Source organism: Bacterioplanes sanyensis (assembly GCF_014652515.1).
In the GTDB taxonomy this organism is placed as follows: domain Bacteria; phylum Pseudomonadota; class Gammaproteobacteria; order Pseudomonadales; family Oceanobacteraceae; genus Bacterioplanes; species Bacterioplanes sanyensis.
Map to the genome: position 1 here is coordinate 1 of NZ_BMYY01000005.1, position 57,671 is coordinate 57,671.

At 54.1% G+C, this 57,671-nt stretch carries 52 protein-coding genes (1 of these 52 running past the window's edge); 22 read left to right on the forward strand and 30 right to left on the reverse strand.

Annotated features, from left to right (window positions below; genetic code table 11):
* Nucleotides 1-323: 323 nt before the first annotated feature.
* From IE090_RS09065 to IE090_RS09105, 9 genes are all read right to left on the reverse strand, one after another.
* Entirely contained in the window at nucleotides 324-689 is a 366-nt protein-coding gene (locus IE090_RS09065) for a hypothetical protein (RefSeq protein ID WP_189388057.1), read from the reverse strand.
* A 218-nt stretch (nucleotides 690-907) separates the two neighbouring features.
* Nucleotides 908-1,153 carry a colicin immunity domain-containing protein gene (locus IE090_RS09070; RefSeq protein ID WP_189388058.1) on the reverse strand — a complete coding sequence of 82 codons (246 nt, stop codon included), beginning with the start codon at nucleotides 1,151-1,153 and terminating at the stop codon, nucleotides 908-910.
* Nucleotides 1,154-1,286: 133 nt separating this feature from the next.
* On the reverse strand, nucleotides 1,287-1,634 hold the full coding sequence (locus IE090_RS09075; protein ID WP_229815630.1) for a DUF6984 family protein: 348 nt from the start codon (nucleotides 1,632-1,634) through the stop codon (nucleotides 1,287-1,289).
* 186 nt (nucleotides 1,635-1,820) lie between these two features.
* Nucleotides 1,821-2,075: a hypothetical protein gene (locus IE090_RS09080; protein ID WP_189388059.1), complete on the reverse strand. Its 255-nt coding sequence runs from the start codon at nucleotides 2,073-2,075 to the stop codon at nucleotides 1,821-1,823.
* Nucleotides 2,076-2,096: 21 nt separating this feature from the next.
* Complete coding sequence (locus IE090_RS09085; RefSeq protein ID WP_229815633.1) at nucleotides 2,097-2,423, reverse strand: hypothetical protein; 327 nt, start codon at nucleotides 2,421-2,423, stop codon at nucleotides 2,097-2,099.
* Between the two features lie 80 nt (nucleotides 2,424-2,503).
* Nucleotides 2,504-3,370 (reverse strand): S8 family serine peptidase, encoded by an 867-nt coding sequence (locus IE090_RS09090; RefSeq protein ID WP_189388060.1) that lies wholly within the window; start codon nucleotides 3,368-3,370, stop codon nucleotides 2,504-2,506.
* Between the two features lie 507 nt (nucleotides 3,371-3,877).
* On the reverse strand, nucleotides 3,878-5,497 hold the full coding sequence (locus IE090_RS09095; protein ID WP_189388061.1) for a sensor histidine kinase: 1,620 nt from the start codon (nucleotides 5,495-5,497) through the stop codon (nucleotides 3,878-3,880).
* Nucleotides 5,494-6,384 (reverse strand): bile acid:sodium symporter family protein, encoded by an 891-nt coding sequence (locus IE090_RS09100; RefSeq protein ID WP_189388062.1) that lies wholly within the window; start codon nucleotides 6,382-6,384, stop codon nucleotides 5,494-5,496. The genes IE090_RS09095 and IE090_RS09100 overlap by 4 nt, the downstream gene beginning before the upstream one ends.
* A 9-nt stretch (nucleotides 6,385-6,393) precedes the next feature.
* The gene (locus IE090_RS09105) at nucleotides 6,394-6,876 is read right to left on the reverse strand and encodes an Lrp/AsnC family transcriptional regulator (RefSeq protein WP_189388063.1); all 483 of its coding nucleotides are present in this window, start codon (nucleotides 6,874-6,876) and stop codon (nucleotides 6,394-6,396) included.
* A gap of 314 nt (nucleotides 6,877-7,190) precedes the next feature.
* Between IE090_RS09105 and IE090_RS09110 the strand changes: the two genes are divergently transcribed.
* Both IE090_RS09110 and IE090_RS09115 read left to right on the forward strand, forming a co-directional pair.
* Nucleotides 7,191-8,897: a 2-isopropylmalate synthase gene (locus IE090_RS09110; protein ID WP_189388064.1), complete on the forward strand. Its 1,707-nt coding sequence runs from the start codon at nucleotides 7,191-7,193 to the stop codon at nucleotides 8,895-8,897.
* A gap of 256 nt (nucleotides 8,898-9,153) precedes the next feature.
* Nucleotides 9,154-9,567, forward strand: coding sequence for a cyclophilin-like fold protein (locus IE090_RS09115; protein WP_189388065.1), 414 nt, complete (start codon nucleotides 9,154-9,156; stop codon nucleotides 9,565-9,567).
* Here the strand turns inward: IE090_RS09115 and IE090_RS09120 are convergent.
* From IE090_RS09120 to IE090_RS09155, 8 genes are all read right to left on the reverse strand, one after another.
* The gene (locus tag IE090_RS09120) at nucleotides 9,549-11,207 is read right to left on the reverse strand and encodes a VRR-NUC domain-containing protein (RefSeq protein WP_189388066.1); all 1,659 of its coding nucleotides are present in this window, start codon (nucleotides 11,205-11,207) and stop codon (nucleotides 9,549-9,551) included. The two genes, IE090_RS09115 and IE090_RS09120, sit on opposite strands and share 19 nt — an antisense overlap.
* A gap of 126 nt (nucleotides 11,208-11,333) precedes the next feature.
* Nucleotides 11,334-11,798: an FKBP-type peptidyl-prolyl cis-trans isomerase gene (locus IE090_RS09125; RefSeq protein ID WP_189388067.1), complete on the reverse strand. Its 465-nt coding sequence runs from the start codon at nucleotides 11,796-11,798 to the stop codon at nucleotides 11,334-11,336.
* A 198-nt stretch (nucleotides 11,799-11,996) separates the two neighbouring features.
* Nucleotides 11,997-13,172 carry a DUF4124 domain-containing protein gene (locus IE090_RS09130; RefSeq protein WP_189388068.1) on the reverse strand — a complete coding sequence of 392 codons (1,176 nt, stop codon included), beginning with the start codon at nucleotides 13,170-13,172 and terminating at the stop codon, nucleotides 11,997-11,999.
* Nucleotides 13,169-15,436 (reverse strand): ATP-dependent helicase, encoded by a 2,268-nt coding sequence (locus tag IE090_RS09135; RefSeq protein WP_189388069.1) that lies wholly within the window; start codon nucleotides 15,434-15,436, stop codon nucleotides 13,169-13,171. Before IE090_RS09135 ends, IE090_RS09130 begins: the two co-directional genes overlap by 4 nt.
* 57 nt (nucleotides 15,437-15,493) lie before the next feature.
* A complete protein-coding gene (locus IE090_RS09140; protein ID WP_229815634.1) occupies nucleotides 15,494-17,668 on the reverse strand; it encodes a 3-hydroxyacyl-CoA dehydrogenase NAD-binding domain-containing protein in 2,175 nt (724 codons plus the stop codon).
* A gap of 10 nt (nucleotides 17,669-17,678) precedes the next feature.
* A complete protein-coding gene (locus IE090_RS09145; RefSeq protein ID WP_189388070.1) occupies nucleotides 17,679-18,884 on the reverse strand; it encodes an acetyl-CoA C-acetyltransferase in 1,206 nt (401 codons plus the stop codon).
* A 10-nt stretch (nucleotides 18,885-18,894) separates the two neighbouring features.
* A complete protein-coding gene (locus IE090_RS09150) occupies nucleotides 18,895-20,031 on the reverse strand; it encodes an acyl-CoA dehydrogenase family protein (protein ID WP_189388071.1) in 1,137 nt (378 codons plus the stop codon).
* Nucleotides 20,032-20,073: 42 nt separating this feature from the next.
* Nucleotides 20,074-21,276, reverse strand: coding sequence for a CaiB/BaiF CoA transferase family protein (locus IE090_RS09155; protein ID WP_189388072.1), 1,203 nt, complete (start codon nucleotides 21,274-21,276; stop codon nucleotides 20,074-20,076).
* Nucleotides 21,277-21,633: 357 nt separating this feature from the next.
* On the opposite strand from IE090_RS09155, the gene IE090_RS09160 reads away from it, so the two are divergent.
* Nucleotides 21,634-22,392 (forward strand): SDR family oxidoreductase, encoded by a 759-nt coding sequence (locus tag IE090_RS09160; protein ID WP_189388073.1) that lies wholly within the window; start codon nucleotides 21,634-21,636, stop codon nucleotides 22,390-22,392.
* Between the two features lie 12 nt (nucleotides 22,393-22,404).
* Here the strand turns inward: IE090_RS09160 and IE090_RS09165 are convergent, their stop codons facing one another.
* The gene (locus IE090_RS09165; RefSeq protein ID WP_189388074.1) at nucleotides 22,405-23,019 is read right to left on the reverse strand and encodes a hypothetical protein; all 615 of its coding nucleotides are present in this window, start codon (nucleotides 23,017-23,019) and stop codon (nucleotides 22,405-22,407) included.
* 84 nt (nucleotides 23,020-23,103) lie between these two features.
* On the opposite strand from IE090_RS09165, the gene IE090_RS09170 reads away from it, so the two are divergent.
* From IE090_RS09170 to mqo, 6 genes are all read left to right on the forward strand, one after another.
* Nucleotides 23,104-23,403 (forward strand): MGMT family protein, encoded by a 300-nt coding sequence (locus tag IE090_RS09170; protein ID WP_189388075.1) that lies wholly within the window; start codon nucleotides 23,104-23,106, stop codon nucleotides 23,401-23,403.
* A 232-nt stretch (nucleotides 23,404-23,635) separates the two neighbouring features.
* On the forward strand, nucleotides 23,636-25,138 hold the full coding sequence (locus tag IE090_RS09175) for a flavin-containing monooxygenase (protein WP_189388076.1): 1,503 nt from the start codon (nucleotides 23,636-23,638) through the stop codon (nucleotides 25,136-25,138).
* Between the two features lie 56 nt (nucleotides 25,139-25,194).
* Nucleotides 25,195-27,096, forward strand: a complete 1,902-nt coding sequence (locus IE090_RS09180) for a DUF294 nucleotidyltransferase-like domain-containing protein (RefSeq protein ID WP_189388077.1) — start codon at nucleotides 25,195-25,197, stop codon at nucleotides 27,094-27,096.
* The gene (locus tag IE090_RS09185) at nucleotides 27,093-27,782 is read left to right on the forward strand and encodes a 3'-5' exonuclease (RefSeq protein WP_189388078.1); all 690 of its coding nucleotides are present in this window, start codon (nucleotides 27,093-27,095) and stop codon (nucleotides 27,780-27,782) included. Before IE090_RS09180 ends, IE090_RS09185 begins: the two co-directional genes overlap by 4 nt.
* A gap of 54 nt (nucleotides 27,783-27,836) precedes the next feature.
* On the forward strand, nucleotides 27,837-28,253 hold the full coding sequence (locus tag IE090_RS09190; RefSeq protein WP_189388079.1) for a BLUF domain-containing protein: 417 nt from the start codon (nucleotides 27,837-27,839) through the stop codon (nucleotides 28,251-28,253).
* Nucleotides 28,254-28,664: 411 nt separating this feature from the next.
* A complete protein-coding gene (gene mqo, locus IE090_RS09195) occupies nucleotides 28,665-30,143 on the forward strand; it encodes a malate dehydrogenase (quinone) (RefSeq protein ID WP_189388080.1) in 1,479 nt (492 codons plus the stop codon).
* A gap of 67 nt (nucleotides 30,144-30,210) precedes the next feature.
* Here mqo and IE090_RS09200 read toward each other — a convergent pair whose 3' ends face one another.
* Genes IE090_RS09200 through cbiB form a run of 4 tightly spaced genes read right to left on the reverse strand, consistent with a single transcriptional unit; the run spans nucleotide 30,211 to nucleotide 36,327 of the window.
* Nucleotides 30,211-33,390 carry an ImpA family metalloprotease gene (locus IE090_RS09200; RefSeq protein WP_189388081.1) on the reverse strand — a complete coding sequence of 1,060 codons (3,180 nt, stop codon included), beginning with the start codon at nucleotides 33,388-33,390 and terminating at the stop codon, nucleotides 30,211-30,213.
* Between the two features lie 56 nt (nucleotides 33,391-33,446).
* Entirely contained in the window at nucleotides 33,447-34,355 is a 909-nt protein-coding gene (locus IE090_RS09205) for a cobalamin-binding protein (RefSeq protein WP_229815637.1), read from the reverse strand.
* A gap of 14 nt (nucleotides 34,356-34,369) precedes the next feature.
* Nucleotides 34,370-35,389 carry an aminotransferase class I/II-fold pyridoxal phosphate-dependent enzyme gene (locus IE090_RS09210; protein ID WP_189388082.1) on the reverse strand — a complete coding sequence of 340 codons (1,020 nt, stop codon included), beginning with the start codon at nucleotides 35,387-35,389 and terminating at the stop codon, nucleotides 34,370-34,372.
* On the reverse strand, nucleotides 35,383-36,327 hold the full coding sequence (gene cbiB / locus IE090_RS09215; RefSeq protein WP_189388083.1) for an adenosylcobinamide-phosphate synthase CbiB: 945 nt from the start codon (nucleotides 36,325-36,327) through the stop codon (nucleotides 35,383-35,385). Before cbiB ends, IE090_RS09210 begins: the two co-directional genes overlap by 7 nt.
* A gap of 52 nt (nucleotides 36,328-36,379) precedes the next feature.
* On the opposite strand from cbiB, the gene IE090_RS09220 reads away from it, so the two are divergent.
* A complete protein-coding gene (locus tag IE090_RS09220; protein ID WP_229815639.1) occupies nucleotides 36,380-37,915 on the forward strand; it encodes a cobyric acid synthase in 1,536 nt (511 codons plus the stop codon).
* Between the two features lie 21 nt (nucleotides 37,916-37,936).
* Nucleotides 37,937-38,431, forward strand: a complete 495-nt coding sequence (locus IE090_RS09225; protein WP_229815642.1) for a globin — start codon at nucleotides 37,937-37,939, stop codon at nucleotides 38,429-38,431.
* A gap of 8 nt (nucleotides 38,432-38,439) precedes the next feature.
* On the opposite strand, the gene IE090_RS09230 is transcribed toward IE090_RS09225, so the two are convergent.
* The 4 genes from IE090_RS09230 to cobU are packed head-to-tail and all read right to left on the reverse strand — an operon-like array spanning nucleotide 38,440 to nucleotide 41,511.
* Nucleotides 38,440-39,204 (reverse strand): adenosylcobinamide-GDP ribazoletransferase, encoded by a 765-nt coding sequence (locus IE090_RS09230; protein WP_189388085.1) that lies wholly within the window; start codon nucleotides 39,202-39,204, stop codon nucleotides 38,440-38,442.
* Nucleotides 39,201-39,872 (reverse strand): histidine phosphatase family protein, encoded by a 672-nt coding sequence (locus tag IE090_RS09235; RefSeq protein WP_189388086.1) that lies wholly within the window; start codon nucleotides 39,870-39,872, stop codon nucleotides 39,201-39,203. The genes IE090_RS09230 and IE090_RS09235 overlap by 4 nt, the downstream gene beginning before the upstream one ends.
* A complete protein-coding gene (gene cobT, locus IE090_RS09240; RefSeq protein ID WP_189388087.1) occupies nucleotides 39,869-40,939 on the reverse strand; it encodes a nicotinate-nucleotide--dimethylbenzimidazole phosphoribosyltransferase in 1,071 nt (356 codons plus the stop codon). Before cobT ends, IE090_RS09235 begins: the two co-directional genes overlap by 4 nt.
* Nucleotides 40,936-41,511, reverse strand: a complete 576-nt coding sequence (cobU, locus tag IE090_RS09245) for a bifunctional adenosylcobinamide kinase/adenosylcobinamide-phosphate guanylyltransferase (RefSeq protein ID WP_189388088.1) — start codon at nucleotides 41,509-41,511, stop codon at nucleotides 40,936-40,938. The genes cobT and cobU overlap by 4 nt, the downstream gene beginning before the upstream one ends.
* 86 nt (nucleotides 41,512-41,597) lie before the next feature.
* Here cobU and IE090_RS09250 point away from each other — a divergent pair, with 86 nt between their 5' ends.
* Together IE090_RS09250 and IE090_RS09255 are read left to right on the forward strand one after the other, a co-directional pair.
* Nucleotides 41,598-41,942 carry a PilZ domain-containing protein gene (locus tag IE090_RS09250; protein ID WP_189388089.1) on the forward strand — a complete coding sequence of 115 codons (345 nt, stop codon included), beginning with the start codon at nucleotides 41,598-41,600 and terminating at the stop codon, nucleotides 41,940-41,942.
* 10 nt (nucleotides 41,943-41,952) lie between these two features.
* Nucleotides 41,953-42,876, forward strand: coding sequence for an ROK family protein (locus IE090_RS09255; protein WP_189388090.1), 924 nt, complete (start codon nucleotides 41,953-41,955; stop codon nucleotides 42,874-42,876).
* Between the two features lie 17 nt (nucleotides 42,877-42,893).
* Here IE090_RS09255 and ampE read toward each other — a convergent pair whose 3' ends face one another.
* A complete protein-coding gene (gene ampE / locus IE090_RS09260; RefSeq protein WP_189388091.1) occupies nucleotides 42,894-43,760 on the reverse strand; it encodes a regulatory signaling modulator protein AmpE in 867 nt (288 codons plus the stop codon).
* Nucleotides 43,757-44,353: a 1,6-anhydro-N-acetylmuramyl-L-alanine amidase AmpD gene (ampD, locus tag IE090_RS09265; RefSeq protein WP_444542206.1), complete on the reverse strand. Its 597-nt coding sequence runs from the start codon at nucleotides 44,351-44,353 to the stop codon at nucleotides 43,757-43,759. The genes ampE and ampD overlap by 4 nt, the downstream gene beginning before the upstream one ends.
* Before the next feature lie 245 nt (nucleotides 44,354-44,598).
* Here ampD and IE090_RS09270 point away from each other — a divergent pair, with 245 nt between their 5' ends.
* From IE090_RS09270 to yacG, 9 genes are all read left to right on the forward strand, one after another.
* Nucleotides 44,599-45,981, forward strand: coding sequence for an alanine/glycine:cation symporter family protein (locus IE090_RS09270; RefSeq protein WP_189388092.1), 1,383 nt, complete (start codon nucleotides 44,599-44,601; stop codon nucleotides 45,979-45,981).
* Between the two features lie 48 nt (nucleotides 45,982-46,029).
* Nucleotides 46,030-46,914 carry a carboxylating nicotinate-nucleotide diphosphorylase gene (gene nadC, locus IE090_RS09275; protein ID WP_373296416.1) on the forward strand — a complete coding sequence of 295 codons (885 nt, stop codon included), beginning with the start codon at nucleotides 46,030-46,032 and terminating at the stop codon, nucleotides 46,912-46,914.
* A 288-nt stretch (nucleotides 46,915-47,202) separates the two neighbouring features.
* Nucleotides 47,203-47,631 (forward strand): pilin, encoded by a 429-nt coding sequence (locus tag IE090_RS09280; protein ID WP_189388093.1) that lies wholly within the window; start codon nucleotides 47,203-47,205, stop codon nucleotides 47,629-47,631.
* Between the two features lie 136 nt (nucleotides 47,632-47,767).
* Nucleotides 47,768-50,614 carry a fused MFS/spermidine synthase gene (locus IE090_RS09285; RefSeq protein WP_189388094.1) on the forward strand — a complete coding sequence of 949 codons (2,847 nt, stop codon included), beginning with the start codon at nucleotides 47,768-47,770 and terminating at the stop codon, nucleotides 50,612-50,614.
* 53 nt (nucleotides 50,615-50,667) lie between these two features.
* Nucleotides 50,668-52,356 carry a type IV-A pilus assembly ATPase PilB gene (pilB, locus tag IE090_RS09290; RefSeq protein WP_189388255.1) on the forward strand — a complete coding sequence of 563 codons (1,689 nt, stop codon included), beginning with the start codon at nucleotides 50,668-50,670 and terminating at the stop codon, nucleotides 52,354-52,356.
* A gap of 64 nt (nucleotides 52,357-52,420) precedes the next feature.
* A complete protein-coding gene (locus tag IE090_RS09295) occupies nucleotides 52,421-53,647 on the forward strand; it encodes a type II secretion system F family protein (RefSeq protein WP_189388095.1) in 1,227 nt (408 codons plus the stop codon).
* Nucleotides 53,647-54,522, forward strand: a complete 876-nt coding sequence (locus IE090_RS09300) for a prepilin peptidase (protein ID WP_189388096.1) — start codon at nucleotides 53,647-53,649, stop codon at nucleotides 54,520-54,522. Before IE090_RS09295 ends, IE090_RS09300 begins: the two co-directional genes overlap by 1 nt.
* Before the next feature lie 135 nt (nucleotides 54,523-54,657).
* Complete coding sequence (gene coaE, locus IE090_RS09305) at nucleotides 54,658-55,269, forward strand: dephospho-CoA kinase (RefSeq protein WP_189388097.1); 612 nt, start codon at nucleotides 54,658-54,660, stop codon at nucleotides 55,267-55,269.
* Nucleotides 55,259-55,456 (forward strand): DNA gyrase inhibitor YacG, encoded by a 198-nt coding sequence (gene yacG, locus IE090_RS09310; RefSeq protein ID WP_189388098.1) that lies wholly within the window; start codon nucleotides 55,259-55,261, stop codon nucleotides 55,454-55,456. Before coaE ends, yacG begins: the two co-directional genes overlap by 11 nt.
* Here the strand turns inward: yacG and IE090_RS09315 are convergent.
* Nucleotides 55,453-55,863: a copper chaperone PCu(A)C gene (locus IE090_RS09315; RefSeq protein WP_189388099.1), complete on the reverse strand. Its 411-nt coding sequence runs from the start codon at nucleotides 55,861-55,863 to the stop codon at nucleotides 55,453-55,455. The genes yacG and IE090_RS09315 overlap by 4 nt on opposite strands.
* A gap of 99 nt (nucleotides 55,864-55,962) precedes the next feature.
* A protein-coding gene (locus IE090_RS09320) for an EAL domain-containing protein (protein ID WP_189388100.1) crosses the window boundary here: on the reverse strand, nucleotides 55,963-57,671 show its 3' portion. Its footprint extends 244 nt past the window's final position; the window shows 1,709 of its 1,953 coding nt (coding positions 245-1,953); the start codon falls outside the window, past its right edge; the stop codon is at nucleotides 55,963-55,965.

Genomic DNA, 57,671 nt, shown 5'->3' on the forward strand with positions numbered 1-57,671 from the left:
TGAGGGGCGTTTAGACGCTCACATCGACCTGTGACTGGCTGACACAGAATTTTGAACACCCTCTCATACTCTCCTTCTATTATCTGAGTACAAGCCTCCTCGGCACTAGCCCAACTTGGATATTCGAATCCCACACCACTCAGAAGGTAACCAGGGCACTCTGTGTTTAGCTCAAAACCTTTACTTACGAGGTACTCACAGGCGCGCACAAAGCTATCAGAAGCTAAGCCATTTACAATAAATGCGCACTCTAATTCGCTATAAGATTTCAAAGTCATACTCCATTGATCACTAAGGCATACTTAACAGATGAGCCAAAGCATTCACCCTCTAATCTGACCATAGTTAATAGAAACCAATGGATCTAGAGTCACAGCAAAGCTCTCCTTAAACTCGGAGTTTTCATACGACAACATGGTTATCACCCTAAACCCATCTCTATCATATGAAAGCTTTATCTCAGAGACACTTTCCTTGCATACACAAGCAATAGTATTTCCTCTACTAACAAGAACAGCCTGAACCGACGTCTGCGCAAGATTAAAAGAAAAAACCAGTTCAAGATCGCCACCACAACCATAACGAAATTCAAACTCAACCTCTTCACACCTCACCGGCTCTTGTTCAAAAAAACCGACAAACTCATAAATATCTGGCGCTTTTGTATATAAAACCACTGTAAAACTCACCCCATAGAAAAACCGTTATAAACAACATTTTACCATCAAACTGACCTTAATATTTGATTAAAAAGACCCTCCTGATTACCGAAACAAAGGTGACTCCCTGATTTCAGGCTTCCCATATGGATCAGCTTGCGCCCTTATTGTGTTTTGGATAAGTACACTCTGCGAGGAAGAGCCCACGAAAGTCGGCTCATCTCCTATAGCCTTAGATCCTCCATGATTTAAATCACCTTAGACAGTAGCTGCTCATCATCAAGCTCATATTCTTCACGATCGGCGTCAGGGTTATACAAATCAGCAACGCAAAAAATACTTGAAAGACATTCACTTAAACTACTTTCATCTTTTTGCAGAAGATTATTATCACGCTCGAACCGCCAAAGCTCAATATATGCATTTGAAAACTCAGAGGAAGTTAACCTTCCACTAGAGAATGACTTCGCTAAGGCTAAAATGGTAATACTCATCGCAACAACTATTAGATATTAAACATTTAAAATTATACATGGCAATAACCTCCCAAAATAGATTATTAAAGAATATCGCTCAAACGGGTTGATCGTATTTGCTTGGCCACCTCAGGGCTAACACATACCTTCGTCACGGAATCACTTTGACAGAGCTTAGAGAGTCAACTCTCGGATACCCCCCAAGTGGAGAAAAGTCAACCTTCCAGATATCAAGCTCATACAACACCCCATCCGAGTCAAAATTGAGGCTTATTGAAAGCTCAACACCGTCAGCTTCATCTTTAGCCATAGCCTCGACCTGCAAGCCTAAACTACGTAACTCATCAGGCGTAGATGAAAGAAACTTTAAGCTCCCCATTCCGCCGTCACTCATAGCTTCCACCTGGACTTCTCTGAAATCTATGCCAATCGAATCCAAACCTGATTTTTTAAGCAAGCTCTCTACCAATAATCTTTCAGCTAAAAATAACTTTCTCATCGATCCTCCTTGTCGAATTATAAACCAACTCCAAACTTCGCCGTCTATCCGTTTAAAAATCCAACTTAAATCAGAATCAATTCGACATCAGAGAAACAGGGCCATGATATATCACCTAGCCGCTACAAAGTAAGCTGCCACAATTTGGATAGCTTATAATGAGTGTATTACTATTAACCCGCAAACTTAGCAAATTTCAATTGATTTGAGCTGTCCTTCATCGTCAAAAAGAATTGTCACACTACCATATGGACAATCTACTGTAATAGTCTCATTTTTGAAATCTTCATCGACAATACCGGACTTCTTTCCGTCTGGATCATTGAATTTCAGCTCCAAAAAGAAGTCGTCTGCTTGATGGTGATTAGAAGGAGAGCCTTCCTCTCCCTTCAATGCCAGACCTAGGTATTTCATTATCTCTTTAATATGTACTTCTGCCATAAAAATTCTATTTCAATGCGACTAATTCACATAGTTTTTCAGATGCTTCCTAGCTTTATCTAGAGCATCCATAAAATCATCCAGTTTGAATGTCATACTAAAATCTAGACTCATTGAATCAGAAAGAATCTCCACCTCTATGTTTTCCACCCCACCGTCCATATTCAACTGAGCTATCTGCTCGCCATTATACTGCAGCTCAACAGTCATTTCCTCATATCGGAGGTCACTGTAACTGACAATTTCAAAACCTGACTGCAGTTTAATAGACATTAGTTCATCCTTTAAATCCACAACCCCTGAAAAAGACCCATCCTTATTAAATCTAAGCCCTTGTCCACTTGGCATACGAACTTCTAAACCGCCATGCCCATAATTTTAAATTCAGACATTGAGTTGTTCAGAGTATCATCCACTATCTGTTGTGCTTACTTGTTTCGTACAGCTGCATTGCCCGAAAGTGGAAGGAATGTACCTGAAGATCGCTGTCCTGCAGCATGCTTGTCTAGAGCGCGGGCAGATACAGTCAAGTCAGTATTCTTGAGTTTCTTTGAAGCAGCACTTGAAAGATCGTCAATAGTACGGCCAAACTGCTTCAGTGCCTTATTTGCGACGGCGGTTCCCAAGCTACCACTACCCACCCCCAATGACGTACGAACCGCACCACTTCCTCCAAGCTTAAGGAGGTCAGTCATAGCGAACTGTACTCCATCGAAGTGATTCCAGCTGCCAGCAAGAGTACTTGAACTGTCTAATATCGCCGGAACATTGGCATATACAGTGGGTAAGTTACCAAAACTACTACCGCTGCTGGAGCAACTCGCCAAGTAGCTGCTGCAGAGAGAGTTATATTTGCATTTTTCCCCGCGCTGCAGTTGATAGTCATCTCCTCCCAGAGCGATATGCCCCCAGCGCTCTTGCTGAGGTGCGTCGTAGCTGCCTGTCCATTGCCAACTATCACTACTCTCTGGAATTGTTTGCTGGTTGGCTGCGATGGCAATGTACTGCTCACCCGCAAAGATTACCTGCTCGCCCGCTTGGTAGTTTTTATTGATGTACCAGCTTGGCTGGCACAGAGGCTGTGAGCTTGGATCTTGCAGCCTTTGGTGCGCCGCGCCGAAATTAACCAAGCCATTGCCCATGCCTACTGTATTCGCGGCATCAGGACTTTGTGTTGTGTTCATCACAGCATCAATAAGTTCATGACGACTTACATCTGCATGCACAGACCAAAGTTTTGCTAACCCCGCTGAGGTAATGGCAGCCGCCTGAGAAGTCCCAGATAGCGCGATCATAGGCGCACTTTGTCGCTCAATATGCCATTGCTCGGCAGCATTCGCATCGATCGGCTGTCATGCGATGGAACCACACACATCAACGCCAACAAAAACCAGCAAAAGACAGAGTAAAAGCACGCATGCTTTTTAAGTTTCATGGTCACTCCTTTATGGACCTTGGTAAGGGGGGGGCGGGGAATTTATTTCGAATTTTATTCGTAGTCAACGCTATTTATTGAAATAAAACCCGACCAAGGAAAATGATAAAAAAGTTATTTTTTGATTTTAAGACATTGGTCGAATAGCCATATCAAAAGCAGGCAAAGGCGATACGTTTAAGTCAGCCTTGTAGCCGCAATCATCGGCTCAAATGACAATATAAGTAATAAAAATATTTTTAAGAATTTGCTTAAAGATTACTCTGAACGCAAGCGAAGCCAGTGGGGCCGATGAGCGCACTAAAGCATGCAAGCTGCTGACTCAGAATGCTAGCGCTCGAATATGCCCCGCTTTTTTGTGCAGAAATCAGCCAGCCTTGGGCAGCCTTAAGGTCACACTGGTGCCTTTACCCGGTGTGCTTTCTATTTGAATTTCACCGCCGTGATTACTTAACACATTGTAGGCAACGGTGAGGCCCATACCGGTACCCTGACCGACTTCTTTGCGGGTGAAAAATGGGTTGACGGCACAGCTAATGTCTTCGCTGGTCATGCCGACACCAGAGTCGTGCACTACGATGGAGATAAATTTATCGTCGCTGTCGTAGGCAACTTCTAAGGTGCCACCGCCCGGCATGGCCTCATAGGCATTCACCAAGACTTTGCCAATGGCCATGCGCAACTGATCGGGGAAGCAAGGCACGGAAGGAGCACCGTCACTTTGGTGAATGACGCGCACTTGCTGTTTGTTTTCAACATGAATATCGGCCAGGGCGGAATCAACCAAGCGCGATACTACCTCGTTACTCTTTTCACTGTTCTCATTCACGGCGAAGGTTTTCAGCTCGCTGACAATATTACGCACCCGGTCCAAACTGCCTTTGGAGGTTTTGATTAAATCGGGGGCGTCTTCGCGCACGAAGTCTAAATCAATCGATTCGCGCAGCTCTTCTAGTACGGCCCGCACGGCTTTGTTGGCAATGTCACCTTCGGCTTTTTGGTACTGATCCGCCAGGCCGACCAACTCAGTTAAATATTCACTTAAGGTGGCAATATTGCTGTACACCACAGCAACCGGATTATTAATTTCGTGCGCCATGCCGGCCGCCAAATGCCCTAACGAGGCCATGCGTTGGGCTTGCAACAGCAAGTCTTGCGTGCGCTGAAGCTCGTCCAAACTGCTGCGCAGTTGGCTATTGGAGTCATGCAGCGCTTGGGTGCGAGCACGGACTTTTTCTTCGAGTTGCTCATTCAGCTGGCGAACGCGGGTTTCTGCTTGCTGGCGTTGGTGAATTTCTTCATCCATGGCCGCCAGTAGATGATTCATCTTGCCGACTAGGTCATCCAGCTCGCTGTGTTGTAACGGCTCTTCGACCGCCAATGGCACAGTCACCGGCGACTGTGGGTCGACATCGATGATGCGGGCGGCCAAACGCCGAATAGGGCCGGTTAAGCGCTGGCGAAATACCAAAATCAGCACCGCGGCTAACACCACGTTGCGCAATAAATCAAGAATTAACGCTAACGATGCCCGCGCTTCAAAGCCTTGATGAATGAGTTTTTCATCCACCCAAACATTGAGGTAGCCGAGTATTTCGCGCCGCTGCGAGAAGACCTGTGGTGCACGCAGCTCAATAATGTAGGACTGAATATGTGATTGATTGGCAACAATATCTTCAGCGCTCAGACCGGCGCGGACCTGAAACTGGGTATCGGCCTCCACCACCGAAGCGGCGACAATGCCCTGATTTAATAACAGCGCCGATAACAGAGTTTGCAGCGCGCCTGAGTCGTAATTGTAGAGGCCTAGCGCTGCTGGGCCACTTTGACGTTTCAATACGGCATTGGTGGCTTGTTCGAAGCGCTCACTCTCAGACAAGTAGTCGTAACTAATTTGAATGGCGCTGAAAATCAGTCCGAAAGAAACGCTAAACAGAATGACATAGAGGGTCAGGCGTCTTTCAATTGAGCGCACATGAGATTTCAAAAGCGTTTCTCCGACCAAGTGGAGCCATTAGTATAGCGAGCCTGCTGCCATTGCTGCCTAGCAATCAATAGCAAAGCTGGGCCATTCATCAAGATGCCATAAAACAGTGCCACCAACGCCAACTGTGGCTGCCCTAAAATGCTGGCCGCAATCACCATTGCCGTGCCGGCGTTTTGAATGCCCACTTCCACCACCAGAGTTTGCCGCGTTTGGCGCGACCATGGCTGACTAAGTAGCCGAGTGAGCAACATGGCAGAAACACATAGCCCCAAGCACGCCAGCGTGGTCGCCGACCATAGCTGCGGCAGGCGCTCTAAATTGACCGCCGTCATCCACACCACCAGTACCATAAATAAGCCAAAGGCCAAACGATTGAGTGCTTCGCGCCAGCGCACCACCCAGCGAGGCTGCCAATGCGCCAGCAGCATTCCTAGTAGTAAAGGCAGTGCAGTAATTAACAGCAGTGGCAGTGCTGTTTTTAACCAAGGCAGTTGCAAGGCTAAAGGTTCGGCCTGCAAAAGCGATAGCTGCAGGTTAACCGATAGCGGAATCAAGACCGGCGCAAGTAAGCTCACCACCGCCGTCAGCGTCACCGACAGCGCGCCATCACCACCGCTTAAATGGCTAATGATGTTGGAAGTCGCCCCACCTGGGCAGGCGGCGAGAATCACCAACCCCGTCGCCAGCATGGGGGGCAGCTGCAGCCATAAAATCCACCCCACGGCCAGCATAGGCAGCAGCAGCCATTGCAACGCCAGACCGAAGGCCACTTCGCTGGGGCGCTGCAATACCCGACGAAAATGCGCCGGCGTCAGCGATAACCCCATCACCAGCATCATGCCGGCCAGGGCCACGGGTAACATCCATTGACTGATCATGGCTTGCATGACAATTCCTTATAACGGTAAAGCCGAGCGATCCAACACACGGCGCAGCACAAAGCTGGAATGTACACCCGTTACGCCGTCGATGCGCGTTAATGTGCCCAGCAGCAACTCTTGATAAGCGTCCATATCTTCCACCAGCACTTTCAGCACGTAATCTGCCGACTGGCCAGTGATGAGATAGCATTCAAGCACACTGCTGCACTGAGTCACCGTGTGTTCAAACTGCTTAAAACGCTCAGGCGTATGGCGATCCATACTGATGTGCACCAACGCCATTAAATCCAAACCAAGTAACCGCGCATTAAGGTGGGCACGGTAGCCTTCAATTAAGCCGCATTCTTCCAGTGCCTTCACCCGCCTGGAACAGGGCGACGGCGATAAACCAATGCGCTCCGCCAGTTGCAAATTGGTCAAGCTGCCGTCTTGCTGCAGCAAACTCAGGATGCGCTGGTCGGTGCGGTCTAGTTTGGGTAACTCCACCCCTTTACTCATAACGGCTTTCCCATAAATAGGTGAGGCTAAAGCAATGACAATGGCCTGATGTTAACAGCCATTTGTTAAGAATCCAGCTGCAAGGGTGATTTGTATCAATAAAGTCAAAATAAAAGACATTATTCACCCATAAATCGGCAAATCTCTGTTCATTTCGCAAACTAATAGCCAGAGCTTTTAGCTACAGTATGCACACTGGCTCACAAGGCCAAACCTGCCCGCCACTGCCGGGAAATGCCTTTACCCAAGGCTGCAGTTACACGACTTATCCAGTCGATTACAGCACTGATTTCGCCATTACCAAGGACACCCAGATGAACACCCAGGTTAGCTTCAGCCACCGTGGTCAGCCATTTAACCACCGCCGCTACCAACGCTTTGCCGCCATCAACAAGCAAGATCGTCTCTGGCCCAATCAGCAGATCGAGCAAGCACCGCTGTGGTGCTCCGTTGATCTGCGCGACGGCAACCAAGCGTTGATCGAGCCGATGAACGTCGAGCAAAAACAGCACATGTGGCAGCTGCTGCTGGATCTGGGATTCAAACACATTGAGGTCGGCTTTCCGGCCGCGTCTCAGCCCGATTTTGATTTCGTGCGCTGGCTGATTGAAGCCAATCAAATCCCTGAAGACGTCACCATTCAAGTGTTGGTGCAGGCGCGTGACGAGTTAATTGAACGCACCTTTGAAGCGCTCGCAGGCGCCCGCCGCGCCATTGTGCACGTCTATAACTCCACCTCGCCGGTGCAGCGTCAGCGTGTATTTGGCTTGGACCAACAAGGCATCATCGACATTGCCCGCCAAGGGGCAGCCAAAGTCAAAAGCGAGGCGCAGCGCTACCCAGCCACCGAGTGGACGTTCCAATATTCACCCGAGAGCTTCTCCACCACAGAAGTCGAGTTTGCCGTTGAAGTGTGCAACGCCGTCATCGATGTTTGGCAGCCGAGTGCGGAGCACAAAGCCATCATCAACTTACCGGCCACCGTTGAAGCCTGCACACCCAATGCCTTTGCCGATTTGGTAGAATGGTTCTGCGACCATGTGCAGCAACGCGACAGCCTGGTCATCAGCATTCATACCCACAATGATCGCGGCTGTGCCGTTGCCGCCGCCGAAATGGCGCTGCTGGCTGGCGCCGATCGCATTGAAGGCACCTTGCTGGGTAACGGCGAGCGCACGGGCAATATGGACATAGTCACCATGGCCATGAACCTCTACAGCCAGGGCATCGACCCTCAGCTCGATTTAAGCCGCCCCGATGACATCATCGCCACGGTAGAAAGTTGCACCCGTATCAAGACCCATCCGCGCCACCCATGGGTAGGAGAGCTGGTGTACACCGCCTTTTCCGGCAGCCACCAAGACGCCATTCGCAAATGCCTGGCGCAACAAGACGACGACGAGCCTTGGGACGTGGCCTATTTGCCCATCGATCCAAAGGACCTGGGCCGCTCTTATCAATCCGTGATTCGCGTGAACAGCCAATCGGGCAAAGGCGGCGCCGCGTATTTATTAGAGCAACAGTTGGGCATTGAGCTGCCGCGCTGGCTGCAAGTCGAGTTGGCCACGCCGGTGCAGCAGTTGGCCGAACGCCATCAAGGTGAGCTGGAAGTCGAACAGGTGTTGGCCTTGTTCCGCCAGCACTTTATGCCGCGCGATGGCCGTTTTCACTTAGCCGGCTATCAAGTCGACCGCCAGGGCAATCAGCATCACCTGCAAGCGTCGGTCAGTGACGATAACGATATGTTGCTGGTGCATGGCCAGGGCAGCGGTGCCATCAGCGCCTTTGCCGATGCCATTCACAAAGCAACGGGCATCGACATTCAAGTACTGCAGTTCGACGAGCAAGCCACCGAGCACGGCTCCGATGCCGCCGCCATTGCCATGGTCCAGGTCAGTGTGCGGGGTCAAAGGGCCTGCGGTGTCGCCCGCGATCGCGATACCTTGGCGGCTTCACTGCAAGCGATTCTGCGTGCGGTTAACCTGGCCGTCGCAGCACCGGCATTAAGCCGGGCCGGATAACAAGCCATTCCCCTTACCTGCTACCGGCTCAGAGCTTGCTCTGATGCCGGTTTTTTTATCGGTTATCAAACCAGAAATCGTGCGAATAAAATGTCATGAGGCACAAACATAGGCACACTTCGCCGCCAACGCCCGAGGTTTCTGGCAGGCTGTTTAGTGGGTACTCATTGACAGTTTCAGCCGCTAACAACGGCACTTTTTATGTTCTGCCAAGCTGCTAACTTAAGTCGGTCTTTCATCCGTGGGAGCGGCGGCCATGACCTTAATTCGTCTGAAGTTTCACAGTCCAGATCAGCAGGGAAAAGCTCAGCCTCGCCAGATACGCGTCGTGCTTAGGCGCACTCCGACGGCTGACGCCATCTTGCAAGCCTTGCCTTTTACCGCCACGGTGCAAACCTGGGGCAAAGAAGTCATGTTTGACTGCCCCATTCGCGCCTATCGCGAAGACAACGCCGTCAATGTGGTCAAACCCGGCGACATGGCCTTTTGGGCCGACGGTAGCTGCATCGCCATTGGCTATGGCCCCACGCCCATTTCACGCCACGGTGAAATACGCCTCGCCAGCCAGTGCAATATTTGGGGAGATGCCTTGGATGATGTTTCTCTGCTGTCGAGCATTGCCGCCGGCACCGCCGTGTATGTCGACCACGATCAAGAAGAGCGCAGCTGAAGCACTTGGGCGTGAATGCCATGGCGGGCAAAGCACTGAAACCAGGCTCGCTGATTGCCTTGCAAGCTATCGCCCGGGCCTTTGACTTCCAGCCATTGATAGCCGCCTTGATCGTCAAACCAGATTAAATCTGGCATGCCACTGCGATGGCGGCGCACATCACGCCAAACAAAATCAAACATGGCTTGCCAATGCGCTGGCGGTATGGTCGCTAGCGCTTGCGGCAATGCCTCGGGCCATAACCATTCCAGCGCCGGCCAATGCACCAGCGGATTGGCGATGCCGTTTTTTTGCTGCCAGCGCTGCTCTAACAATGCCAGCCAAGCATCTGTACCTCGCTGCCACTGCTGCTGGCAAGCGTCATACTCGCCTTGGCGGCGACTCAGAAAATCGGTTTCGTATAAATCCGCTGGGCGATGCTGAAAAGGGTGAAAAAACGCACCGCTCACGCTCGCAAAAATCACCGGCCAAAACGTTAAGCCAAATACGCTGGTGAGCAAATGATTTTCAACGTAATACCCCCTGCCGCCATGCTCACGCTGCCAAGCATGCAGCGCCGCTTGCTCAACGCCCTGCTGCTGCCACACGCTTTGCTCATCGCTATCGGCCAGCAGTAACACCTGCTCAGGCGGCGCGACATTGGGCACCTCCAGCTGCGGGCATTTCATCCGCGGTATAAACTGCTGACAAAACTGGCGCTCCTCCTCCGACCAAGGGTTGGCCAGCATTTCGGCTGCCAGCTGCAGGCGCTCAGGGGATTGCTGGCGCTGCAAAATCCGTAGCTGGCGCTCCCGTGCCGGATGACGCTGGCACAAACCATAATGCTGCACTGCCAACTCATGCTCACCTAAGCGCTCCAACTGCCGCGCCATCGTTAACCGCAAGCGCTCAATACGCCGTGCCATGGTGGCATCGGTGGCGGCGGGCAACGCCTGTAGCTGCTCTATTAGCTGCGTCGCAGACAGGCTTTTAATCTCCGGCAATTGTTGACGCCAGCGCTCAAACTGCAGGTGAGCTTCAATGTGCTGGCGCTGATTAAATAGCCGCTGCTCTGCTTCCAGCGAATACGCTTCATAGCGATAAATGCCCAAGTCGCTGAGCACAAACTCAGTCAGGCTTTGCTGCAATTGGCCGAAAAACAATAGCTGTAGCAGCTCCATAAAAGCTTGGCTGGTGACTTCTAACAGCGGCTCAAGCACCAGTTGCGCACAGCGCTCTGGCAGCAACAGCGCGGCGGCTTGTTGCAGATCTACACGGCTTAAACTGCGCCACCCCGAAATATTTAATCGCTGCCCCAGCTCTGCTTTGGTGAAAAGAGCGACGGTGTTTGGTATTTGCTCAGCGTCCAGTTCGCTGCTGTGCCAATAGCGAATAAAACCGGCGTCTGCCAGCTGCTGGGCAGCCTGAGGCAATTCAGGGATTTCGTCGTAATGGAGCTTTTCTAAGCGAAACCAGGTGCCTTTGCGTGACAGCAGGCGCACATACAAACACTGCGCTGGCAGTGAAAGCCGTTGATACGCCATCAGCCATTGCTGCTCTTGTTTCGAGAGCAAATCGGCATACAAGCGCTGGGCTTGGTCGATCAGCTGTTGAAAGTTGCTGTGGTAATAGGTCGGGGGCAGATCAGGGAGGGTTATCATAGAGGGCTACGACCAATTAAACATCAGCCCAGAGCTTTAGGCTCTGGGCTAATACGGCCTAAAAAGGCCGTTTACGAAAGTCTGCAGACCTCCGAAATGACCGGCGCCAAACGCCGGCGGCCGCTATTAGTGAACGTGGCCGTGCTCTTTTTCTTCATCGCTGGCATCGCGAATGGCTTCAACTTTTACGCTAAACGCCAGCGACTTGCCCGCCAGAGGGTGGTTGGCATCGACGGTGACTGTCGCGTCGTCAACTTCAGTCACGATCAGGTTAACCGGGCCTTGCTCGGTTTGTGCAGTAAAGGCCATGCCTGGTTCTACTTTTTCAACGCCTTGGAATGCATCCATAGGTACCTGTTGGATGCGGTCGTCGCTGCGCTCGCCGTAAGCATCGGCTGCTTCAACGGTCACTTCGAATTCGTCACCGATGGCTTTACCTTCCAGTGCGTTTTCCAGGCCTGGAATGATGTTTTGTGCGCCGTGCAAATAAGTCATCGGCTCGCCGCCTTCGGAAGAGTCGATGGTTTCGCCGCTGTCGACGTCAACAACTTTGTAGTGAATGGTGACGACTTTATGCTGAGCAATGGTCATATCGTTTGGTCCGTTGTTCGTGATCCCATCATGGGATGTGTGGATTTACACGCAAAGACGACATGAAGATACAGCGGCCTGACTCTACGAAGTGCCCAGTATAACAATGGAAAAACGGGCATTTAAACCGCTCTGTCGTTCGTGTCTGACGCTCAATGACGAAAAAGTACCATTACGCGTCCGTTTTCTGACAATCGCCTAATAATAATGACTGTTAAAGCGCCCGGCTTGCAGCCAGCTTTGGTAACCTTGATTGACGGCGCGCAAACCGCCAGGGTAGCTCTGAAACGCCGTAGCCGCGGGCAGTGGCCGACAGGGTTGGCGAGCAAAGCCGGTCAGAGTTTGCTTAAGCCACTGGCGACCCGCGTCGTGACTGAGCAAAAAGTGCAGCATGGCCGCGCTTTGCTGATAGTTGCCTTGCTGCTCGCTGCCGTTAAAAACGTCGTGGCGAACGTCCAGCAAGGCATCAAAGCGCGGCGCCCCGGTTTGCTGCAACTGCTCAATGGCCTGCAGTGGTGGGGCCACTTGAGCGGAGCTAAGCTGCCATTGCAGTCGCTCCAGATATTGCGCCATGCCTTCTGCCAACCAGGTCGGTGTCGAGCCCAGCATGCCCGTCATCATGGCGTGGGTCATTTCATGACGGGCGATGCGCAAGGTGTTCTCCATGCCATCTGGGCCATTTTGCCGCGCTAAAAACGCGCGATTTTCGCGCCCGTCGTAATAGGCCGCCCACTCGCCGTGATGGCCCTGTTGATCACGATGCTGATCAAACGCTTCCTGACTGGCAAACACCGTTAAGTTCAAATCAATCTGGCGCCAGTAGTCCGGCTCTAGATAACGCGTTAACACTCGGTGCAGTAATTCTGCTTGCTTGCGCAGTTCGTGGGTCAGGGTCGGTTCACCTTGCCAGCCGCGATAATCAAAGGTCACACGCACACCGGCCGTTTGCTGGCCATAGCGCTGGGTTAAATCTTCTGCCTGCTGTTGCGGTTTGTCGCCAAAATGCACCTTGCCGTTGGCGTCCGTCCAGCGATAGACGGCGCCAGTCTCCACCTCATCCATGGCGCGCGTCGGTGGCTTTACACAAACATCGCCGCCATGGGTGAGCGAACGTACTCGCCGCTGCACATCCACCACGCGCTCGCGCATCGTCATCACCGGCTCACCTGCTGGGCTGGCTGGTGCAGAAAACTCGGCCGGCCACAATAACTGCGGCAGCAATGCCGATACTTCAGGATTCAAACGCAATGGCCACTGTTGCAAATACTGCTGGCGCTGCTCAATGCTGCTGCCACGCCAAAACATTTCCAGCGCCACCAACACCACGGCGGCCAATAACACGCCATTGATCAGTTGCAGCAGCAGTTTTTTCATCGCTCGATTTCCAGTTGCGCCATGGCGGCAGTTTTCTTGAACATGCGATCTTGTTGCTCACCCTCAAAGCGAATGCGCATGTAGTTGTCATCCTCCGCCACCAAGATGCCAGCGCCCAGGCTTTGGTGCTTTACGCGCGTGCCCTTTGGCTCAGGCCGGGCTTTGCGAGCAATCACCGTATCTTGCGGTGGTGGGGTGGTATCAATGGCCAGCTCGGGGGTCACACCAATCGCGTCAAAATAGCGCGGCCACCAGTCCAGCGCCGGCCCTTCGTGCACCACTAGCTTGGCGGTACCACGCTGTTCAATGGCGCGCGCTAACGCTCGGCTGTGCTGAAAACGCATTTCGGCCTGAAAGCGACTGGGGCGTTTGTCTTGCTCACGCTCATTGCCTGCGGCAGGGGCCAGCAAGTGCAGTTGATGGCGAGCTCGGGTCATGGCGACGTATAACAGCCGGCGCTCACTTTCCAGACTGGCAGGCGTGGTAAATTCGCCGTCGGGCTGATAGGGAAAGTAATGCTCGTTGAGGCCGGGAATAAACACCACGTCCCACTCTAGGCCTTTGCTCTTGTGCGCTGAGGTTAATTGAATGCCTTCGCCATCGCGCTGACTCAAACGCTGCTGGCGCAGCTGCTGTAAATAATCCCAAGCTTGGTTGGCGGCAATATCGGCATCACGCAAAAAACGCACAAACGCACGAATGGTATGGGTGCGATCTTCAATTTGCTGAGCTGAAAACGCACTGTCGGCCATGCCCTGATACAGGTCGGTGGCGTGAATGTAGTCTTCCACCAGGCGGTGGGCTTTGACATTGACGTGCTCGGCGCTGCTCAACACCTCCGCCCGGCGCGTCAACTGCTGCGCCTGCCACTTGTTTAACTCACCGGGCAGTGCTTGTTGCAATGCTTCCCCTAACGACTGATCGACGCTGGCCAACTTCTGCGCCAGTGCCTCCAGCGCTGGGCGCCGCACTTTCGGATAGGGCGTCGTCAGCCACTGCAGCCAGGCTTGCTGGCGCTGCTCCACACTGCGTTCGGCAAAGCGACCGCTGGCCAGCTCAAATAACTGCCAGAAAATTTGCAACTCCCAGCGATCCAGTACCGATTGTGAATGCTGTAACTGATAGGGAATGCCGGCTTGCAGCAGGGCCAGTTCAATCGGTGCGCACAAAGCCCACACCCGGTGGATCACCGCCATGCTCTCGAGTGGCCGTTGTTTTGCCTCTTCTTCAATGAGTTTCAACAGCAACGCCGGCTCAGAACGTGCCAGGTGCAAGCGCGCTTGGGTCTTGGGGGTACTGCTATGAGCCAAGCACAAGACGTCATCACGCTGCTGATTCTGGCGAATCAGGTGATTGGCCATCAAGGCCAGCTGGTGACCATAGCGAAACGTATGCGGCAGTTGATAGGTGGTCACCTCGGCCCCTGTGTTACTGCCAAGACGTTGCTCAAACTCAGTGACAATAAACTCTGGCCGCGAGCCGCGAAATTCGTAAATGGTTTGGTCTGGGTCGCCGATGACCATGACAGAGCCGCGATCACCGTGCAGCAGCTCCAGCAAGCACTGTTGAATGGCGTTGATGTCCTGATATTCATCCACCAAAATCCACTGCATATGGCCAGCAAACTGCGCCGCCAGAGCCGGATTGGCGTGCAAGCAACGCACCGGGTCATACAACATATCGGCGAACGAAATACGCCGCTGCTGGCGGCGCCATTGCTCAAACTCATCAAACAGTTCAACAAATAAGCGACATTGCGGCGGCAGTTGCAACTGCTCAAACACCAGCGCCGGTGCCTCTAGCCCGGCTTTAACTCGGTCGATAAAGGCCATCGCCGGCTCAACCCATTTTTTGCGCTGCGACAAAATATCCTGGCGGGTATCTTCATCCGCCAATTGCTGCAGTAAACGCCAGACCACCGCTTCGGTTTCACCATTGCTAAGTGGCTTGCCTTGGAAAGCAGGCAACGCCCCTTGTTGGATCAAGCGCTGGTAAATACGCAGCCCCAGGGCGTGAAAGGTACGCACCTCTGGCACGGCTTGGCCTGGCAATAAGCTGCTGAGCTTGTGCGCAAATTCCTGCTGCGCGGCTTTGTTGTACATCAACACCAGCAAGCGCCGTGGCGATACGCCCTCGCGCAAGCGCGCAGCAATAAAATGCGTCAGCGTGGTGGTTTTGCCAGAGCCCGCCACCGCCATGACTTTGGCGTGACCGTGACGGTGGTCGACAACGGCTTGTTGCTGGGGCGTAAGCGAGTGGGTCACAGCGCATCTCGTTAAACTGGGCCCGCTATGGTAATGCCGCGCGGGCCACAGTCCAAATCAAGAGGCGTAAAAACTGCCACCGGTTTCTGCCAGCTCACGTACTAGGTGCGGTACGCGAAAGCGATCACCATAGTTTTGCACCAGCGCATCGGCACGGGCAATAAAGGCGTCAAAGCCTTCGATGGTTTCGACAAACGACAAAATCCCTCCGGTGTGCGGAGCAAAGCCCCAGCCATAAATCGAGCCGATGTCGACTTCGTGAGGCTGGCTGATCACGCCTTCGGATACGCAGTGGAGCGCCTCAACCGCCTGGGCATAGAGTAAGCGCTGCATCACCTGTTCGACTTCGGGTTGCGTCGCTGCAGGGACGAATGCCTCACTCAAGCCTGGCCACAGGGCTTTGTCTTCGCCGGCGGGGTAATCATAAAAACCGCGGCCCGCTTTTTTGCCAATGCGATCGGCGTGATGAACCATAAAATCCACCACCTCATCGCCTGGATGCGGTGTATAAGCATCGCCTAAATCCGCTTGAGTTTGGCGGGCAATGCGATCCATCAACTCCATCGACACTTCATCACTGAGTGCCAAAGGTCCTACCGGCATGCCTGCCATTTTGCCTGCGTTTTCAATTAAAGCGGGCGCCACGCCTTCGCTTAACAATGCCATGCCTTCCAGCACGTAGGTTTTAAAGACTCTGGAAGTGTAAAAACCACGGCTATCGTTGACCACAATCGGGGTTTTGCGCAGTTGCTGCACAAAATCCAACGCCCAGGCCACACTTTGCTGCGAGGTTTTTTCACCGACGATGATTTCTACCAATGGCATTTTATCGACCGGCGAAAAGAAATGCAGACCAATAAACTGCTCCGGCCGCTGACAGGCGTCAGCCAAACTGGTGATGGGCAAAGTTGAAGTGTTCGATGCCATTAAAGCATCGCTGCCAAGCACAGCTTCAGCCTTGGCGGTGACCTCGGCTTTAATGTGTCTGTCTTCAAACACGGCTTCAATGACCAGGTCACAGCCGGCTAAATCATTAAAATCGGTGGTGGGTAAAATACGTGCGAGCTGCGCGTCTACTTTTTCTTGGCTGGTTTTGCCGCGCGCCAAACGTTTTTTCAGCAGTTTTTCGCTGTAGGCTTTGCCTTGTTCGGCCTGATTTTGATCCGTATCGAGCAGCACCACGCCTAGGCCACCTAAGGATGCACTGTAGGCAATGCCAGCCCCCATCATGCCAGCGCCTAAAATACCGATTTTGGTAAACTGACGTTTTTCAATATTCACGGGGCGATGCTTGAGTTTATTGACCTGTTGCAAGCCCGTAAAAAACGTACGGATCAGTGCTTTCGCCTGATCGGACAACAACAGCCGAACAAAGCCACGCGTTTCAATCGCCAGCCCTTGATCAAACGGTACCTGACAGCCTTCATAAACGGCCTCCAATATGGCCTGCGGTGCCGCATAGTTGCCGTAGGTTTTTTTCCGCAACATCGCCTCAGCGCCCATAAAGGTTTGCGCGACCTTGGCCGACTGCACTTCGCCTCCCGGCATGCGAAATTTACTGCGCTTGTTGTTTAGGCCGACGTCCCAAGGCTGCAACGCTTGTGGGTTATCCAATAACCATTGACGCGCAGCGGGCAATAATTGCTCAGGCTCGACCACCTCATCAATGATGCCAGCGGCTTGGGCCTGAGCCGGCCCTACCTGAGTGGCTTGCATAAGCCAAGGCAATGCTTTTTCGATGCCTAACATGCGCGGCAAACGCTGGGTGCCGCCGGCGCCGGGCAATAAGCCCAAATTCACTTCCGGAAAACCAAAGCGTGCCTTGGCTTGGTTAGCGGCAATGCGATGATGACAGGCCAGCGCCAGCTCTAAGCCACCGCCCAGCGCCGTGCCATTCAGGGCGGCGACAAAGGGTTTGCCTGCCGTTTCCATCTTGCGCATAACGCCATGAATGCGCTGAATAAAAGCCGATAATTGCTCAGCGTCTTGCTGCCAATCGCCGCTTTTCATGGTGAGAATTTCTTTTAAATTAGCGCCGACCACAAAATCCGTTTTGCCAGAAGTCAGAATGACGCCTTTGACGCTATCATCACTAATGACTTCATCGACGATGTTGGCCAACGACTCCACCGCCTGTTGCGACATAGAGTTCACTGGCGCTTCGCTGTCGTTCCAAATCAGGGTGGCTATGCCATCATGGTCGACCTGATAACTCATCATTGCTGCTGTCATCGCTCTTCCCCTAAACCCGTTCAATAATGGTGGCGGTACCCATGCCACCGCCGACGCATAGCGTAATCAATGCAGTTTGCTGATCGCGCCGCTCAAGTTCATCTAACACCGTGCCCAAAATCATGGCGCCGGTAGCCCCCAGTGGATGCCCCATGGCAATGGCACCGCCGTTAACATTGATATCGCTGTGATCAATGTTCATGTCTTGCATAAACTTCAGCACTACTGAGGCAAAGGCTTCGTTAAGCTCCCATAAATCAATATCAGTGGCGTCCATACCGGCGTTTTTTAAGGCCTTGTGAGCACTCGGTGCAGGGCCGGTGAGCATGATGGTGGGCTCTGAGCCGATGGATGCGGCGCTGCGAATACGCGCGCGCGGTGTTAACCCCAGTGCTTTACCGGCTTCTGCGCTGCCTATTAATACCGCCGCCGCACCATCCACAATGCCGGATGAATTACCGGCATGATGCACGTGCTGTATTTTTTCAACCTGCGGATACACTTGCTGGGCAACGGCGTCGAAGCCCAGCTCACCGGGCGCAGCAAAAGACGGTTTTAACTGCGCTAAATCTGCCAGGGTAACGCCCGGTCGCATGTGCTCATCTTGTGCTAATAACACCTGCCCCAAGCTGTCGTGCACCGGCATCACCGAGCGCGCAAAATAACCTTGCTGCCAGGCGTGCTGGGCCCGACGCTGAGACTCAACGGCATAGCTATCGACATCGGTGCGGCTAAAACCATTTAACGTAGCGATTAAATCGGCAGAAATACCCTGCGGCACAAAGGACAACTGATGGGTCACACTGGGGTCGGTGTAATAAGCACCGCCGCCCGAGCCCATAGGCACGCGCGACATGCTTTCAACGCCGCCGCCAATGGTTAGCCAAGCCTCACCGGCTTTGACTTTGGCAGCGGCCACATTAACAGCCTCAAGGCCTGAGGCACAAAAACGGCTGACCACAGTGCCCGCCGCTTGTTGGTGATAGCCCGCCATCAGCACCGCCGTGCGAGCAATATCAGCGCCTTGCTCCATCACCGGCTCAACACAGCCCAATACCACATCGTCTAATTGGGAGGTATCCAGTTGGTGGCGCTGTTGCAGTTGCTGTAATAACCCGGCCATTAGTTTTACCGGTGTTATTGGGTGCAAACTGCCATCGGCTTTGCCGCGACCGCGCGGTGTGCGAATGGCATCAAAAATATAGGCGTCCGTCATAATGCTTCCCTTAAAGGCTGCGCGAAATAATTTCTTTCATAATTTCTGAGGTACCGGCATAAATACGCTGCACGCGCGCATCGGCATAGGCACGTGCCACTGGGTATTCCCACATATAGCCGTAACCCCCATGGAGCTGTACGCATTCATCGATGATGCGACATTGCGCCTCTGTGGCCCACAGTTTTACTGACGCCGCTGCCTCAACGGATAGCTGCCCCTGACAATGCAGCTCCAAACAGCGGTCAACGTAGGTTTGCGTCACTTCTAGCTCGGTTAGAATTTCGGCCAGTTTAAAGCGCGTATTTTGCAGCGCGGCGATGGGCTTACCGAATGCCTTGCGCTCCTTAACGTAATCAAGGGTGGCGTCATAGCAAGCACGTGCCGCCGCAGCAGCAATAATGGCAACGCTTAAGCGCTCTTGGGGCAACTCTTGCATTAAATAAATAAAGCCTGCGTTTTCTTGGCCCAGCAAATTGGTTTGCGGCACGCGTACGTTGTCGAAAAATAACTCCGACGTATCTTGGGCTTTCATGCCGACTTTATCGAGGTTTTGTCCGCGCTGAAAACCAGCGCGATCGCCCTCCACCAAAAATAAGCTAACGCCCTTGGCACCGGCACTGCTATCAGTTTTGGCCACCACAATGACCAGGTCAGCCAACTGCCCGTTGGTAATAAAGGTCTTTGAGCCGTTGATAATGTAATCATCGCCGTCTTTTATGGCGGTGGTGCGCACACCGGCCAAATCTGAGCCAGCGCCTGGTTCTGTCATGGCAATGGCGGTAATGACGTCGCCGGCGGCCATTTTCGGTAGCCAATGCTGTTTTTGCTGCTCACTGCCGTAGTGCAAGATATACGGTGCAACAATATCTGAGTGCAGAGAAAAACCCGGCCCAGAAGCAAATACATAACCTTGCTCTTCAATGGCGATGGCAGAATAGCGAAAATCGACATTACTGCCGCCGTACTCTTCTGGCAAATGCGTGCATAAAATGCCCGCGTCACCGGCTTTTTTCCAAGCCTCACGCGAGATATGGCCCTGCTTTTCCCACTCATCATGGTAAGGGGCCACTTCGCGCTGCATAAATTTGCGCACCGCGTCGCGAAACATGTCGTGCTCTTGGTTGTACACACTGCGTGGAATCATATTGTTATCCTTATTATTTAATTGAATTTTACTGCATTGGTACTATGAGACACGCACAACGCCCTGCTGTTGCCACTGATCAATGTCGGCATCGGTTATGCCAATTTCTTGCAAGATTGCCCGGCTGTGCTCGCCTTGCAGCGGGCCGCCGCCACTGGCACAAAAACGCTCGCCGGAAAATGCAAACGCCGAGGCCGGCACTTGCCAGCGTTGCCCAGCCTGATTATTCAGCTGATGAATCATTTCCCGCGCTAAAAGCTGTGGGTGCTCAAACGCTTCAGCGGTAGTAAGAACGGGCGTCGCGCAACAATCGGCATCCACTAACTGCTCGCGCCAGTAAGACTGTGGTTGGCTGGCAAATAGCGCGGCCACTTGCTGGCGCAACTCTTCAGCCGCGGCGCCAACGTCCTGATAGCGCTCGATCCATTGCGGCCGCTTAACCGCCTCACAAAAACGCTGCCAAAACTTCAGCTCCAACGCGGCCAGAGCCATATAGCGCCCGTCTGCAGTGGCATACAGGTCGTAGCAGGGTCGCTGGCCGGTGAGCATGTCTTTGCCACGCGCTGCTGTGCGCCCAGTAAGATTCACCATAGATAACGGTATAATATGATTGGCAAAAGCGCAGTCGGTCATGGCGATGTCTAAATAGCATCCCTCGGGCGACTCTCCACGCAGCTGCTGCTGTAGCCGCCCGACTAAGGCCGCCAAAATAGCCATGGCGGCACTCAGGGCACCGCCAGCAATGTCGGCTATTTGAAAGTTACTCAACGCGGGGGGCTGGCCTGCTTGCCCGCTTTGCTCTAATACACCGCTGATGGCGCAGTAGTTCATATCGTGGCCGGCCAACTGTGCCCAAGGGCCGGTTTGGCCGTACCCCGTCAGCGAGCACATCACTAGACCAGGGCGCTGGGCTTTAAGGCTGTCAAAATCCAACCCCAACCGTTGCATCACACCCGGTCGAAAACTCTCCAGCACCACATCGGCGCTGTGCAGCAACCGCAAAAACAACGCCCGGCCCTGCTCTTGGCTTAAATCCAGGCTAATGGACTCTTTATTGGCATTAAGTACATCAAATACCGGATTAATCTGACCCGCTGGCATACCCAAGTGGCGCACATAATCGCCAGCACGGGTGTCTTCTACCTTAATAATGCGCGCGCCCATATCGCGCAAATGCATGCTGCACAGGGGGCCTGGCAGTAAACGTGAGCAATCAAGAACTGTCATACCTGACAACGGCAGCATGTCCCACTCCAATCGTTATTTTTATCGTGAGGTCACGCTACTGCCCTCAACCCGCTGTCACAAGGTGGGATATGTGCAACTTTAGTGGCCAATCTGCTCAGCAATGACCACCCAAGTTAATCCAACTGATCATTCCTACCACCAATGTCCTAAGCGAAATAACCATGGAGCAGGTGTTTATCCCTGGATTTGTCCCGAATTGCCCTATAATGGACAGTGCATGGAGCATCGCAGACTGGGTCAGGAGTGATTCTGTGGTATCTGACCCTACGAGCATCGTCTGCCCTGAACTGTCGCGCAGTGTTTCAGTCGCGCTGGCAGAGCACTATTTCCAGTTTGACTCCACAGGAGACAGTTATGAACTTAACCAATAAAGTCGTCGCCATTACCGGCGGTGGCCAAGGGCTCGGCCGCGCCATGGCCGTTTATCTGGCTAAAAAAGGTGCCAAAATCGCTGTGATCGACATCGATCAGGAGCATATGGAAGAGACCTGCAGACTGGCCGCTGAGGCCGGTGGCGAAGCCGCCAGTTTTGTCTGCAACGTGGCCGAAGAGACGCAAGTCGAAGAGACCTTCAGCGCCATTGTGCAACAAATGGGCGGTTTGCATGGCCTTGTGAATAACGCCGGTATTTTGCGTGATGGCCTGATGGTCAAAGCCAAAGACGGCGTTATCAGCAAGATGTCACTGGCGCACTGGCAAGCCGTTATCGACGTTAACCTCACTGGGGTTTTCCTCTGTGGCCGCGAAGCCGCTGTGCACATGATTGAAGGCGGTGAAGGCGGTTGTATTATTAATATTTCTTCCATTTCTCGTGCTGGCAATATGGGGCAAAGCAACTACTCTGCGGCCAAAGCAGGGGGCGCCAGTTTGGCGGTGGTGTGGGCCAAGGAGCTGGCACGCTACGGTATTCGCGCTAACGCCATTGCGCCTGGCTTTATTGCCACAGACATGACCGCCGGCATGAAACCCGAGGCACTGGAAAAGATGACTGCTGGTATTCCCGCCAAGCGCATGGGACAACCTGAGGAAATTGCCCACACCGTGGCTTACCTGCTGGAGAACGACTACGTCTCAGGTCGAGTCGTTGAAGTCGACGGCGGCTTGCGTCTGTAATTTCCCTAATCTTCACACCGTATACTTGGCTTGCAACTGCTGCATCGCCGCCAGACCGCCATACTGTTGGCTGTCTGGCGGCGCCACCCGTCCATCCACCATGCTGACCGTCGACGGCTGTGCGGTAACTCTCATCATTTGATCCACCAGCCATTGATTGGCCGCTTCTTCGCTGGCGCCGTTGTTGAGCATTTGCTCGCGCTGCTGGTGCAACTGCTGAACTTTACGAAAGGTGTGCACCATTTCGGTTTTAACAAAGCCTTGCTGCAATTCTGAATCCTGCTCAAACAGCGCCTCTATGCGAGATTTATCTGGATGGTCACCTTTAACCAATACTTTGCCCTCGCCGTTGATGGTGAGGTCGATTTTACCGGACCAATCAATGCCAGCTTTGGTCATGGCGCGGCGAAAATCTTGCTGAAATAGGTCAACGTCCGCCTGGGTGGGCAGGGCCAGCTCTGGCAACACCAAGGCCGCAGACTGCTCGATATCGGCGGCAACGTTTGGCCGCTGCAGGCTAACCGTGTCCACCGATGCTGAAGCTTTGCTGGCCGGCGGCTGAGTTTGCTCGATTGGCTTAGGGTTTAGGCTCTGCCATGCAGTGCTGGCACTCAAGCGATCTATCATAGTGTCTTCCTCTGACCGATATTTCTGCTACTGTCCTCCCTTACGCAGCTTTTGTACCAATCAGCAAAGTTCACAGCGAAGTTCATGCACACGGTTTCTCCTCAACAGCGCCTTTACACCGCCCTTGCTGCGATTCCTGCAGGCTCGGTTGTCACTTATGGGCAACTGGCTGAACTGTGTGGCTGGCCACGGCGAGCGCGGTGGGTCGGTCAACAACTCAAGCAACTGCCCGCAGATACCACCTTGCCGTGGCATCGAGTGATTAATGCGGCAGGGCACATCAGTTCGCCCAAGGCTGATGAGCAAAGACGACGCTTGCAGGTCGATGGTGTAGAAGTGGCGGACAATGGCCGTATCGATTTAAAGCGCTATCAATGGCGTTAAATTCTGGTGGCGTCGATTCACCCGATGCTAGTCAGGTATTTATAGATGATGGCTCTATCCTGCCGTCGGCAATTAAGCCAAGGCATGGCGCAGCCTTCATTGACTCACTGAGTTGCCAATCAGCTAAGTCTCTTGCTTAGACACCCCATAAATTTGACAGACAATCACCTGTTGAACAGCGATGACATCCGTCACAGTGACAGCATCTAAAATAACAACAGGAATGCCCCTTATGGCCACTGAATATTTCGACGTAATCATTATTGGCGCCGGGCTGTCGGGCATCGGCGCCGCGTGCCATTTAAAGAAAGACTGCCCACAAAAAACCTTCGCGATTCTCGAAGGGCGTCAGGCCATTGGCGGGACCTGGGATTTATTTCGCTACCCAGGCATTCGCTCAGATTCCGATATGTTTACCCTAGGCTACGAGTTCAAGCCTTGGACTAAGCGCAAAGGCATTGCCGACGGTGCAGATATTCGCGACTACATTCGTGAAGCGGCCACGGAGCACCAGATAGAACCTCACATTCGCTTTAGCCAAACGGTCAAAGCCGCACGTTACGACAGCCAGAAAGCACGCTGGACGTTAGATGTAAAACAACAGGACGGCACAGTTAAACAGTACCAGTGCCATTTTTTAATGAGTTGCACCGGCTATTACAGCTATGAAGAAGGCTTTACACCTGAGTTTGCTGGCAAAGAGGAGTTTTCTGGCGATGTCATTCACCCGCAGCAATGGCCTGAAAACTACGACTACGAAAACAAGAAAGTGGTCGTTATTGGTAGCGGCGCAACAGCGGTTACCTTAGTCCCAGCCATGACTGATAAAGCGGCACACGTGACCATGCTGCAACGCTCACCATCGTATGTCATCACAGTGCCACAGCAAGATGTGATGGTGACTGCACTGCGCAAACTGCTGCCTGAAAAGTGGGCCTATCGAATCATTCGCGGCCGCAATGTATCGATCACCCTAGGGATTTATCGCTTTTGCAAAGGCTTTCCACAAGCGGCGCGAAAATTTCTGCAATGGACGGTCAAAAAGCAATTGCCTCGCGGCTTTGATCTAAGCCATTTCAAGCCGAAGTATAACCCTTGGGATGAGCGTTTATGTGCCGTACCTGACGGCGATATGTTTAAAGCCATTCAGCAGGGCAAAGCTTCAGTTGTGACCGATCACATTGATCGATTTAACGAAAAAGGCATCTTATTAAAATCTGGCAAGCAACTGGAAGCGGACACCATCATCACCGCGACGGGTTTGAAGGTGCAAATGCTGGGCAATATGGACGTCAGCATTGATGGCCAGCCATTTGTGCCCAATCAAAGCATGAGCTATCGCGGTGTGATGTTTGAGAACCTGCCCAACATGGCCATGGTGTTTGGCTATACCAACGCCTCTTGGACGTTAAAAGCCGATTTAATTTCTCGCTTTGTCTGTCGATTATTGAACCACATGGAAGCCACCGGCAAGCAACAAGTGGTTCCGATAAATGATAATCCGAACATCGAAAAGCGCCCGTTTATCGACATGCAATCCGGCTATATTAGTCGCATTCGCGAGCAACTTCCGAAGCAAGGCTCCATTCGCCCCTGGAAGTTATATCAAAACTATTTTCTAGATATGTCACTGCTGCGCTTGGCCAGCTTAGATGACCCAGCGTTGGAATACAGCAGCCCTGAAAGCGCTCCTCACCACGCATCTGAGCAGCAGCCATCGCAATCTATGCCGTGAATTCTGCCAGCCACCATGCTAGCCTGCCTGCATAGTCAGCAACCCGTGCCACCACTATGCAGGCAGAGCTTCAAGACATCGTTTATTTTTACCAGCGCTTTCCTCCTTTTGATGATTTACCTGAGGAAGCATTAGCCGAGCTGGCCCAAGCCACTGAAATATCCTATTACCGCAGCGGCCAAGACATTTTGCGCTACGGTGATCCCATCCAAGATTTATACATCATTCGCAGCGGCGCGGTGGAAACCTACCGCCGCAATGGCGAGCTTTATAACCGCTTGGCGGAAGGCGATGTGTTCGGGCAAATGGGCTTGATGATGAATCGACGCGTGCGCTTCCCTGCGCGCACCATGGAAGACAGCCTGCTGTATTGCATTCCCGCTGATTTATACGCCAACTTTTGCGATCGCTTTGAAGATTTTGCCGATTTTTTTGAGGCAGAAGGCAGCTCTTTACTGCGCCACACATTGTCGAGCCAAGCTGACAATAACGACTTAACCACGGTCAAAATTAATGCGCTCATCCAGCGGGAAGCGATTACGTTAGAACGCCAAGCCAGCGTTACTCAAGCTGCCAAGTTGATGACAGACCAGCAAATTTCTTCCATCTTGGTGACCGACCCAGACCAGCCCATTAGCAGTGACCCAAACGATGACGATGGTCAGGTGGTGGGCATTTTAACCGACCGTGATTTGCGTATGCGCGTATTGGCCGAAGAGCGTCCCGGGTCAACGCCAGTGGGGGATGTCATGTCCACTGATATGGTCTTGATTGACGATAACGCCTACGTGTTTGAAGCCATGCTTACGATGCTTAGGCACAATCTACATCACCTCCCCGTCGTGCATCGTCGTCGTCCTATTGGCGTCATTGCCATGTCAGACATAGTGCAGCATGAATCGCAAAGTAGCTTGTTGTTGGTGCGCAGTATTTTTGCCCAACAAAGCCTGGAAGAGCTAACTCAGCTCGCCAAACAACTGCCCGCCGTATTTGTGCGCATGGTAAAAGAAGACGCCAACTCCCATATGATTGGTTCGGCCATGGCCGTCATTGGTCGCTCATTCAAGCAGAAATTATTGGAAATGGCAGAAGCGGAACTTGGGCCGCCCCCTCTGCCCTATTGCTTTTTGGCCCTCGGTTCTATGGCGCGCGACGAGCAGTTGATCGTTACCGACCAAGACAACGCCATTATTCTCGACGATCGCTACAATCCTGAAGAACATGGCGAGTACTTTGAAAAACTGTCGCACTTTGTCTGTGATGGCCTCAATGCGTGCGGCTATCGCTACTGTGATGGCGACATCATGGCCACCAATCCAGAGTGGCGTTTAACCCTCAGCCAGTGGAAAGAGCGCTTTGGCGGCTGGATAGAAGAGCCTTCGCCACAAGCACTTCTGCACAGTTCCATCTTTTTTGACCTTGATGGCGTGTGGGGCCGAACCAAGTGGGCGCGTGATTTACAAAGCTTTATTGCGCAGCAGTCGCGTAATAATTCTCGCTTTTTAAACTACCTGGCTCGCAATGCACTCAGCAGAACCCCGCCATTAGGGTTTTTCAAAGGCTTTGTGATGGAGCAAGACGGCCAGCATCGCCCTTCGATCAACTTAAAACGCCGTGGTACGGCCCCGCTGTCGGACGTCATTCGGGTGCACGCATTGGCCGTTGGCTCACGCTCACAAAACTCGTTTGAACGCTTAGAAGATGTGATCCGAGCTAAGATTTTGCCGCCGGAAAAGGGCCAGGATTTAAGCGACGCGCTGGAATACATCGCCATGGTACGCATTCGTTACCAGGCCGCCGATATTGAGCGCGGTGAAGAGCCGGACAACAACATCGAGCCCGAGCTACTATCGACCTTTGAGCGGCGCAATTTAAAAGAAGCCTTTCAGGTGCTTGATCGCGCCCAGGCTTTTCTCAAGTTCCGCTATCACTCCAGCACGAAAGGCGGCATTCGATGAGCGACTGGCCAGAACGCTTTCAACAACTTGAAACCGCCGCTTTCGATATTCGTCTACAACGCTATTACGGTGCCGGCATGGTCAGCGCCGACACGCCTATTGGTGAAACGCCACTGGTGGCGCTGGACTTCGAAACCACCGGCCTAGATGCCAGCCAAGATGCCATTGTTAGCATCGGCTTAGTGCCTTTTAGTCGCCAACGTGTGTTTTTACGCGAAGCCAACGAGTGGCTGGTGAAACCGGAGCAGCCACTCGAGGAAGAGTCCGTCGTCATTCACGGCATCACCCACAGTAAGATTCGCGCTGCACCAGATTTAGAACTGATCTTAGAACCCGTACTAGAAGCTTTGGCAGGCAAAGTCGTGGTGGTACATCATCGAGCGATTGAACGCAGCTTTTTTAGCCAAGCGCTGTTGAGCCGCATTCAAGAAGATATTCAGTTTCCCGTCATCGATACCATGGAATTGGAATATCGTGCCCTGCGCCAGCGCCAAGGGCTGATTGGACGCTTGCTGCGTCGCCCACTTGGGTCCCTGCGGCTAGGTGACTGCCGCCAGCGTTACTCTCTACCTTATTATCCGCCACACCGAGCCCTTAGCGATGCCATTGCCACCGCAGAGCTGTTGCTGGCGCAGCTAAGCTATCAATACCGTGAGGATGTTCCCGTAGGTGAACTATGGTTGTAATGGCTTGAGTAACCCTCGGCCTAGGCTATGGTCAGAAAAACAGGAGACGCCATCATGTATCTGACTCGCTTAATCTACGCCAGTAGCCAAACTGAACAGTTCAGCCAAAATGACATCGAAGCCATGATGGCAGCTGCACAGGCCAACAACCCGCGCTTAGGGCTGAGCGGCGTATTGTGCTTTAACCGCAAGTTTTTCTTACAGTGTTTAGAAGGGCCGCGTGAGCAGGTCAATCTGATGTACAACAAGATCGTCGCCGACCCGCGCCACCGGCACGTCACACTGGTGGCCTATGGCGAGGTTGATGAGCGTTATTTTGGTCAGTGGGCGATGAAATACGTGCCCGATAACCAACAGATACAAGCATTGGCCTTTCGGTTTTCCGACAGTGACGACTTCAACCCCTACCGTATGACTGCGGCCAGTGCGCTCGCATTTTTACGCACACTGGCTGCGGACTCAGAGACCTAGTATCTGGCTCAGGATTGACCAGGTAGCAATTTTCCGTTAATTTCCGCGCATTTAGCGCAACCGCAATAGCTGTTGGCAACGGCGAGCTCCCTGTCCCACCCGCTGATTCCGACATTCTGGAAAGCCAGAGCCACAGCGCTGTAACGGTTCGCGACAGGCTTCGCGTTTGATTCAGGTAGGCCGTAATAGGCACCGAGTCGACCCGCGTCAGATCTGCCTTCAGCCAGCTACACTGCAAAGATCGTCAGCGAATATACATTAGTAGAACCATGTCTATTGTTCGTTGTCAGCAGATTCGCGGCTGTGTATAAAGCAGCGTCTTGCGCAATTACCACAGTGCCCGCCACAAGCAGGCAGTGATACTACGTAATAAAACGCACCAGATTTTGATTTAACAAAGGCGAAATCGTGATGACTACACAATCAGTCGATGTGCTCCTCGTCGGTGGCGGGGTGATGAGTGCGACTCTGGGTACCCTGCTCACCCGTCTGGACCCAACACTCAAATTAGCCATGGTTGAGCGCTTGGATCATGTTGCTCACGAAAGTACCGATGGCTGGAATAATGCTGGCACGGGCCACGCCGGCTACTGCGAGCTGAACTACACACCGCAAAATGATGATGGCAGCGTCACCATCGACCGCGCGCTCACCATCAATGCCAACTTCGAAATATCCTTGCAACTCTGGAGCCATCTAGTAGAAAACGGTGACTTGCCAGAGCCAAAGAACTTCATCAACACTACGCCGCATTTGAGCTTTGTGTGGGGCGAAGACAACGTTAAGTTTCTACGCGAGCGCCACCGCTTGCTGTCAGCTCATCATTTGTTTGCTGACATGGAATACAGCGAAGATCCGGCCGTTTTGGCCGAGTGGATGCCACTGGTAATGGAAGGCCGTGACCCAGCAGAGCCCGTCGCAGCCACCCGCGTCAGCTATGGTGCCGATGTCGACTTTGGTTCATTGACTCGCAACATGGTCGCGCAGCTGCAAAAAACGGACAACTTCGAGTTGCTCCTCAGCCACCAAGTGGAAGATTTTGACAAGCAAAGCGATGGCAGCTGGAATGTTGAGCTCGAAGATCGCGTCAGCGGCAACAGCAAAGTCGTTAATGCACGCTTTGTTTTCCTTGGTGCTGGCGGTGGCGCACTGCCACTACTGCAGGCCTCTGGTGTTGAAGAGGCTAATGGTTACGGCGGCTTCCCGGTATCTGGTCAGTGGCTGGTATGTAAAGACCAAGACATTGTGAAACGCCACAGTGCCAAAGTGTACGGTAAAGCAGCCATCGGTGCTCCGCCGATGTCGGTGCCACACTTAGATACCCGCATCATCAACGGTGAGCCCGCCCTGCTGTTTGGCCCCTTTGCTGGCTTTACCACCAAGTTCTTAAAGAAAGGCTCCAAGCTGGATCTGCTCAAGTCGGTTTCGATCAGCAACATGATTCCGATGATGTCGGTGGGCATGAACAACATGGACCTGACCAAGTACCTGATCAGCGAAGTGATGCAATCCCACGATGAGCGCTGTGCCTCGCTGCGCAACTACTTCCCAGGCTGCAACGATGATGACTGGACTTTGGCCGATGCCGGCCAGCGTGTGCAAATCATTAAGCGCGATGCCCAAGGGCGCGGTAAGCTGGAGTTTGGTACCGAGCTGGTGGCCGCCAAAGACGGCAGCATAGCCGCCTTGTTGGGTGCGTCACCGGGTGCTTCGGTAGCAGTGAAAGCCATGCTCGAAGTGCTGGAGCGCTGCTTCCCAGAGCAACTGCAAAACGGCTGGGGCGAGCGTCTACGGGAAATGATCCCATCGTATGGCCAATCTCTGGTCGACGATGCCGAGCTATTAAACGGCATTCGACAGCGCACGCTGCAAACTCTGCAGCTGGGCTAGTTTTTCTGCATCCACAAAAAAGGCCAGCATGATGCTGGCCTTTTTTAGTGCCGCTTGCCCCACTACTTCACGCGGCCTCGACACTCGTATCGCTCTCGGCAGCAGTGTCGCTCTCACCATCGGTGTTGCCCTCTGTGGCAGAGCCTTCGTCATTCGCAGAACTGTCATCCGTTGCATCGCCAGCAGAGTCACCGGTCTCACTATCAGCCTCACTACCAGCCTCGCTATCAACTTCACCATCGACGGTTTCATTATCGCTGGCCGTATCACCCTCTGCAGCTTCCTCACCCGGCCAGACATCGCTGCCATCCACCGCCAACGCCGTATGCTCGAGCCCTAGGCAATAGCTTTGGGCATCCGCCGCGTAAAACTGTAACTCAAGTGGCGGCAAGGTCAGAGCATCCACTCGCGGCTGAATCATGTCGCTGGCTTTGATGCCGTACATCGCCAGAAATGGTCGCACATCCCGTGCCAGCGCCTGTGACATCGCCACCACCAGCCAATCATTGGCGCCCATTTCCTGCGCTAATGACCAAGGAATGGAAGTAAAGCCCAAGGCTTCACGCTGTGCTAACCAACTGCTGTTGCTTGCCATCGCTGCGCTAAACCGACGCTCCAACAAGTGCAGGCGCGGCAATAGCATCCATCCATCCTGCAAGGCACCTTGCATTTGCGCCGCCATCATCAACTGCAAATACACCGCAGCACCATGGGTCCAGCGACGGTAGTCATGCTGCTCAATCGAAGCAAAAGCATCGTCGCTTTGCTGTGCGGCAACGATGGCATCAAACCACTGCCTAAACGGCAGCGCTTGGCACTGAGGCACTTGGCCTGTGTCTAAATAGTGACGATATTTGCTGTAATAGGAATACAAATTGGTGGCGCTGTACTCCCCCCAACCGTCAAAGCGGAATAATGGCCGTGTCAAATTGCGACCAAGCTGGTGCAGGTCGCCATGACTGGTGGGCAGCGGTCGCCAATCGGCGTCATAGGGGTTGCCAGCGCAGCCCCAGCCGCAGCTGGCTTGGTCGGCGTTCATGTGTTGAACCTGCTGGCGCGGTGTTAGCTCCAAACCGTACTGCAGGGCAAAGTTGCTGATCTCCAGCACTTCATCAATGCCTTCTCCCTGAAAACCAGCCAGCATATGCGGCAGTTGATCCAGATAGCGCTGTGTATCTGTCGCCAAGGCTTGCGGCGTCACCGCCCAATCCTCGACAGAGGCTTGCAACTTGTCGCGCTTGGCGTGGATCTCAAAATAAGGCGTGGCCAACTCTGCCCAATCGTAATCGTCCGCGGCTAGATCACCAAAAAAAGCGGTACTGTCTTCGATACCCTTCCAATATGGATGCAGGCCAATGTTCTCAACCAACAGCTTGATCGGGCTGTTATTGTCACTAAAGCCCAGCTGCAGCGGTCCGCCGTAAGGCGAGGTTAGTTGAATCGTTTCCCCCGCCGGCAAGTTAATGGCGACCGAGCGCAAAAACCTAGGCCGATTGTATTCGTTTCGTCCCTGCCACCAGCGGGTGGCGCTGTCGCGCACACTGTTGATAAACACAGTGACATCAGCAGCACTGCCGTCATAGCGACGAATGGTCACGGTTTGCCCTGGCAGTACATACACACCGGTTGAACGGAAAGGCGGTCGACTGCGGGTTTCTATCGATTGATTCACCGGCGTGATATGGGAGAAATCCGTGCGGCTAAAATTACCTAAATCCGGCGCGGCAGGCGCGCTAGAGCGGGAATAGTATGCGCTAACATCGGCAAACATGGCGCGTAAAAACTCTGGCGTGGGTGTGCTGAGCCGATCCATGGGGTAACGCACCTGTTGGCGCGCGGCGTCACCCGCCAATACTAACCAAGGCAGCCAGCCAGACACTTGACCGTCAAATAGAGCGGTGTTGGCCGCATCCAGCTCACGCAACTGCTGCTGCAGTGCCTGAGCTCCCTGCCAAAACTGTGCATAAAAACCGGCTACATTGCGACAATCGCCGTCTTGGCACAGGCTAAAGTCGAACTGGCTGTCGCCATCGAGCAGTGTCTTCACCGTGCGCTGAATGTCCGCTTCTGGGGCTGGCAACTTGCCAATGTAAGGCGCCATGTTCAGATCATCCAGCACATAACCAGCGCTGTTGTTGCCCAAATAATCCACCTGCAGCGCCTCTAGTACCGCGCGGCCAATATCATTAGGTGCGCCCTGCTGCCAATACAAAACACCGATGCCCTGCTGCTGTACCTGGTCCAGCGCCAACATCAGGCCTTCGCGTTGGTCTGGCTGGCCTTGCTGCCCCAAAATCAACACATCCACTTCGGTGGTCAAACAGCCCAGCAGGTTGACCCCATCGCAGGCACCTAAGGCACTGAATTCACTTTCTGGAAAGTAAGTTAACAGCCACTCACGCATGGCCTGCTCTGCCGTTTGCGGCAAATGCGCCAAGGCGATGGTTAACGGGCTGGCATCGGCCACATCGCGCTGAGCCAGCCAGGCAAGGCTAGAGCGTTGCCACTTGTTTACTGCGGCATTGATGTTGTCATCGCTGGCGATCATAGGGTTAACGCCCATGACCAACTGACGCTGGCCATCATCACCGCTGATGGCAGCAAATACGGCCTGGTCACTTTCACCCTCAGCGCTCACATCACTCAAAAGCGCCGGCGCACTTAAGCCAAAGCGTGTTTGCAGCCGCACGGCATCGGCGGGCAGTTGCCAGCTCAGACCCGTGGTTAATAATTGCTGCTGAGCATTGTCGTACCTGTGCTGATCCAACGCCAGTTGATTGAGGGCCACCTGCAATAAGGTGTCTAGGCCTAGGCCTTCGGCCACAATGCCCTGTTGCAGCGATTGCTGCAGTAAGGCCACTTGGGCTTGGCTTAGATCGTTAAATAACGGGTCTGGCTGTGTATTGCCCGTGTTGTTGCCCGTGTTGTTGTCGGTGTTGTTGTCGGTGTTGTTGTCGGTGTTGTTGTCGGTGTTGTTGTCAGTGCTGCCATCCGAGTTTTCACCGCCGTTAGCATCGTCATCCGTATTGCTTTCGTCGGTGTCGTCGCCCTGATTGCCAGGTGTCTTATCCGGGTCGTCAGAATCGTCGCTATTATCATCAGCCGGCGGCGTTTCGTTGCCAGCCTCGTCATCAACCTGAGTCGGCACTTCTTCCTTGTTGTCTCTGTTGTCACCTGAACTGTCGCCTGAGCTACCGCCACAGCCTGCCATCAGGGCTACAAACAGAGTCGTTATCATCCACTTCATACTGGCTCGCTTATTATTACCGAACGTTCGCCTAGCTACAGCTGCTGAGTGTACGCTCACTGCTGGTGAGCTGCCCGTTGTTGTCGAGTTTCGTCTAAATATTGACACAATTGTCGCGTTCCTTGCAGAAACCTGGGCGTAGGACGGTGAAACAAATCCGGGTGTATGTGATACAAACTGCCTGATTGTACCGCGGCCAGCGCTGGAAAGCGCTGCCACTCATCCAGCCATTCAGGCCTTGCAGCGCCCATACCAGACGCAACGATGGCTTCTGGGTTGGCTGCCAGCACCGCCTCCAGGCTGATTTGCGGTGCACGAATGTTTAACTCAGCAAAGACATTGCGCCCACCGCACAGCTCAATGGCGCGGGAAATAAAGGTATCGCCATTCTGTGTCATTAATGGCTCATGCCAGACTTGATAAAACACTCGCACGCTGGCGCGCTGTTGATATCGCTGGCGCAGCTCAGCCACTTGTCGGCGCACCTCAGCAGCCTGCAGACGACCTTGCTCCGCTTTACCCGCCAATGCCCCCAGTGTTTCCAAATTGCGAGCAATGCCCTCGTAACTGTTCGGATCCGAGACAAACAAGGTCAGACCCAGCTCGCGCAAGCGCTGCAGCTCGCGATTGGCATTGCCCTCAGGCCAGGCTAGGACGACGTCGGGCTGCAGCGCGACAATGCGCTCAATATTAAGACCGGAATAGCCGCCAACACGCGGCACTTTAAGCGCAGCCGCTGGGTAGTCTGAGTAATCTACCGTGCCGACCAAGCGATCCCCGGCGTCAACGACAAATAACAGCTCGCTGCCGTGGGGCATCAAGCTAACGATGCGTTTTACCGGCTTTTCAAACTGGAACTGCTGACCGCTGTCATCGGTCAGCGTGAAGCCAAGCGCGGGCAACGCCAGCCACATCAGCGCCAGCATGGCGCTCAACCGGCGCTTAGTTAAACCATTCCACTGCATGATTGATCGTCCTATCACGGTTGATTTTGACTCCCCAAAGCCTGGCCTAAGCGCTGCCAGCCCGGCTCAGTGCCCGGCCACCCCAAACGCACACGCTGTTGCTCAGCAAAATAGCGGCTCCAAATGTGCTGCTCTGCGAGGCGCTGCTGTAAGCGTGAATCGGCTTGTATGGTGACAAACAAAGGCTGGCTGGCAAGATAAGGACACCCCTTATCATCTAACAGACGTTGCATTCGCTGCTGCGCGATGAGCAAGCGTTGGCGTTGTTGCTGCTGCCAGGCATCATCGAGCAAGGCTTGCTGCATGATAGCAAGGCCCGGACCGTTCACCGCCCAGGGGCCAAGCCAGTCGCACAGCAAGTCGATGTAACGAGCACTGGCAAAGCACACCCCCAAACGCCACCCCGCCAGACCAAAGAACTTACCCAGCGAGCGCAACACAAATACGCCGTCGCAAGCAGGCCGATGCAGCAGACTGTGCTGCGGCCAAACATCCATAAAGGCTTCGTCGACCACCAGCCAGCCGCCTTCCAGCTGTTGCTGCCATTGCCACAGCTGCGTCGCTGACCACAACTGGCCACTGGGGTTGTCCGGATTCACCAACACCAACGCCGCCGGTGGCGCTTGCACAGCCAATGCATGGACAAGGGCGTCAGGGGTGAAAAAGCACACATCAAAGCCCGCCAGCGACCAACGCCAGACATGCTCGCCGTAACTGCCGGCCAGCAGCCATACCTGATTCGACTTGCCCCGATATTGCTGACGGTGCAGCCAAGGCAACCACTGAATCACCGCCTGACTGCCGGCCACGGCCTCCGCCCGCCAGCCCTTGGCCGGCTGATAATACGCCTGAATGGCGTCGTACACGGCTTCGGTGGTTTGCGGCAAATGATGGCCTGCCTCTGCCGACGGCCACTCATGAGGGTAAGCCCAAGGGCTGATCGCCGCCGACAAATCCAACCATTGCTCTGCCGTGCCGCCGTATTGATGCAGCGCGCGCTGTAAATCACCGCCATGCTGCGGCCGACTTACCATAGTGCCACCGCCACCCAAAGCGCACACCAGAGCACCAGAACATCGCGCACCAGGCGACGTCCACGCGCCAAATCAAGACGACTGGCCCTTGGCCCTTCACCCATATCGGGTTTGGGCTGCCATTGTTGCTGATACCAGCCGCCACGACTCAAGCGCACTCCAAGCACACCCGCACCGACGCACATCACCACCCCGCCGTTTGGGCTGGCACAAGCGCTGGCCTGCTGTCGCCAACAGCGCCAGCCCACGGTGCCGCGACGGCGCAATAGGATAAAACTCAGCGCCGTCAGCCGTGCAGGCAGCCAAGCCAGCACATCATCGAGACGCGCGGCGGCCCAGCCAAACTGGCGATAGCGCTCATTGCGATACCCCCACATGGCATCCAGGGTGTTACTCCAACGATGCAGCAGCGCTGCCGCAGGCCCGGCAACGGCAAACCAGAACAGGCTGGCAAACAGGGCATCGACGCTGTTTTCCAGCAAACTCTCCAGCGCCGCTTGGGCAATTTCATCTTGATTGAGCGTCGAGGTGTCGCGACTGACGATCCAGCTTAAGTAGCGCCGCGCCTGCTCGATGTTCTGTTCATCTAACGCCTGCTCTATCCAGCCGATGTGTTGCAACAGGCTGGCGTATCCCAAACAGTGGTAGAGCAGCACTGTGGCCAGCAGCCCATTCACGATACCCGTCAGCCAGGTACTGCCGGAGATGACAGGCCAGCTCGTGGCCAGCACCAGCGCCGGGCTTAACATCAACAGCAGCGCTATCATGCCAGCCAGGCGCAGATGGCGGCCCAGCAAGGTACGCAAGACGCGCTCAACTTGCTGGGCCAGCAGGCCAAAGCCGACCAATGGGTGCCAACGGCGAGGCTCAGCCACTAAACGATCCAAGCCAAGGGCCAGCATCATCATCACGGCCCCCTTGGCCGAAAACCACAGCATTCGTTACTTTCCTGTCATAGAATGGCGCGCAGTGTACCTGATTGCGGCAGTTATGAGCCAAGTAGCCTCTTTTCCCCAAAGACAAACCCTGATGATTCAGGGCACTACGTCAGATGCTGGCAAAAGCATACTGGTGTGCGCCTTTGGCCGCTGGCTAGCGCGTCAGGGCAAAGCGGTGGCGCCGTTTAAGCCACAAAACATGGCCCTTAACAGTGCCGTTACCGCTTGTGGTGGTGAGATAGGCCGAGCGCAAGCACTGCAAGCTCAGGCCTGTGGCATCGACGCCAGTGTGCACATGAACCCAGTGCTGCTGAAACCCACCGCCGACACCGGTGCGCAGGTGATTATTCAAGGCCAGGTGCACTCGCAGCTTAATGCTCGCCAGTACCACGACTACAAGACCACGGCCATGGCGGCGGTGCTGGATTCGTATCAACAACTGCAGCAAAGCTATGACTGGATTGTGGTCGAAGGCGCTGGCAGCCCAGCCGAAATCAACCTGCGTGATCGCGACATTGCCAACATGGGCTTCGCCGAAGCTGCGGATTGCCCAGTGATCATCGTGGCGGATATCGATCGCGGCGGCGTGTTCGCTCATTTGATTGGTACCCTGGCCTGCTTGAGCGCAAGCGAACAAGCCAGAGTCATCGGTTTTGTGATCAACCGTTTTCGCGGCGACCTGTCGTTACTGCAACCCGGTTTGGATTGGCTAGAACAACAAACGGGCAAGCCCGTGTTAGCCGTGCTGCCCTATTTGCACGGTCTGTATTTAGACGCCGAGGATGCCATCGCCCACGATCAGATTGTGGACCCTCAGGCACAGCGGTTAAAGGTCGTCGCCCCGGCACTGCCTCACATCAGCAATCACACCGATTTGGATGCACTGCGCTGCCACCCACAAGTGGATCTGCAGCTGATCGGACCAGGGCAAACACCACCGCCGGCCGATTGGGTGATTCTGCCCGGCTCCAAAAACAGCCGCGCCGATTTGCACTGGCTGCAACAACAGGGCTGGCCGCACTATTTGCATCGTCATTTGCGTTACGGCGGTAAAGTGCTGGGCATATGTGGCGGCCTGCAAATGTTGGGCAGTTATATTGACGACCCGCACGGCATGGAAGGTGAGGCAGGTAGCAGCCAAGCGCTGGGGCTAATGCCCTATCGCACCTGCATGGCAGCGGTTAAACAACTGCGCCAACAACAAGGCCGGCTCACGCTGCAGCACCAAAGCGTCGCCGCCAGCGGTTACGAGATTCATCAAGGCGATTTTGTCAGCCCGCCGTCACTGACGGCGGTATTGCATGATCATAACGGCGACGCCGGCGGCTGGCTCAGCGACGATCAGCAAATACTCGCCACCTACTGGCATGGCCTCCTCGACTCGGCTGAGACATTGACCGCCATGCTGAACTGGGCTGGCCTGAAGGATGCCGCCGCGGTCAGTTTCCACGAGCAACGCGAACAACAGTTAGAGCGTCTAGCAGATACCCTAGAGCAACAGCTGGATCAAACTCAGCTGGCCAAACAACTGCAGTCGTGGCGGCTACCCAATACGACTAAAAACAAGTCAATCAGTAACAAGTCTTAACCGCAGCAGCATTGCATTTTCATGACAGCGGCATTAACCTCCGCGCCGCCTGTTAGGCACAGGGCCGACAATGAGCGTATTTGCGACGCCCTGACTCTCCGTTTAATTCAGCAGGAAATCGCCATGGTCGATCCGGATCAGGTCTTTCAGAGTTACGGCCGCAGCTGTAATAATCCCCAGTTTTATGAAGACTTTTATAACAACTTCATGAGCCAGTCTGATGAAGTGCGCAAGATGTTCGCTAATACCGATATGTCAGCCCAGCGCGGTTTGCTGCGTGGCGGCATTATGTGGCTGGTGATGCATGCCCGTGGTATGTCGGATGCCAAAATCCGTGCCTTGGGCGAAAGCCACAGTCGTGAAAAGCTGAATATTCATCCGTCCTACTACAGCCTATGGCTCGATGCATTGATTGATACCCTGCGCATTCACGACCCAGAGTTCAGCCCGCAGCTGGAAACTACATGGCGTGCGACGCTGTCACCCAGCATTGAAATGATCAAAAGCATGTACTGATGGCTGGTTTAGCCAACCACGATTGCGATCATTAGCCCAGCTTCCAGCACCTCGACGCTGGCACCCAAGGTGTCACCTGTGTAGCCGCCCAAGCGCTGCTGCATCAGGTGGCGCAGCCATAAGATCATGACCCCAGCGAACAGCAGCGCCAGAATGGCCTGGCGCTGCAATAGCACGGCTGCAAACACGACCCAGGGCGTTGCCAACAACAGCAGCTGCAAAGCTGAAAAGCCCTTACTCAAGCCAGACGCCATGCCCTGCTCACGGGCATAGGGCAAGCTTGCCACCAAGGCCCACAACGCCAAGCGCGCCATCACCGGCACCGCCAACAGCACTGCCCATAAGTTCAGTGACGGCGTCTCGATCAGTGCCGCTAAGGCACTGACTTTCAGCAGCAGCACCAACACCACGGCAACCACCGCCGCCGGGCCAGCTTGGGGGTCTTTCATAATCTCTAGGGTGCGCTTGCGGTCGCCAAAACCGCCAAGCCAGGCATCAGAGCTGTCGGCCAGGCCATCTAAATGCAATGCCCCGGTTAGCAGCACCCAGGCCGTGAGCACGATACTGGCGCTGACCAACGGCGATAACAGCGGCCGATGCCACAACAAAAGCGCCGCCAAACCGGCCAGTAAGGCGCCCAAAATCAAGCCCACCGCGGGGTAATACAACAAAGCCCGCTGCTGTACCTGCGGGCTTATGTGCGTCAACCTGGGCATGGGGATGCGCGTCAGCATCAACATGGCGTAAACAAAAGGCTGCCAGTAGCGCGTCATCGCCGCACCTCGCATTCAGCAGAATGCAGTGGGGAGTTGAGTTCGCTACCGTCCATGGCTTGCAGGCTGACCCAATCTTGAGCCGGGTAGTGATCGTCGCCCATGCTGTGGACCACGCCAAACTGCAACCAGCCAGCGTAAGGAATGGCCAGCCGATTCATGGCTTGTGGCGCCAGTTGCAGCAATGCTTGCGCCAATATCCGCATGACGCCACCGTGGCAAACCACGATCACGACCTGACCGCGATATTCGCTCAATAACCTTTTCCATGCAGCCAGCACCCGCTGTTGCAATGCGCTTACCGGCTCGCCGCCGGGCGCACAAAAATTAAGTGGGTCTTGCCACAGCTGCTGCGCCTGCTGACCGGACTCCGCCAGCACCTCAGCCACCGGCCGATTCTCCCACTCGCCGTAGTCGATTTCGCGCCAAGCGCTGTCAACCTGACACGTCAGTTGGTAATGCGCCGCCAACCAGCGCGCACTGCTCAGGCAGCGTTGCAGCGGCGAGCTCACCACCGCCGTTGGCGTAACATTCGCCAAACACTGCTGCACGCGCTGGCGAAACTGCCAATCGCCATGCTGCGACAACGCCATGTCGGTCACGCCGCGAAAAACATTGCCGCCGACGGGCTCGCCGTGGCGCAGCAAATGGACTTGGGTCGCCGTCACGGCCCAGATACCTCAGCTTCAGCAAAAGTGGCCATGTCGCGATGCAAGGCCAAAGCTAAGCGCAGCAACGGCAAGGCTGTGGCCGCCCCAGAGCCTTCGCCTAAACGCATGCCCAACTGCAACAGCGGCTCGGCCTGCAAAGCAGCCAATAGCTGACAATGCCCGGGCTCGGCTGAGCCATGCGAAAACAACAACCAGTCACGCACGGCCGGATTTAATTGCACCGCCAGCAATGCCGCACTGGTGGCGATAAAACCGTCGACCAAAGCAGGAATGCCAAGCTGCGCGGCACGCACATACGCACCCGCCATGGCTGCGATTTCCAGCCCACCCAGTTGCGCCAAGGCTTGCAACGGAGTCGGCGCTGGTTGCTCAGTCAGCGCCCGCTGCAGCGCTTGCTCCAACACCTGTTGTTTATGCGCCAGGCGGCCATCATCCAGGCCCGTTCCCGGCCCCACCAGTTCCGCCACCGGCTGTTGCAGTAAGCAGGCGCTTAACACCGTCGCCGCTGAGGTGTTGGCGATGCCCATTTCACCGGCAATCAACAGCTGTGCTTGCTCACTCGCTAAACGCTCAGCCTGTTCCGCACCCAGCTGCAGCGCCTGGCGCGCTTGTATTTCCGTCATCGCGGCTTGCTGGCTAAAGTCGGCTGTACCTGCCATCACCGGCCGATGAACAATACCGGCCAACGATTCGCAATCGCTGGCGGTACCACAGTTAACCAGGGTCAGAGGCAATTGCTGCTGGCGCGCCAACACCGACATGGCAGCGCCGCCACTGGCAAAGTTTTTCAGCATTTCTACCGTCACGGCTTGAGGAAACGCCGATACCCCCTGAGCCGCAACGCCATGATCACCGGCAAACAGCACACACTGCACTCGTTCTAAGGTCGGTAACGTTTGCCCTTGTAAAGCGGCCAGCTGGATGGCCACTTGCTCTAACATGCCCAGCGAACCCGGCGGCTTGGTCAGTTGGTTCTGGCGCTCGCTCGCCTGCTGGCGTGCTTGATCATTTGGGGTTTGCGTTGGGCTTTGCCACCAGTCATTGGCGACGTTTGCATGCATCATGGTGTAACTCCATAAGGGGGAAAGGTCAGCTGGCCGTAGCGTTTTAGCGCCTGCGGCAAACCGGCAGTCACTAGGGTGACGTGATGAACCTGTGCGGCGATGGCTTGATGCAAGCGACCGCTTTCATCGACAAAGCGCCGGCTCAACTCACCCATGGGCACCACGCCCTGGCCTACCTCATTACTGACCATTAACACAGGAACAGTCTGGCATTGTAACTGCTCCAACAGCCGAATGCGCTGCTGTTGCCAGGTTTCTTCACCACTTAACAGACAGTTGCTGAGCCACAACGTAAGACAATCAATCAATACCAGCTCAGAGTGTTCCGCGCCTTGCTGTATTGCCTCAGCCAAAGCGATGGGCTGCTCCAGCGTTTGCCAATGACTCGGACGTTGACGCTGGTGCTTAAGAATGCGGTCGGACATTTCATCATCGCCCGCTTGCGCGGTGGCGATGTAGCACACACTGGCCGCTTGGCTGGCGCGCCATTCGGCGTAGGCACTTTTACCGGAGCGTGCGCCTCCTAGGATCAACTCATGACTGATCACTCCTGCCTTTGCTGGCGTTGACATGCACCCGGCCCTTTTTTTGTCACTATTCTTTATGAGTTTGCAGTGTTCGCGAGCACGTTATTAGAGCATAACTAGGGGGAATCGCCATGAAAGCAAACTCATCGCATGAGCAACGCATGCAGCCACGCTGGGTAGTGCACAGCAGCGTTAGCGTGTTTGAACACGACAGCAAAGATTACATCGGCCTGATGGTCGACTGCTCCCACGGCGGCATGATGATCTCGACCTACGACGCCGTTCCAGCAGGGACACGCTTGCAACTCGACTTGGTCGACATCGCCCCCAACAAGGACAGCCGGCGCACTGGCCACTGTGAGGCAGAAGTGATTTGGAGCGACAAAATCACCCCCAGCCTTTATGGTACTGGCTGTAAGATACATGCCACGGATGACATGCTCGAAACCATGCTGAAAAGCTACCAACCTGATTAAACACACCTCCATGACCAACGCAATTCGACTGGGCATTGACCTGGGCGGCACCAAAACAGAGATCATCGCCCTCGCACCCGACGGCAACATACTGCTGCGCCAGCGCGTAGCGACGCCGGGCAATGACTATCAGGCCATCGTGAACTGCCTGTGCTCATTGGTAGAGCAAGCTCAACAACAGCTGCAAGCTGGAACTTACACCCTCGGCCTAGGCATCCCAGGCGCCATCAGCCCAGCGACGGGCAAGGTAAAAAATGCCAACACCACCTGCCTGATCGGCCAAGACCTCACCACCGATCTGCAAACGCGCCTCGGTGCTCAGCTAGCAGCGCCCATCCGCATCGCCAACGATGCAGACTGCATGGTGTTATCGGAAGCCAGCGACGGTGCCGGCGCCGGTTTTAACAGCGTATTTGGTGTGATTATCGGTACCGGTTGCGGTGGTGGCTGGGTGATCAACGGCCAACTGCATCGCGGCCCCAATGCCATTGCCGGTGAGTGGGGCCATAACCCACTGCCTTGGCGCTCACCGCAGGATGAAGCTTGGGCGTGTTACTGCGGCCAGCAGGGGTGCATCGAAACCTTTGTATCCGGCCCCGGCTTTGCCCGCCATGCCAGGGCCGCCAGTGGCCAATCGTTGACGGCCCAGCAATGGTATCAGCAGGCACAAGACGGTGATGCGACGTCGCAAACTCAAGTGCAGCGCTACCAACAATGGCTGGCACAGGCACTGGCCAGTGTGATCAACGTGATGGACCCAGAAGTCATTGTGTTAGGCGGCGGGCTGTCGAACTGGCTATCGCTGTACGACGAAGTGCCCAAATTATGGGAACAGTTTGTATTTTCAGATCAGGTCAGCACGCCCCTGCGACGCGCTCAACACGGCGATTCCAGCGGCGTGCGTGGCGCCGCTTGGTTAGGCGGTACAGCCTAAGCGGCGCTTGGCGCATGTTAAAGCAGCACACCGCCGATCGTCGCGACGGCAATGACCACCATCCAAATCGACAGCGAACGCCAGTGCAGCTGCTGCCAATCATCCAGCTGCTGGGCAGCCACTTCGCCCTGTCGCTCCAGAGGCACAGGCTGGCCATGATGCTGCAAGGCACTGTACGCCACTTCAAACAAAACATCGGCGCTTTGCGTATTGAGCTTCCACAAGTGCCGTTGCCACACCGGCAGCGCGTGCACAAAGTTCCCCGCCAAGCCGTAGGTAAGCCCCAATAAACGCGCCGGCCCCCACTCCAACCAATGCAAATAGCGCCAGGCCTGCTGGTCACAATCGCTGGCACGGGCATATTGCAAACTAAACCAGGCCAACAAAACGCCAGCCACGTCGGCCACCATGTACCAGAACACCATCAAAAAGAAGTATTCAAACCAGCGCAAAAGCAGGCTGCGAGCAACCTGTTCGTTCATGTGCTCGGCGTCTTCCGTCAGTGCCACTTCTGGTACAGATAAGTGGCGCTCAGCACAGTGGTAAGCGCCCTGAATGTCGCCGTGAGCCAAATCGTGGCGATAGGCGTCTAAATGCTGGCGAATGCCCATATGCGACAACACGTATATCAGCAGCAACACCTCCACCAACGCCGTTGGCAGCCCCCACAGCCAGCGCTGACTGTAAAAAAACAAGCCAGCCAACACCGCCGCCGGCAGCAGTACCACCAGGGCATAGCGCAGATGCCGATGCCAATCGGCAAACGACCTGACACGCTGCCATTGCTGCAACCACCAGGCAAAAGTGCGGCTACGCGTGGAACGCGCGGTCAGCGGCAGCTGGTTTTTGGCCAGCAAGGCAATAAACACAATCAGAAATTTCACGACACCTCCCAGGTTGTGGCGGGCAACTCAGTCATTCCCAACGCTTGCGCCAATCGCATCCAGTCGAACGCCGGACCAGGGTCCGTTTTGCGCCCGGGCGCTATGTGCTCATGGCCAACGATGCGATGACCAATGGGGTAATGCTGTTGCAGGACAGGCACCAGTGCTGCCAGCTGCTGATATTGTTGTTCACTGTAGGGCACATCATCACAGCCCTCTAACTCGATGCCAATGGCAAAGTCGTTGCATTCCACCCGACCGGCAAACTCAGAGCGGCCGGCGTGCCAGGCACGTTGATCAAATGCGACAAACTGAATGACCTGACCGCTGCGCTCGATCAACACATGGGCCGACACTTTAAGGTCAGCAATCTCGGCAAAGTAAGGGTGAGCTTCAGCATCGAGCTGATTTTGAAAGAACTGCTGCACATGACCGCCACCAAACTGACCCGGCGGCAGACTGATGTTGTGCAGCACCAAGGCTGACACATCGCTGTCAATCGGGCGCGGACCAAAGTTGGGCGATGGGCACCAATGCGCTTGTTCCAGTACGTGCTGGCGAATCGTCCAGCCGTTTTGTTTGTTATTCACCAACTATTCCTACACAACGCCTACGCAAACCCTACACAACGCCCACTGAGTGCTTACTCAGTGCCTACCCCGTAGGCAATGACCGCAGTTTGGCATAAAACCTCATGATGGATATAGTCGCAGCCGGGCACAGCCGCGTTACCGGCGGCTGCATGGTCAAATTGCCCCAACAACAATAGGTCGCACCGCGCAACTGGGTCTCGCCGATCACTGCTGTGCAGCTTAAGCCGACCACAAGGAGAAAATAGATGACCCCAGAACAAGAATTTTCGATCGTGACATTGATCAAAACGGTCAATGGCTGGGCTTGGGGCCCACCCATGCTGCTGTTGATTGCCCTCACCGGTTTGTTTTTAACCATTGGCCTGAAAGCCTTTCCTATTCGTAACTTAGGCCGTGGTTTTCGCAACTTATGGCAAGGCCGCAACGGCGATGGCAAGGGCGACATTTCTGGTTTTAACGCCCTGATGACCTCACTGTCCGCCACCATTGGTACCGGCAACATCGCTGGTGTGGCCACCGCCATTGCCGCCGGTGGCCCTGGGGCATTGTTCTGGATGTGGCTGATAGCCCTAGTGGGCATGGCGACCAAGTTTGCCGAAGCCGTGTTGGCGGTGCAGTTCCGCGAAAAAAATGACGAAGGCAACTACGTCGGCGGCCCCATGTATTACATTCGCAATGGCTTGGGCGCTAAGTTCAAGTGGCTGGCAGCCGCCTTTGCGTTTTTCGGCATGATCGCTGGCTTCGGTATCGGTAATGGCGTGCAATCCAACTCGGTGGCCGATGCCATGCATTCAGGCTTTGGCGTGCCAGAATGGGCCTCGGGTGCAGTGTTAATGGTGTTGGTGGCGCTGGTGTTGCTCGGTGGCATTCGCCGCATCGCAGAAGTGGCGGGCAAGCTGGTGCCCTTGATGGCCATCGCCTACGTGCTGGCCGGCATCGTACTGCTGGTGATCTACGCCGACCGCATTCCCGATGCCATCAGTTTGATTGTGACCCACGCCTTTACACCCATTTCCGCCGTGGGCGGCTTTGCTGGCGCCACTGTGTGGGCAGCGATTCGCTTTGGTGTGGCACGCGGGGTATTTTCTAACGAGGCGGGTCTGGGCAGTGCGCCCATTGCCCACGCAGCGGCGCAAACCAACAGCCCGGTGCAGCAAGGCAGCATCGCCATGCTGGGGACTTTTATCGACACCTTGATCATCTGCACCATCACTGGCTTGGTGATTGTCGCCTCCGGCGCTTGGCAGTCGGGTGATTCAGGCGCCAACCTGACCGCTGCTGCGTTTAACGCTGGCTTACCGGACATCGGCCAATACATAGTGACCGTCGGCTTGGCGGTATTTGCGTTCACCACCATCATCGGTTGGTCGTTTTATGGCGAAAAGTGCACCGAATACCTGTTTGGCAGCAAATCCGTGCCGGTATACCGGGTGATTTGGATCATCGCCATTCCCATTGGCGCCACCCGCGAGCTCGACTTAGCCTGGCTGGTCGCCGACACCCTTAACGCCATGATGGCGCTGCCTAACCTGATTGCGCTGCTGCTGCTGTCGCCGGTGGTGTTCCGCCTGACGCGTGAGTTTTTGGCAGACCCCAAGCCTGATAGCAGTAAAGAGCAACAGTCGTAATCTTTGATCTTGATCGCCCACTTTCTCAGGGCAACTGAGGCGGCTAAAATGCCGCCTTATTTTTTTGCGGACAACACCATGCAACTGAGCCAACACCTCGACACCGTGCGCGCCAACGTGTGCAGTGCCCTCGCTGAAGACGTCGCCGGCGGCGACATCACTGCCCAGCTCATTCCTGCCAACCAGCAGGCTAAAGCCCGGGTGATTAGCCGTGATCGCGCCATCATTGCTGGCCGTGCTTGGGTGGATGAAGTCTTTCGCCAGCTCGACCCCAGCGTGCAGGTGACCTGGCGCGTACGCGAAGGCGAATGGGTGCGGCCCAATCAAGTGTTGTTTGAACTGACTGGCGCTGCGCGCTCTTTGCTAACGGGCGAGCGCTGCGCGCTGAACTTTTTGCAAACGCTGTCTGGCACCGCCACACGCTGCCGACGCTACGCCGACAGCGTGCAAGGCACCGGCGTAAAGCTGCTGGACACGCGCAAAACCCTGCCGGGCCTTCGCATCGCACAAAAGTACGCCGTGCAAGTAGCTGGCTGCTACAACCACCGCATTGGCTTGTTTGATGCGTTTTTGATCAAAGAAAACCACATTGCTGCCTGTGGCGGCATTCGCCAAGCCATTGAGAGCGCACGACAAATTGCCCCCGGCAAACCGGTCGAAGTGGAAGTCGAAACCTTCGAGCAGCTAGAGCAAGCCTGCCAAGCTGGCGCCGACATCATCATGCTGGACAACTTCAGCCCCGCCGACATGAGCCAAGCCGTAAAGCAAGTTCACGCCACCAATGGCAAGCGACCTATGCTGGAAGCCTCTGGCGGCATCACCGACGCCACCCTGCGCGACTACGCCCTCACCGGCGTAGATTACATCTCTATTGGTGCACTGACCAAGGACTGCCAAGCGGTGGATTTGTCGATGCGCTTAGCCACGAAATAACCGCTACAAAGTGTTACAAACGGCGCGTTCAAAACGCACCGGGTGACAATCTTTGTCACTATGTGCCGGCCCCGCTCACGGCAAAAAACTGAGCCGCGTCAAGGCAGGTGAAAACTGCCAACCAGTGCACGAAAAATAGCCTTGTGAGGGCATTTTAAAGTTGGCACACTTATCGCAAGTCATGTGATGCATGGCTTGCTTCATCAGCGAAGCAAAATTAAACCAACTCAGGCCGGTGCACCGGGGCTCCCGCGCTAAGCCTGAAGATTCTCAGAGTGGAGAAGACACATGAAAGCACAAATGCAAAAGGGTTTTACCCTGATTGAATTGATGATCGTAGTAGCGATCATCGGTATTCTGGCCTCTATTGCAGTACCGGCCTACCAAGACTACACAGCACGCGCTCAAGCAGCAGAAGGTGCGAAAATTGTGGCTGGAGTACAATCTGATATTGCCGTGTTTCTCGCCGAAAAGGGTAATTTGACTGGCGTGGGTAAAGACCCCGGCATTTCAGCAGCTGTTAGTAAGTTAGATGGTAAGTATATTTCTAAAGTTGCAATTGGCCAGGACGACGGTAAATTGACCGTAACTTTTGATGCAGGCAGTGTCAGTGGTAAAAATATGGTTCTTACCCCATCTACTGCTAATGGGCAAATTACTGGCTGGACATGCGCAGGTACCTTGCCAGCCCAGCACCTGCCAAGCGGCTGCCGCTAATTTAATCTCGCTATAATGATAAAGGCCCCTCATTTGGGGCCTTTTTTTTCTCAAGGATAATGTAATGCCCCTCCACGTTCCCTATAGATTTTTCACCGTATCAGCGGCCATATTTTTTATCTCCGGAATGGCTGCCTTGCTGTATCAAAGTTTATGGTCGCGCTATTTAGGCCTGCTATTGGGTCATGCTGCCTTTGCACAAACCCTGGTATTAGTGATCTTTATGGGCGGCTTAGCTATCGGGTCGGTGGTCGGTGGTCGCTTAGCAGAGCGCAGCCACAACCCGCTGCTGATCTATGCCATCGTTGAAGGCTTGCTGGCGTTATTTGGCATTGGCTTTCATGGCGCATTTGTGGGGGCGATGAATGGCCTATTGTATGGCGATTTGCACGCTGGCAGTTGGCTAAAGTGGGCACTCGCTGCCAGCTCAGTGTTACCGCAAACCGTTATGTTGGGAGTAACCTTCCCGTTAATGGCCTCAGTGTGGATGCGTTTATCCCAGCAGGCGGCCGGCCACTCCATTGCTTGGCTTTATTTTACCAATAGCCTAGGGGCTGGTCTGGGGGTGTTAGTCGGTATATTTGTCTTGGTACCTACCATGGGGTTACCCGGCACCATGCTAACTGCAGGGTTACTTAATGCCGTGGTGGCACTGGTGGCCTATGGCTATAGCAAGCAATTAAATACACCGATACCAGAAACCAAGCATTATCAAACAGCGAGTGATTCTAGTAACACGCCCTCGTTCTCATTCAACAGCCGTATTATTTTATTGGTTGCCGCCGGCACAGGCTTGGCTTCTTTTATTTATGAAATTGCCTGGATTCGTTTGCTAGCTTTGGCCTTAGGGGCCAGTACCCATACCTTTGAGCTCATGTTAAGCGCCTTTATTGTCGGCTTAGCGCTGGGCGGCTTTTATGTACGCAACCACAAATTTAAGGGTAACTCGGCGCTGTATTTGGTCGCTTGGGTGCAAGTCGCTATGGGATTGGCGGCACTGTTTTCGCTATTGGTATTGGGGCAGTCGTTTAATTGGGTTTCTTGGTTTTTAAATACCGTGCAGCGCAATGCCGATGGCTATCAACTGTATACTTGGTTTAGCTCCACAGTTGCCTATATGGCCATGCTCCCGGCGACCTTTTTGGCCGGTATGACCTTGCCCCTACTCACCCATAGCCTGCTGCAAGTTGAAGGCAAAGAAGGCGCTGTTGGACGCTTATATGCTGTGAATACCTTAGGCAGCATTGCCGGTATTTTGCTGGCCACTTACTGGTTATTGCCCGCCCTGGGTGTGGATGGCGCCATTATTTTAGCCGCCGCCTTGGACTGCGCCCTAGGGCTGCTGTTATTGGCCTGGTTATGGCAACAACAACAGCTTGGCCGCTGGAGCCTGGCAAATGCATTCGCTCTTGTCGTTTTGGGGCTTTTCTTGGCACTACAACAGGCCATGATCGATCCGGTAAAAATGGCTTCAGGTGTCTATCGGCACGGCAAGATCCAAAACCATGACAGCACGGAACTAGTCTTTCATGAGGATGCCAGAACTGCCTCTATTACCGTAGCGAAAGAACATCTTGATACTGGAGAGATAGTAAGCGTAATTAAAACCAATGGAAAACCAGATGCGAGCCTATCAAGCTCTGATTCGGGAGCTCCAGATGAGCGAACGATGACATTGACAGCATTGTTGCCCCTATTAATGCATGAGCAGCCTTCACATATTGGCAATATCGGCTTTGGTTCAGGCATGACTGTCGATACCGCATTAATTGATCCAAGACTCAAAGAAGTGATTAATGTAGAAATTGAGCCGGCCATGGTAGAAGGGGCTCGCATCGCCTTTTCTGAACAGCTTCCCAGGGTATTTACCGACCCCAGAGTGACTATGGTATATGACGATGCCAAGTCGTATTTTGCCAATCAAAATATAACCTTTGATATTTTATACTCAGAGCCATCTAACCCTTGGGTCAGCGGCGTTGCCAACTTATTTACAGAAGAGTTTTATCGCTTTATCAAAACTCGTTTAAATGATAAGGGCATCTTCTTACAATGGATTCAGCTGTATGAAATCGATACGCAATTATTGACCAGCATCCTAAAGCCATTAGACCAGCATTTTCAGCACTACACAGCATTCACCTCCAATACCGACTTACTGATCGTTGCTTCCAATAGCAACAACCTTCAAAGCTTTGATGCATCCGTACTGGAGCAGCCAGCCATGCAGCGGAGACTGCAGCGTATTGGCATCGGCGGCACTTTTGACCTCAGTAAATCAGTATTATTTTCTGAGCGCTTGCTAAGGCCTTGGCTGCGTCAACATGGCATTGCCAACAACTCAGACTATTTCCCCATTGTTGCACTGAACGCTCCAGAAAAGCGCTTTGCTCGCAAAGCTGCTTTAGAGCTTTTGTCACTACAGCAAAACTGGATTGTGCAAGACCTCGTCAACACGCCTTTTGAGCAGATATCCAATGTTGACGATAGCTTATTGTTTGATGAGCAGTACTCTGACCTGAACAACTTAATGGCTTACTGGCGTGGTGATGAAGCGCTTCGCCAAGGGCAACCGTACGTTCCATTGGCTGTGTGTCACCCGGCAATAGCGCCAGCTGTTGTCGCTGAGCAACTTCGCATGGCTGTTAACGCCAGCATGATGTTAGAAAGTGAAGAAGGCACCAAACGCCTGCTGACGTTATTAAAACAGCATGGCTGCCTTGAGCGCCAGCCCGAGCTTGCTGCCCTGTTCGAGCTGTACCAAAGCATCGCTTTACGCGATTACCCTGCCGTTTTAGCGAACGCGCGGCAACTACTGACCCAAGGCTCTCAGCTGATTCTACCTGAGTGGCTACGCAGCTATGCCTTGTGGGCTGCGCTTCATCAACCCAGCACCACGGTGGCTGACTGGCTGAAGCCCGAAGTCTCTGACATACTCATTAACCATCTGATGTATAGCATGCTCCAAGCCCGTCAAAACTAGCAATGGCTGCCCAGCTGGGCTGGGCAGCCTATTTGTGTTAAGGAACCGCCATGATGCCTGCGTTAACCGGCCTCCCCAAACGACTGGTTGAAAACCAACTGTTAGAAGCAGAGCAAGCCGCCGCTCTGCTGGACAAAGCAAAAAAAGAGAGTACCAGCTTTACTGCCTTGGCTGTAAGCGAGGGCAAGGTCAAAGCGGTGACCATGGCCCAACTGGCCTCAGAAGAATTTGGTTTGCCCTTATTTGACCTTGCCGCCATCGAGCAGGAGTCCATGCCGGTGGACCAAGTCAGCCGTGAACTGATTGAAAAGCACCGCGTGATTCCCCTGTTCCAGCGGGGCAACCGCTTATTTGTAGGGCTCAGCGACCCCTCTAACATCTTGGCTGTTGATGAGATCAAGTTTAATACCGGCATGTCCGTTGACATGGTGCTGGTTGAAGAAGATAAGCTCGCCATCGCGGTAGACCGCTTTATCTCTGCCAGCGATACCGGCTTTGGTGATCTGGGCGATGACGAAGACCTAGATCTTGAAAGCCCTCAAGAAGAAGACAAAAAGCAGGATGACAACGACGGCGCCGATGATGCCCCGATCGTTAAGTTTATTAACAAAATGCTGCTGGATGCGGTCAAGCAAGGCTCCTCTGACTTGCACTTTGAGCCCTACGAAAAGCGCTACCGGGTACGCTATCGCACCGATGGCGTTCTGCATGAAGTGGCCAGCCCGCCGGTCAACCTGGCCGGTAAAATCGCCGCACGCTTAAAGGTGATGTCACAAATGGACATTTCTGAGCGGCGCATTCCGCAAGATGGCCGTATCAAGATGAAGATCTCCAAAAATCGTGCCATCGACTTTCGGGTAAACACCTTGCCTACCTTGTTTGGCGAGAAGATTGTACTGCGGATTCTTGACCCGTCCTCTGCCCAATTAGGCATTGATATGCTGGGCTATGAGCCAGAGCAGAAAAAACTCTACATGGACGCCTTGCATAAGCCCCAAGGCATGATTTTGGTGACAGGGCCGACCGGCTCGGGTAAAACTGTCTCCCTCTATACCGGCCTGAACATCCTCAATGTTGAAGGCACGAATATCTCCACCGCCGAAGACCCAGTAGAGATTAACCTTGAGGGCATCAACCAGGTCAATGTCAGTGCCAAAGTCGGCCTAGATTTTGCCGCCGCCTTGCGCTCCTTCCTGCGCCAAGACCCTGATGTGGTCATGGTGGGGGAGATTCGTGACCTGGAAACCGCCTCCATCGCCATCAAAGCCGCTCAAACCGGTCACTTGGTGCTTTCGACACTGCATACCAACAGTGCCGCCGAAACCCTGACCCGCTTGGCCAATATGGGCGTGCCTGCCTTTAATATCGCCACTTCCGTCACCTTGATTATTGCCCAGCGCTTAGCCCGCCGGTTATGCAAGAGCTGCAAAAAGCCAGCGAACATCCCCAAAGAAGCCTTATATGAAGCCGGCTTTACCGATGCACTGCTAGCAGAAGCGGAGATACACCAGCCTGTGGGCTGTAGCGAGTGCAGCGATGGTTATAAAGGCCGGGTGGGCATTTATGAAGTCGTCAGAATCACAGACTCGATCTCACGCATTATTATGGAAAACGGCAACTCCATTCAGATTTCTGACGCAGCGCGTAAAGAGGGCTTTAATGACCTACGCACTTCCGCCTTAATGAAGGTGGCACAAGGGGTTACCAGCCTGGAAGAGGCGAACCGTGTCACAACCGACTAGCGCTGGCATTGGAACTCAGCTTTGATTGATATATAACGCCGCTATCGTTACAGGAACTCAGGTTATGGCAAAACAGCAACAGTCGACCCCTTTTTCATGGGAAGGTGTTAACCGCCGGGGCCAGAAAGTGCGCGGTGAGCTTAACAGTCAAAACCCTGCCATGGTTAAGGCGCAACTGCGCAAGCAAGGGGTAACGCCCACCAAAGTCAAACGGGTCACCGAGCCACTGTTTGGCATTGGCGGCAAAAAGAAGAAAAAGATCAAGCCCGTTGATATTTCGTTTTTCATTCGCCAAATGGCCACCATGGTCAAGGCTGGTGTTCCCTTAGTACAGGCCTTCGACATCGTTGCTGAAGGCATTGATAACTACACTATGAAGGAGCTGATCTTTGCCATTCGCGATACCGTCGCAGCCGGTAACGATTTTGCTTCGGCACTCAAAGAACACCCGGAACACTTTGATGAGTTAACCTGCAACTTGATCGAATCTGGCGAGCAATCAGGTGCCCTAGAAACCATGCTGGAGCGGGTTGCTAACTACAAAGAAAAAACCGAACTGCTAAAAGCAAAAATTAAAAAAGGTTTGACCTACCCCATAGCAACGTTGGTAGTTGCTATTATTGTAACCGCTATTCTTCTGATCAAAGTAGTACCGACCTTCTCTTCCATGTTTGCCAGTTTCGGTGCCGCCCTCCCTGCTCCAACACAGTTTGTTGTGAACTTATCTGAAATCGCTCAAGCTTATTATTTGCATGCATTTGCAGTACTTATAGCCTTAGGGTTTGGCTTTTCAGAAGGGCGCAAACGCTCAGAAGCCTTTAGAGACAGGGTGGACGAGCTTGTACTCAAGATGCCAGTATTTGGTGACTTGATTCAAAAAGCCGCCATTGCCCGCTATGCGCGCGTTTTATCCACCACCTTTGCTGCCGGTGTGCCACTGGTGGATGCATTAACCTCGGTAGCCGGCGCAGTGGGTAACGTGGTTTACCGTAAAGCGGTACTTAAAGTGAAGGAAGAAGTCTCAACAGGCCAGCAAATGCACTTTGCTATGCGCTCGACGGGTGTTTTCCCCAATATGGTGATTCAAATGACCAGTATTGGCGAAGAGTCGGGTGCTCTGGATGCCATGCTGGATAAAGCCGCTACCTATTATGAAAACGAAGTGGACGATGCCGTGGACAATATGACGGCATTAATCGAGCCTTTTATTATGTCTTTCTTGGGTGTGGTGATTGGTGGTTTGATCATCGCCATGTACCTGCCAATCTTTATGATGGGTAGCGTGGTTTAATGGTTGATTTATATGCCCTGCAAACGCCAGTGGTACTGATTCCACTGGTTGTTATCGTGAGTTTGCTGGTCGGCAGTTTTCTCAATGTGGTGATTCTGCGCTTGCCGATCATGCTGTTCCGTGAGTGGAAACGCGAGTGCAGCACATTGGATGACAACCTACCCAAGCACCCAGCGCTAGATGATCTTGATGCGCCATACAATCTAGTAAAGCCAGATTCCCATTGCCGCAACTGCCAGGCACCGGTGAAGCCCTGGCAGAACATTCCTGTCGTCAGCTTTTTATTGCTGAGAGGTAAGTGTGCCAGCTGTGGTACTCGAATCGGTTGGCGCTACCCTGTGGTTGAAGCGGCTACTGGGCTGCTGTCCTTGGTTGTAGCGCTTTACTTCCCTTGGGGCTGGCCGTTGGCGGCCATGCTGCTGTTTACTTGGCTGTTAGTAGCCATGTCAGTGATCGATATCGATCATCAAATTCTGCCAGACAGCATGACGCTAGGGCTGATGTGGATTGGCTTGCTGCTCAATACACAAGCGATGTTCGTACCACTGGAATCAGCCGTATTGGGCGCTGCCGGTGGCTATATGGCCCTGTGGTCAGTGTATTGGCTGTTTAAGCTGGTTACCGGCAAAGAAGGCATGGGCTTTGGTGACTTTAAGTTATTGGCAGCATTGGGCGCTTGGCTCGGCGTTGGCGCGTTACCGATAATTATCTTGCTGTCGTCTCTGGTGGGTGCCGTGGTGGGTATTGCCGGCATTTTGATTATGGGACGTGATAAAAACCTGCCAATTCCCTTCGGCCCTTATTTGGCTGCCGCAGGCTGGATTGCAGCCCTGTGGGGCGAAAATCTGATGGGTTGGTATCTCTCAATACTATAGTCCCACACCCCTGCGAACCCTACGCAAGTATCGCCCCTCGAGTTACACCTGTGTCGCATACGTCTGCCAAAACGGCTTTGCAGCTCTGGCAGACGTAGTTACACTGCCGGCCCAAACTCACTTGCTTACATTAATATGAGCACACTCATCATCGGCCTGACCGGCGGTATTGGCAGCGGCAAAAGCGCAGCGGCCGACTATTTTAGCAGTCAGGGCATTTGCGTCGTCGATGCGGATCAAGTCGCCCGGCAGGTGGTAGAGCCAGGCGAGCCGGCTTGGCATGCCATTCGCGAGCATTTTGGTGAGCAAGCCTTGCTTGAAAGTGGCCAGCTCGATCGCGCCTGGTTGCGCCAGCAAGTATTCAACGACGACCAGCAACGCAAATGGCTGGAGCAGCAGACTCACCCACGCATTCGCGAGCGCATTATTACAGCCCTAGAGGACGCCACCTCGCCTTATGCCATACTGGAAACACCGCTGTTGTTTGAATCCGGTCAGCATGAACTGGTGCATTCAAGCTTGGTGATTGATGTCGATGAAGACACTCAGGTAGCACGCGCCAGCGCACGCGACGGCAATAATGCCGAGCAAATTCGTCGCATCATAGCGGCGCAAATGCCGCGCCAGCAGCGCCGTCAGCGGGCTGATCGCATCGTTGATAACTCCGGCACTCTGGAGCAGCTTCAGCAACAACTGCAACACTGCCACCAACACTATTTAGAACTGAGCCGTACCTATGAAAGTTAATTGCCCAACCTGCCAACAAGCCGTTGAATGGACGCCAGAAAGTCGCTATCGGCCCTTTTGCAGCGAGCGCTGCAAACTGATTGACTTGGGCGAGTGGGCCAGTGAGGGCCATGCCATTCCTGGCAAGCCCGCCGATGAAGAGCTGATGTCAGAGCAGTGGCAGCAAGAGCAAAATCGACCGCACTAGCGCATCGCCTCAACGCTAAAGACCTGCTGCAAGCATTCGCCATCAGCAAAACACAGCTCGATCATGGGCTTGGCCGGCAGCGGCAAGTTGAGCTGCATCAGCATCAGGTGATAGCCACCGGATGCAAACGCTTGCTGGCCTTTGGCTGGAATCTCTACAGCTGGAACTTCACGCATGCGCATGACGCCGTCTTGGTGGGTGTGGGTATGCAGTTCGATGCTGCCAGCCCAATCCGCCTTTGCTGATACCAATGAGCGCACCTGCTCGCCAGCGTTATGCACCGTCATAAACGCCGCGCTCATACTTCGGCCCGGTATCGGCTCGCGAATCACGGCATCGCTGACTGTGATCGTATCGGCCCAGCTGCTTGAGCTGATCAGTGCCATCATCATTAATATCCAACGCATGTGCTTTCCTATTATGATCGACATAAAAACAGCAGCACTTTACATTAAGCGCCGCTGACGGCGAACCGCATCGCCTGCGACTTATGGTCACATAGCCCTTCACACTGGTGCTTGCCAAGGCTCACTGAAAAAGTAACCGCTCAAGCCATCGACGCCGGCTTCACGAACGACGGCCACATCCGCTTCATGCTCCAAACCTTCGGCAAATACCGACAGCGCCTGACTGTGAGCGATCTGCACCATGGACTGCAAATAGAAGCGTTGGTCTGCTGCCGCATGACAATTGCGGTTTAAGTGTCCTGCCAGTCGCACATAGTTCAGAGGTAAGCGCTGCAAATAGCTAAACGCTTGGCGGCCGCTGCCAACTTGGTCAACGCCCAGCTGCACGCCGATTTCAGCAAGCTGAGTCGCCAACTGTTGCAAACGCAGCTCAATATGAGCAATGGCAAACTCAGGTACTTCAAAGGCGATCAAAGGACATAACTCAGGCACGCTGGCCAACCGTTGCAACAGCCGCTGGCAGGCGGCCTCATCGCAAATGGTAGAAGGCGATAAATTAATGCAACACGGCAGGCCATCGCCCTGCTGCATTGCCTTCAACATCACCTCCAACACAGCTTCGACAATCAGCAGATCAAAGCCACTGGCCAACTGATGCTGCTCCGCTAGTGGCCAAAAACGCGCTCCACTTAGCCAATCGTCGCCGCACTTCACTCGGCTAATCACCTCTAACTGCAGCGGTTGCTCGGCACCAGGATGGGTAAAAACCGGCAAATACAGCAGTTCAATATCGCGCTGCTCCAATGCCTGCTGTAGCTGCTGACGCCAGAGCCCGGCGCTGCGCGGTTGACTGGCTGCCTTGGCCCCATTGCCTGAATCTAAATAGCAATCCGACTGAGCATTGCGCTGACAGTGCCTGAGTGCTTCATCCGCGGCACTCAAGGCCTGACTCAACTGGCCACGCTCACCTTCGAGCCACACCCCACCTAGGTGAAATACCTGGTTCTGACGGTCGTTCAAGATACCGCTGGCCAAATGCTCGAAGCAATGTGTCAGCCGCTGCTGAGCACTCTGTTGGTCGCTACCGGGCAGAAATACGACGAAATCTGCCCCCGTGCGCCGCCCGCACAGCGCTTCACTTGGCAACCACTGTACTAACGCCTGCGCCACAGATTGCAACAGTTCATCACCTTGCTGGCGTCCTTGCTGTTGGTTAAAGCGGGCAAAATCACGCAATTGCAGCAGCATCAACACACCACGGTAGCCCTCACCTGAGCTGAGCAAGTGCTCAAGGCGTTGGTCAAAACCGCGCCGGTTCAGCAGACCTGTGACTGCATCGTGAAAGGCTTCCTCACGCAAACGCTCCGCCAGCGCCGACTGCTCAGAAAAAATACGCTTTAACGTGCTCACCGTGCGGTTCATGGCACGCACCATACTGCCCAACTCGCGAGTTTTAGGAATATCCGACTGCAGTTGCCAACGCCGCTCACATAAGGCTTGGGCCTGCTGCTCTACCCGCGCCAATGGCCGCAACATCCAGCTGAGCAGGCCTTGCAAAGCGAGTAATGCCAGCATGGCAACCGCCACAAACCACAGTGTTTCCTGGCGTACCATGGCCCATAAATCGCGGTAAGCAAAATCGGTATGACTCACCACCTTCACTTTGCCCAACCGACTCCACCCCGCTACCACGTCCGCCTCAGCCGGTTCTGTGCTCAATGGAAGCCAGCGGCGAAACCAAGTAGGCGCAGAATGAACCAGCGCAGCGTCCGCTTGGCGCTGAAGCACACGGCCGCTCACCATGTGCA

Excerpts from the sequence above, each read along its gene's own strand:
- IE090_RS09070 (WP_189388058.1), bottom strand. The coding sequence starts at position 1,153 with ATGAGTATTACCATTTTAGCCTTAGCGAAGTCATTCTCTAGTGGAAGG.
- IE090_RS09075 (WP_229815630.1), bottom strand. The coding sequence starts at position 1,634 with ATGAGAAAGTTATTTTTAGCTGAAAGATTATTGGTAGAGAGCTTGCTT.
- IE090_RS09080 (WP_189388059.1), bottom strand. The coding sequence starts at position 2,075 with ATGGCAGAAGTACATATTAAAGAGATAATGAAATACCTAGGTCTGGCA.
- IE090_RS09085 (WP_229815633.1), bottom strand. The coding sequence starts at position 2,423 with ATGCCAAGTGGACAAGGGCTTAGATTTAATAAGGATGGGTCTTTTTCA.
- IE090_RS09090 (WP_189388060.1), bottom strand. The coding sequence starts at position 3,370 with ATGATCGCGCTATCTGGGACTTCTCAGGCGGCTGCCATTACCTCAGCG.
- IE090_RS09100 (WP_189388062.1), bottom strand. The coding sequence starts at position 6,384 with ATGCAAGCCATGATCAGTCAATGGATGTTACCCGTGGCCCTGGCCGGC.
- IE090_RS09105 (WP_189388063.1), bottom strand. The coding sequence starts at position 6,876 with ATGAGTAAAGGGGTGGAGTTACCCAAACTAGACCGCACCGACCAGCGC.
- IE090_RS09110 (WP_189388064.1), top strand. The coding sequence starts at position 7,191 with ATGAACACCCAGGTTAGCTTCAGCCACCGTGGTCAGCCATTTAACCAC.
- IE090_RS09115 (WP_189388065.1), top strand. The coding sequence starts at position 9,154 with ATGACCTTAATTCGTCTGAAGTTTCACAGTCCAGATCAGCAGGGAAAA.
- IE090_RS09120 (WP_189388066.1), bottom strand. The coding sequence starts at position 11,207 with ATGATAACCCTCCCTGATCTGCCCCCGACCTATTACCACAGCAACTTT.
- IE090_RS09125 (WP_189388067.1), bottom strand. The coding sequence starts at position 11,798 with ATGACCATTGCTCAGCATAAAGTCGTCACCATTCACTACAAAGTTGTT.
- IE090_RS09130 (WP_189388068.1), bottom strand. The coding sequence starts at position 13,172 with ATGAAAAAACTGCTGCTGCAACTGATCAATGGCGTGTTATTGGCCGCC.
- IE090_RS09140 (WP_229815634.1), bottom strand. The coding sequence starts at position 17,668 with ATGACAGCAGCAATGATGAGTTATCAGGTCGACCATGATGGCATAGCC.
- IE090_RS09145 (WP_189388070.1), bottom strand. The coding sequence starts at position 18,884 with ATGACGGACGCCTATATTTTTGATGCCATTCGCACACCGCGCGGTCGC.
- IE090_RS09150 (WP_189388071.1), bottom strand. The coding sequence starts at position 20,031 with ATGATTCCACGCAGTGTGTACAACCAAGAGCACGACATGTTTCGCGAC.
- IE090_RS09155 (WP_189388072.1), bottom strand. The coding sequence starts at position 21,276 with ATGCTGCCGTTGTCAGGTATGACAGTTCTTGATTGCTCACGTTTACTG.
- IE090_RS09160 (WP_189388073.1), top strand. The coding sequence starts at position 21,634 with ATGAACTTAACCAATAAAGTCGTCGCCATTACCGGCGGTGGCCAAGGG.
- IE090_RS09165 (WP_189388074.1), bottom strand. The coding sequence starts at position 23,019 with ATGATAGATCGCTTGAGTGCCAGCACTGCATGGCAGAGCCTAAACCCT.
- IE090_RS09170 (WP_189388075.1), top strand. The coding sequence starts at position 23,104 with ATGCACACGGTTTCTCCTCAACAGCGCCTTTACACCGCCCTTGCTGCG.
- IE090_RS09175 (WP_189388076.1), top strand. The coding sequence starts at position 23,636 with ATGGCCACTGAATATTTCGACGTAATCATTATTGGCGCCGGGCTGTCG.
- IE090_RS09180 (WP_189388077.1), top strand. The coding sequence starts at position 25,195 with ATGCAGGCAGAGCTTCAAGACATCGTTTATTTTTACCAGCGCTTTCCT.
- IE090_RS09185 (WP_189388078.1), top strand. The coding sequence starts at position 27,093 with ATGAGCGACTGGCCAGAACGCTTTCAACAACTTGAAACCGCCGCTTTC.
- IE090_RS09190 (WP_189388079.1), top strand. The coding sequence starts at position 27,837 with ATGTATCTGACTCGCTTAATCTACGCCAGTAGCCAAACTGAACAGTTC.
- mqo (WP_189388080.1), top strand. The coding sequence starts at position 28,665 with ATGACTACACAATCAGTCGATGTGCTCCTCGTCGGTGGCGGGGTGATG.
- IE090_RS09200 (WP_189388081.1), bottom strand. The coding sequence starts at position 33,390 with ATGAAGTGGATGATAACGACTCTGTTTGTAGCCCTGATGGCAGGCTGT.
- IE090_RS09205 (WP_229815637.1), bottom strand. The coding sequence starts at position 34,355 with ATGCAGTGGAATGGTTTAACTAAGCGCCGGTTGAGCGCCATGCTGGCG.
- IE090_RS09210 (WP_189388082.1), bottom strand. The coding sequence starts at position 35,389 with ATGGTAAGTCGGCCGCAGCATGGCGGTGATTTACAGCGCGCGCTGCAT.
- cbiB (WP_189388083.1), bottom strand. The coding sequence starts at position 36,327 with ATGCTGTGGTTTTCGGCCAAGGGGGCCGTGATGATGATGCTGGCCCTT.
- IE090_RS09220 (WP_229815639.1), top strand. The coding sequence starts at position 36,380 with ATGAGCCAAGTAGCCTCTTTTCCCCAAAGACAAACCCTGATGATTCAG.
- IE090_RS09225 (WP_229815642.1), top strand. The coding sequence starts at position 37,937 with ATGACAGCGGCATTAACCTCCGCGCCGCCTGTTAGGCACAGGGCCGAC.
- IE090_RS09230 (WP_189388085.1), bottom strand. The coding sequence starts at position 39,204 with ATGACGCGCTACTGGCAGCCTTTTGTTTACGCCATGTTGATGCTGACG.
- cobT (WP_189388087.1), bottom strand. The coding sequence starts at position 40,939 with ATGATGCATGCAAACGTCGCCAATGACTGGTGGCAAAGCCCAACGCAA.
- cobU (WP_189388088.1), bottom strand. The coding sequence starts at position 41,511 with ATGTCAACGCCAGCAAAGGCAGGAGTGATCAGTCATGAGTTGATCCTA.
- IE090_RS09250 (WP_189388089.1), top strand. The coding sequence starts at position 41,598 with ATGAAAGCAAACTCATCGCATGAGCAACGCATGCAGCCACGCTGGGTA.
- IE090_RS09255 (WP_189388090.1), top strand. The coding sequence starts at position 41,953 with ATGACCAACGCAATTCGACTGGGCATTGACCTGGGCGGCACCAAAACA.
- IE090_RS09270 (WP_189388092.1), top strand. The coding sequence starts at position 44,599 with ATGACCCCAGAACAAGAATTTTCGATCGTGACATTGATCAAAACGGTC.
- nadC (WP_373296416.1), top strand. The coding sequence starts at position 46,030 with ATGCCGCCTTATTTTTTTGCGGACAACACCATGCAACTGAGCCAACAC.
- IE090_RS09280 (WP_189388093.1), top strand. The coding sequence starts at position 47,203 with ATGAAAGCACAAATGCAAAAGGGTTTTACCCTGATTGAATTGATGATC.
- pilB (WP_189388255.1), top strand. The coding sequence starts at position 50,668 with ATGCCTGCGTTAACCGGCCTCCCCAAACGACTGGTTGAAAACCAACTG.
- IE090_RS09295 (WP_189388095.1), top strand. The coding sequence starts at position 52,421 with ATGGCAAAACAGCAACAGTCGACCCCTTTTTCATGGGAAGGTGTTAAC.
- IE090_RS09300 (WP_189388096.1), top strand. The coding sequence starts at position 53,647 with ATGGTTGATTTATATGCCCTGCAAACGCCAGTGGTACTGATTCCACTG.
- coaE (WP_189388097.1), top strand. The coding sequence starts at position 54,658 with ATGAGCACACTCATCATCGGCCTGACCGGCGGTATTGGCAGCGGCAAA.
- yacG (WP_189388098.1), top strand. The coding sequence starts at position 55,259 with ATGAAAGTTAATTGCCCAACCTGCCAACAAGCCGTTGAATGGACGCCA.
- IE090_RS09315 (WP_189388099.1), bottom strand. The coding sequence starts at position 55,863 with ATGCGTTGGATATTAATGATGATGGCACTGATCAGCTCAAGCAGCTGG.